General features: G+C 70.7%; 38 protein-coding genes and 2 tRNA genes. 15 read left to right on the plus strand and 25 right to left on the minus strand.

Going from position 1 to position 46,368, the window contains the following annotated elements:
- Positions 1–26: 26 nt before the first annotated feature.
- Entirely contained in the window at positions 27–1,148 is a 1,122-nt protein-coding gene (locus Q3W68_RS28050) for a globin domain-containing protein (RefSeq protein WP_302908292.1), read from the minus strand.
- A 122-nt stretch (positions 1,149–1,270) separates the two neighbouring features.
- Here Q3W68_RS28050 and Q3W68_RS28055 point away from each other — a divergent pair, with 122 nt between their 5' ends.
- Positions 1,271–2,044, plus strand: a complete 774-nt coding sequence (locus Q3W68_RS28055) for a CPBP family intramembrane glutamic endopeptidase (protein ID WP_302908293.1) — start codon at positions 1,271–1,273, stop codon at positions 2,042–2,044.
- 62 nt (positions 2,045–2,106) lie between these two features.
- On the opposite strand, the gene Q3W68_RS28060 is transcribed toward Q3W68_RS28055, so the two are convergent.
- Positions 2,107–3,231, minus strand: coding sequence for a hypothetical protein (locus Q3W68_RS28060; RefSeq protein WP_302908294.1), 1,125 nt, complete (start codon positions 3,229–3,231; stop codon positions 2,107–2,109).
- A gap of 709 nt (positions 3,232–3,940) precedes the next feature.
- On the opposite strand from Q3W68_RS28060, the gene Q3W68_RS28065 reads away from it, so the two are divergent.
- Together Q3W68_RS28065 and Q3W68_RS28070 are read left to right on the plus strand one after the other, a co-directional pair.
- Positions 3,941–4,031: transfer RNA gene (locus Q3W68_RS28065), tRNA-Ser, on the plus strand.
- A gap of 36 nt (positions 4,032–4,067) precedes the next feature.
- A tRNA-Arg gene (locus Q3W68_RS28070) sits at positions 4,068–4,143 on the plus strand.
- Positions 4,144–4,380: 237 nt separating this feature from the next.
- Here Q3W68_RS28070 and Q3W68_RS28075 read toward each other — a convergent pair.
- From Q3W68_RS28075 to abc-f, 6 genes are all read right to left on the minus strand, one after another.
- On the minus strand, positions 4,381–5,001 hold the full coding sequence (locus tag Q3W68_RS28075; protein ID WP_302908295.1) for a response regulator transcription factor: 621 nt from the start codon (positions 4,999–5,001) through the stop codon (positions 4,381–4,383).
- On the minus strand, positions 4,998–6,332 hold the full coding sequence (locus Q3W68_RS28080) for a sensor histidine kinase (RefSeq protein ID WP_302908327.1): 1,335 nt from the start codon (positions 6,330–6,332) through the stop codon (positions 4,998–5,000). Before Q3W68_RS28080 ends, Q3W68_RS28075 begins: the two co-directional genes overlap by 4 nt.
- A 6-nt stretch (positions 6,333–6,338) precedes the next feature.
- A complete protein-coding gene (locus Q3W68_RS28085; RefSeq protein ID WP_302908296.1) occupies positions 6,339–6,833 on the minus strand; it encodes an ABC transporter permease in 495 nt (164 codons plus the stop codon).
- Positions 6,785–7,102 (minus strand): hypothetical protein, encoded by a 318-nt coding sequence (locus Q3W68_RS28090; RefSeq protein ID WP_302908297.1) that lies wholly within the window; start codon positions 7,100–7,102, stop codon positions 6,785–6,787. Before Q3W68_RS28090 ends, Q3W68_RS28085 begins: the two co-directional genes overlap by 49 nt.
- Positions 7,103–7,105: 3 nt before the next feature.
- The gene (locus Q3W68_RS28095; RefSeq protein WP_302908298.1) at positions 7,106–8,038 is read right to left on the minus strand and encodes an ABC transporter ATP-binding protein; all 933 of its coding nucleotides are present in this window, start codon (positions 8,036–8,038) and stop codon (positions 7,106–7,108) included.
- Between the two features lie 108 nt (positions 8,039–8,146).
- On the minus strand, positions 8,147–9,892 hold the full coding sequence (gene abc-f, locus Q3W68_RS28100) for a ribosomal protection-like ABC-F family protein (protein ID WP_302908299.1): 1,746 nt from the start codon (positions 9,890–9,892) through the stop codon (positions 8,147–8,149).
- Between the two features lie 512 nt (positions 9,893–10,404).
- Between abc-f and Q3W68_RS28105 the strand changes: the two genes are divergently transcribed.
- A complete protein-coding gene (locus Q3W68_RS28105; RefSeq protein WP_302908300.1) occupies positions 10,405–11,469 on the plus strand; it encodes a polysaccharide deacetylase family protein in 1,065 nt (354 codons plus the stop codon).
- 519 nt (positions 11,470–11,988) lie between these two features.
- Here Q3W68_RS28105 and Q3W68_RS28110 read toward each other — a convergent pair.
- Positions 11,989–13,785, minus strand: a complete 1,797-nt coding sequence (locus Q3W68_RS28110) for an AfsR/SARP family transcriptional regulator (RefSeq protein WP_302908301.1) — start codon at positions 13,783–13,785, stop codon at positions 11,989–11,991.
- A gap of 840 nt (positions 13,786–14,625) precedes the next feature.
- Here Q3W68_RS28110 and Q3W68_RS28115 point away from each other — a divergent pair.
- Genes Q3W68_RS28115 through Q3W68_RS28135 form a run of 5 tightly spaced genes read left to right on the plus strand, consistent with a single transcriptional unit; the run spans position 14,626 to position 19,417 of the window.
- Positions 14,626–15,846 carry a hypothetical protein gene (locus tag Q3W68_RS28115; protein WP_302908302.1) on the plus strand — a complete coding sequence of 407 codons (1,221 nt, stop codon included), beginning with the start codon at positions 14,626–14,628 and terminating at the stop codon, positions 15,844–15,846.
- On the plus strand, positions 15,843–17,117 hold the full coding sequence (locus Q3W68_RS28120; protein ID WP_302908303.1) for an MFS transporter: 1,275 nt from the start codon (positions 15,843–15,845) through the stop codon (positions 17,115–17,117). Before Q3W68_RS28115 ends, Q3W68_RS28120 begins: the two co-directional genes overlap by 4 nt.
- A gap of 28 nt (positions 17,118–17,145) precedes the next feature.
- On the plus strand, positions 17,146–17,847 hold the full coding sequence (locus Q3W68_RS28125; protein WP_302908304.1) for an SRPBCC domain-containing protein: 702 nt from the start codon (positions 17,146–17,148) through the stop codon (positions 17,845–17,847).
- Positions 17,848–17,857: 10 nt separating this feature from the next.
- Complete coding sequence (locus Q3W68_RS28130) at positions 17,858–18,364, plus strand: flavin reductase family protein (protein ID WP_302908305.1); 507 nt, start codon at positions 17,858–17,860, stop codon at positions 18,362–18,364.
- A gap of 24 nt (positions 18,365–18,388) precedes the next feature.
- Positions 18,389–19,417, plus strand: coding sequence for an aldo/keto reductase family protein (locus tag Q3W68_RS28135; protein ID WP_302908306.1), 1,029 nt, complete (start codon positions 18,389–18,391; stop codon positions 19,415–19,417).
- Between the two features lie 220 nt (positions 19,418–19,637).
- Here Q3W68_RS28135 and Q3W68_RS28140 read toward each other — a convergent pair whose 3' ends face one another.
- Positions 19,638–20,048, minus strand: a complete 411-nt coding sequence (locus Q3W68_RS28140) for a RidA family protein (RefSeq protein WP_302908307.1) — start codon at positions 20,046–20,048, stop codon at positions 19,638–19,640.
- A 78-nt stretch (positions 20,049–20,126) separates the two neighbouring features.
- Between Q3W68_RS28140 and Q3W68_RS28145 the strand changes: the two genes are divergently transcribed.
- A complete protein-coding gene (locus Q3W68_RS28145) occupies positions 20,127–20,504 on the plus strand; it encodes a helix-turn-helix domain-containing protein (protein ID WP_302908308.1) in 378 nt (125 codons plus the stop codon).
- Positions 20,505–20,545: 41 nt separating this feature from the next.
- Here Q3W68_RS28145 and Q3W68_RS28150 read toward each other — a convergent pair whose 3' ends face one another.
- The 5 genes from Q3W68_RS28150 to Q3W68_RS28170 form a co-directional block, all read right to left on the minus strand.
- A complete protein-coding gene (locus tag Q3W68_RS28150; RefSeq protein ID WP_302908309.1) occupies positions 20,546–21,262 on the minus strand; it encodes an excalibur calcium-binding domain-containing protein in 717 nt (238 codons plus the stop codon).
- A 170-nt stretch (positions 21,263–21,432) separates the two neighbouring features.
- The gene (locus Q3W68_RS28155) at positions 21,433–22,476 is read right to left on the minus strand and encodes a P1 family peptidase (protein ID WP_302908328.1); all 1,044 of its coding nucleotides are present in this window, start codon (positions 22,474–22,476) and stop codon (positions 21,433–21,435) included.
- A complete protein-coding gene (locus Q3W68_RS28160) occupies positions 22,473–22,814 on the minus strand; it encodes a DUF1330 domain-containing protein (protein ID WP_302908310.1) in 342 nt (113 codons plus the stop codon). Before Q3W68_RS28160 ends, Q3W68_RS28155 begins: the two co-directional genes overlap by 4 nt.
- Positions 22,815–22,863: 49 nt before the next feature.
- A complete protein-coding gene (locus Q3W68_RS28165; RefSeq protein ID WP_302908311.1) occupies positions 22,864–23,502 on the minus strand; it encodes a class I SAM-dependent methyltransferase in 639 nt (212 codons plus the stop codon).
- 83 nt (positions 23,503–23,585) lie between these two features.
- Positions 23,586–24,797, minus strand: coding sequence for a hypothetical protein (locus Q3W68_RS28170; protein ID WP_302908312.1), 1,212 nt, complete (start codon positions 24,795–24,797; stop codon positions 23,586–23,588).
- Between the two features lie 388 nt (positions 24,798–25,185).
- Between Q3W68_RS28170 and Q3W68_RS28175 the strand changes: the two genes are divergently transcribed.
- Together Q3W68_RS28175 and Q3W68_RS28180 are read left to right on the plus strand one after the other, a co-directional pair.
- On the plus strand, positions 25,186–28,641 hold the full coding sequence (locus Q3W68_RS28175; protein WP_302908313.1) for an NACHT domain-containing NTPase: 3,456 nt from the start codon (positions 25,186–25,188) through the stop codon (positions 28,639–28,641).
- A 41-nt stretch (positions 28,642–28,682) separates the two neighbouring features.
- Complete coding sequence (locus Q3W68_RS28180; protein WP_302908314.1) at positions 28,683–29,603, plus strand: alpha/beta fold hydrolase; 921 nt, start codon at positions 28,683–28,685, stop codon at positions 29,601–29,603.
- Here the strand turns inward: Q3W68_RS28180 and fxsT are convergent.
- From fxsT to Q3W68_RS28210, 6 genes are all read right to left on the minus strand, one after another.
- Positions 29,581–33,516, minus strand: a complete 3,936-nt coding sequence (gene fxsT, locus Q3W68_RS28185; protein WP_302908315.1) for an FxSxx-COOH system tetratricopeptide repeat protein — start codon at positions 33,514–33,516, stop codon at positions 29,581–29,583. The genes Q3W68_RS28180 and fxsT overlap by 23 nt on opposite strands.
- Complete coding sequence (locus tag Q3W68_RS28190) at positions 33,513–34,703, minus strand: TIR-like protein FxsC (RefSeq protein WP_302908316.1); 1,191 nt, start codon at positions 34,701–34,703, stop codon at positions 33,513–33,515. Before Q3W68_RS28190 ends, fxsT begins: the two co-directional genes overlap by 4 nt.
- A gap of 129 nt (positions 34,704–34,832) precedes the next feature.
- Positions 34,833–35,636: an aminoglycoside N(3)-acetyltransferase gene (locus Q3W68_RS28195; RefSeq protein ID WP_302908317.1), complete on the minus strand. Its 804-nt coding sequence runs from the start codon at positions 35,634–35,636 to the stop codon at positions 34,833–34,835.
- Positions 35,633–37,939 carry an FxsB family cyclophane-forming radical SAM/SPASM peptide maturase gene (locus Q3W68_RS28200; RefSeq protein ID WP_302908318.1) on the minus strand — a complete coding sequence of 769 codons (2,307 nt, stop codon included), beginning with the start codon at positions 37,937–37,939 and terminating at the stop codon, positions 35,633–35,635. The genes Q3W68_RS28195 and Q3W68_RS28200 overlap by 4 nt, the downstream gene beginning before the upstream one ends.
- Positions 37,940–37,945: 6 nt before the next feature.
- Positions 37,946–38,119: a hypothetical protein gene (locus tag Q3W68_RS28205; RefSeq protein ID WP_013289092.1), complete on the minus strand. Its 174-nt coding sequence runs from the start codon at positions 38,117–38,119 to the stop codon at positions 37,946–37,948.
- A 187-nt stretch (positions 38,120–38,306) separates the two neighbouring features.
- Entirely contained in the window at positions 38,307–38,609 is a 303-nt protein-coding gene (locus tag Q3W68_RS28210) for a hypothetical protein (protein WP_302908319.1), read from the minus strand.
- 188 nt (positions 38,610–38,797) lie between these two features.
- Here Q3W68_RS28210 and Q3W68_RS28215 point away from each other — a divergent pair, with 188 nt between their 5' ends.
- Together Q3W68_RS28215 and Q3W68_RS28220 are read left to right on the plus strand one after the other, a co-directional pair.
- Positions 38,798–40,339, plus strand: coding sequence for a non-reducing end alpha-L-arabinofuranosidase family hydrolase (locus tag Q3W68_RS28215; RefSeq protein WP_302908320.1), 1,542 nt, complete (start codon positions 38,798–38,800; stop codon positions 40,337–40,339).
- Between the two features lie 181 nt (positions 40,340–40,520).
- Positions 40,521–40,814, plus strand: coding sequence for a DUF4287 domain-containing protein (locus Q3W68_RS28220; RefSeq protein WP_302908321.1), 294 nt, complete (start codon positions 40,521–40,523; stop codon positions 40,812–40,814).
- Between the two features lie 146 nt (positions 40,815–40,960).
- Here the strand turns inward: Q3W68_RS28220 and Q3W68_RS28225 are convergent, their stop codons facing one another.
- From Q3W68_RS28225 to Q3W68_RS28240, 4 genes are all read right to left on the minus strand, one after another.
- On the minus strand, positions 40,961–41,482 hold the full coding sequence (locus Q3W68_RS28225) for an alpha/beta hydrolase (protein WP_302908322.1): 522 nt from the start codon (positions 41,480–41,482) through the stop codon (positions 40,961–40,963).
- Between the two features lie 70 nt (positions 41,483–41,552).
- Positions 41,553–43,271 (minus strand): arginine--tRNA ligase, encoded by a 1,719-nt coding sequence (gene argS, locus Q3W68_RS28230; protein WP_302908323.1) that lies wholly within the window; start codon positions 43,269–43,271, stop codon positions 41,553–41,555.
- A gap of 272 nt (positions 43,272–43,543) precedes the next feature.
- Positions 43,544–44,602, minus strand: coding sequence for a tryptophan--tRNA ligase (gene trpS, locus Q3W68_RS28235; RefSeq protein ID WP_302908324.1), 1,059 nt, complete (start codon positions 44,600–44,602; stop codon positions 43,544–43,546).
- A 268-nt stretch (positions 44,603–44,870) separates the two neighbouring features.
- On the minus strand, positions 44,871–45,314 hold the full coding sequence (locus Q3W68_RS28240; RefSeq protein WP_302908325.1) for a PRC-barrel domain-containing protein: 444 nt from the start codon (positions 45,312–45,314) through the stop codon (positions 44,871–44,873).
- A 122-nt stretch (positions 45,315–45,436) separates the two neighbouring features.
- On the opposite strand from Q3W68_RS28240, the gene Q3W68_RS28245 reads away from it, so the two are divergent.
- Positions 45,437–45,727 carry an SCO4848 family membrane protein gene (locus tag Q3W68_RS28245; RefSeq protein WP_302908326.1) on the plus strand — a complete coding sequence of 97 codons (291 nt, stop codon included), beginning with the start codon at positions 45,437–45,439 and terminating at the stop codon, positions 45,725–45,727.
- The last annotated feature ends 641 nt before the right edge of the window (positions 45,728–46,368 follow it).

Raw genomic sequence — 46,368 nt, forward strand, 5'->3', positions numbered from 1 at the left:
GCGACCCGGCTCGGGGGGAGCAAGGTTCAGAGGTTGCCGAACGTGTCGTACCGGATGTGGTCCGGCGGGACGTCGTCGGCGGCGAGCGCCCGCAGGGTGGCCCGGACCATGGCGGCCGAGCCGGAGACGTAGCAGTCGTGCGTGGTCCACGGTCCGTACCGGGTGACGACCTCGGAGACGTCGCCGAGTTCGCCGCCGAAGTCCGGGTCCTCGCTGCACGCCGGCGTCACCGACAACCACGGGTGGGAGGCCACCAGTTCCTCCAGGCCGGGCAGCCCGTACAGCTCGTCCGGGCGGCGCGCGCCGTAGAAGACGTGCACCCAGCGGGTCCGGTTTACCCGGGTCAGCTCCTCCACCAGCGCCTTGATCGGCGCCAGGCCGACCCCGCCGGCCACGCAGAGCACGTCCCGGGTGGACTCCGGGTCCAACGTCATCGAGCCCATCGGCGCGGCCACCCGCAGCAGGTCACCCGGCTTGGTGCGGCGCACCAGCGCGCCGGACACCCAACCGGCCGCGCCTGGTGGCGTCCGGACGTGGAACTCCAGCACGTTCTCCTCGTTCGGCGCGTTCGCCACCGAGTACGTCCGCCACACCCGCGGGTGGTAGCGCGGCACCTCCACGCTCACGTACTGCCCGGCGCGCCAGGGCAGCGGATCCTGGAGCGCGCGTACGGTCAGCACCGCCGTGTCCGGGCCGTGCCGCTCGTGCGTGAGCACCTCGGCGTGCCAGTACGGCGGGTTCTCGTCCGCCTCCGCACCGGCCAGCATCCGCTCGCTGATGCCGGCGTACGCCTCCCGCCACGCCTGGTCGTACTCCAGGTTCCAGCCGTCCCCGGCGGTGCTGCGCAGCGCGTCGAGCAGTGCCACGCCCATCGTCGCGTAGTGCTCGGCCGTCACGTGGTACTTGCGGTGGTCCCGGCCCAGCGCGCGCAGGTACTCGTCGAAGCTCTCCGGGTCGCCCACCGTCTGGGTGGCGGTCACGATCGCCTCCAGGATGCGGTCCCCCTGGCCGTTCATCTGCACCGGGAAGAGCTTGCGAAGCTCCGGGTCGAGGAGGAACAACCGGGCGTAGAAGTGACCGCTGAGCCGCTCCCGGTGCTCCTCGACCAGGGTCCAGCTCTCCTTCAGCAGCCGCGCGAAGTTCTCCACAGGGGCACGCTCCTTCTCCGTACGGGCGGATCGGCCCCCATAGAATGTCCACGGAGCGTGTACGCCGGTCGCACAGACTGTGCGACCGTCCGGCCCGGTCGCCGAAGTGCTTTCATGGTCCGGTGACGGTTGACGAGCTGGCCCGCCCGGTCTCCCGCCGGATGCTGGGCACCGAGACGCTGCTCGTGCTCGGTCTGTCCCTCGGCCAGTCGGCCGTGTACGCGCTCGTCTCGCTGATCGCCAAGCTGACCGCGACCGGTGGACTGTCCAAGCAGACCGCCGCCCTGAACACCTCCGCGTCGGCCCGGCCGTACCTCGACCTCACGTACCAGCTGCTCGGGATCGTCTTCGCGCTGCTGCCGGTGCTGCTCGCCGTACACCTGCTGGCGCGCGACCCCGGCGACCCGGCACGGACGCTCGGCGTCGACTTCCGCCGGCCCGGCTCGGACCTGGCCCGGGGCGCGGGCCTGACCGCGCTCATCGGCCTGCCCGGGCTGGCGCTGTTCTGGGCGGCGGCGCAGCTCGGCCTCAACGCCACACTGGTCCCGGCCGCTCTGCCGGATCTGTGGTGGACCGTGCCGGTGCTGATCCTCGCCGCCGTGCAGAACGCCGTGCTGGAGGAGGTGATCGTGGCCGGCTACCTGATCACCCGGCTGCGGCAGCTCAACTGGCGGATCGGCGCGGTGCTCGCCACGAGCGCGCTGCTGCGCGGCTCCTACCACCTCTACCAGGGCTTCGGCGCGTTCGTCGGCAACGCCGTCATGGGCGTGATCTTCGGGCTGTTCTACCTGCGCACCCGCCGGGTCGCCCCGCTGATCGTCGCGCACACGTTGCTCGACATCGTCGCGTTCGTCGGCTACGCGATGCTGCCGAAGTCCTGGTTCGACTGGCTGTAGGTCGTCGCCACCTCGCCGTCCCGCAGCCGGTCAGGCGCGGCGCGGCCGGTGCCCTCTGCCGGTCAGGCGCGGCGTGGCCGGTACCGGGCGACCGCCCGCGCGGCGACCCGCTCCGCCGTCGCCGTGCCGCCCGTCGCGGCCGCCAGCGCCGCCGCCCCCGGCAGCAACCGGGCGGCCAGCCGCAGCCCGAGCCAGCCACCCGCCTGCGCCGCAACAGGCGTGGCCAGCCGCCAGGCCGCCTCCGCCACCCGTCCCCACGGACCCTCCGCCGGCGCGTCGGCCGCCCGAGCCGCCGCCAGCGCCGCCCGCGCGGTCCGGTCGTCCGGGTGCACCAACGTGAGCACCAGCAGCTCGGCCGCCCGATCCGGATGTGCCGGATCCCGCCCGTACGCCGCCGCCACGTGCAACACCAGGTTCGCCTGCGTCCACAGCACCGCCGCCAACTCCGCGACCGGCGCGAACAGCCCGGCACCCGCCGCCAGCGCCCCGCCCGTACCGGCCATCCGGACGAACCGCCGCGTCGCCAGCCGGGCCACCCCGTCGGCGTCCGCCTCCGGGTAGGCCCGCCGGACCTGCTCCACCCAGTCCCGGGCGCGCGGCCCGAGCACGTCCACCGCCGCCAGGGCCAGCAGCTCCGGCGCGAACCCGGGGTGGTCGCGCAGCTGCGGCCCCACCGCCCGCCAGCCCTCCATCCGTGTACGCGCGAAGCCGGGTTGTCCGGGCTTCTGCTCGACGACGGCCGGCTCTGCCTGGGGCGCCTGGTCGACGGAGATGGCCTCGGATGCGGAAGCGGCAAGCTCCGGGGCGACGGGCCCGGTCGCCGCTGCGGTGGTGACCTCGGCGGTCGGCGCGGCGGCAGCCGGTGCTGCGCGCTTCGCACGCTTCGCCGGGCTCGCCTTCTCCGCCGCGGGCGCGGCCTTGACGGGCCGGCGGGCTCGGCCGGATCGAGGCGCGGCGACCGGTTCCTGCGCCGCGACCGGCTCGGTGCCGTCGGGCTCCCGCTCGGCGGCTGGCGGCTCCGGTGCGGTGAACGTGGGATCGACCGGCGCCTCCGGCTCGCGGGACGATGCCTCCGGCTTGGGAGCCGATGCCTTCCGAGCGGTCTTCTTGGCCGCCGGGGCGGCCTTCTTCGCGACCGGAGTGGCCTTCTTGGCCGCAGGTGCGCGGCGCGTCCGCTTCGGCGTCACCTCCCCGGCCGATGGTGCGTCTGAAGCGGTCGGCGGCTCGATGACCGACGGCCCTCCAACTGGAGGCCGCTCCGCTGTGGCGGAAACCTCATCCGCCGTCGATGCGGCCTCCCCGCCTCCTGTCCGACGTGTCGCCGCTGCGGGGTCGCGTTCTCCGGCTTCCGGAGCGGGCTCCCCTGGTACCGGCGGCGGCTCAGCCGTGCCCGGGTCACCCGATCGGGTGCCGGGCGTGGCGGATCCCGCCGCCTTCTGCTCTGCGGCAGACGTACCCGGATCGGTTGTGGAAGAGGTAGGGGTGACTTGCGCTGCGGGCGGCGTACCGGGATCGGTTGCCGACGGATCGGCGGCCGGACGCGGGCGCGGGCCGGCGCTGCGGCGTCGGCCGGCGTCGGCGGCTGGAAGACGACAGTGGGTGCCGACCGGCGCGGACGCCGGGGCGCCGGTGTGTCGCTCGTCGCGTTCTCCGCGGCGGGATCCGGCGTCGGTGGGTTGAACGTCGGTCGTGGGGAGCGGGTCCGCCGGGCCTTGGCTGCGGGCTCGCGACGGGGCGGATCGCTCGGCGGCTGCTCCTGCATATCGATGGAGCGTAGCCGTGGACGTGATCTGGCACACGACGGAAACGCGGTCGCGGAGGCCGGTCGCGGTATCCGCTTTGCTCCGGGCGGGTACGGGCCTGTATTCTCGGGCGCGGTGACCTCAGGGTCACCAGGGAGACTTCGCCTAGTCTGGTCTATGGCGCCGCACTGCTAATGCGGTTGGGGTCTTAAAGCCCCTCCCGGGTTCGAATCCCGGAGTCTCCGCGCGAAAGCCGGTTGTGTAGACTGGCCGAGCACCAGGCGCCCGTAGCTCAACGGATAGAGCATCTGACTACGGATCAGAAGGTTAGGGGTTCGAGTCCCTTCGGGCGCACCAAAGATCAAGGCCGTGACCTGCGGAAACAAGGGTCGCGGCCTTCTTCTTTCCCCTTTTCGCCTCGGCGTACGGACCACCACGCGCAAAGACCGTGTCCGCCGGAACCTCGATCGGCACCCTGACCGACGACCTCTGCACCCCGTCTGCAAGAGCCGCAATACCGCAACCTGGAGTCATCCATCCGGATCTGGATGCCGCTCGCGACGATCCTGCCGTGCGGGCGGCCGGCTGCGGGCCTCAGGTGAGTAGGCGACGACGGTAGCCCTCGGCAACCGCCGACGCTCGATCACGTACCCCGAGCTTGTCGTAGATGTGTTGGAGATGTGTCTTGATGCTTGCTTCGCCGATGAACAACGCCTTGGCGGCGTCGCGATTCGAGCTGCCGTTCGCGACCAGTTGCAGCACCTGCTTCTCCCGATCGGTCAGTGTGCCGGCGCTGGGCCGCCGTATCTGCCCCATGAGGTGCTGCGTCACCGACGGCGCGAGCACCGACTCGCCGCGCGCGGCCGCCCGGACCGCCCGCATCAGCTCGTCCGGCAGAGCGTCCTTCAGGAGATAGCCGATCGCGCCCGCCTCGATCGCCGGCAGGACGTCGCTTTCGCTGTCGAAAGTCGTCAGGACCAACACCCGGACGTCCGGGGTCCGCTCGCGCAGGGTAGCGGTCGCGGCGACGCCGTCCAGCACGGGCATCCGCAGGTCCATGAGCACGACATCGGGCAGCAGCGCCGTCGCCCGCTCGATGCCCTCGGCACCGTCGCCGGCCTCGCCGACCACGACGATGTCCTCGGCGTACGCGAAGGTGTCGCGTAGGCCTCCCCGCACGATCGGATGGTCGTCGACGATCAACAGCCGGATCATCGGTCGGTCTCCTCCTTCGTTGCGGCACCCGCGGGGGTGATCGCCGGAACGCGCGCGCTGACGGATGTCCCTTCACCCGGTGCGCTCTGCACCTCCACGTGGCCGCCGACGCCCCTGATGCGCTGCCGCATGCTGGTCAGGCCGAATCCGGTGCCGGTCGCTGTTGTGAACCCGCGTCCGTCGTCACGCACGTCGAGCAGCACCTCGGTGCCCGTGTAGGACAGCGTGACACCGACGCGGGATGCCGCGGCGTGCTTCGCCACGTTGGTCAGGGATTCCTGCGCGACGCGGAAGAGTGACACCTCGATGGCGGGGCTCAGCGGCTCGCTGTCGCCGGTGACCTCCAGATGTGCTCGCGTCCCCTCGTCCCGTGACCAGCGCTCGGTGAGTGTGCGGAGCGCGTCGGGCAGGTGAGCCCGGGCGAGATCCTGTGGAGCGAGCGCCCGCACGGACCGCCGGGCCTCGGCGAGGCTGCTGCGCGCGAGCTGGAGCGCGCGGGTGACGTGCTCCTGCGTCTCGCCCCGCACACTCGCGGACCGCTGGGCGGCCTGCAGTTGAGTGATGATGCCGGCGAGGCCCTGCGCCAGGGTGTCGTGGATCTCACCGGCCAGTCGCTGCCGTTCGTCCTGGGCGCCGGACTCCCGGGCCTGGACGACCAGTTGGGCGTGGAGCCCGGCGTTCTCGTGCAGCGCCGCCTCGAGTCGCTCGACGAGTCTCTCCCGCTTGCGTTCCTCCGGCTCGCTGCGCGCGGTGAGCAGGATGCCCGCCCCGATCGCCGCGGTCTGCACGGCGACGATCAGGATGAACTGCGCGAGAGCCTCCGGGGCGGGGTCCGCCCAGACTCCCATCGCCGAGCCGTTGAGGGCAACGGAGGTGGCCAGGACTCCGAGCACCCCCACCGGCCATGGCTTGAGCAGGTAGGCGTGGAAGAAGCCCGCGATGGTGAAGAGGAGGAAGATGTCGGAGTACGTCATGAGGGTGACGCACAGAGCGAGCAGTCCGACGACGTAGACGGCCATCGGCATCCGCCGCAGCCTTCTCCTCCTGATGGGCCGTGTGTGCCCGAACAGCACCCACAGCACCGCGACCATGACCAGTGCGAGCACGGATGCCCCCTCCGGCCAGAAACGTTCACCGGAGGTTGGCAGCACCCACGCGAAGTAGATCGCCGCCGAGATCGTCAACAGCAGCCACGGTGTGAACAGATGCAGCAGGTCCCAGACCCGCAGCTGCTCCTCTTTCCAGGCCAGCCGGGAGCGATTCGCGGTCTCTGCCTCTTCTGCGATGGCGGAGGGATGCGTAGGGGAGCCGGCCCCGGCAACTCGGGTCATCGTCACCTATTCCCAGCGGAAGAGCTTCGCGGCGACCGAGCTCAGGATCACTGCGATACCCGCCATTATGGCAATCTGCAGCCAGAAGGGCTGCCCACCGGCGGTGGCGGTGATCTCGCCCGCTTCGGCGGACCATGCCGCGGTGAGAGCCTGCAGACCGGGCGGGACGAACTCGCCGGCCTCGCGCAGCAGGTCGGGCATGAGTGTCCGGGGCAGGAAGGCCCCGCCGAAGAACATCAGCGCCACGAACAGCAGGGTGCCAATCTGGTTCGCGGCACTGCTCGTGCGGACCACCGCCGCCGAGATCATGCCGAGCCCGAGCAGAGCCGCATACCCGACGAGGAAGGCTACCGCGAGCTCCACGGGCCGTGCGGGCGGCGCGATGTCCAGCACCGCCCACCCGGCGAAGATCATGAGTGCTGCGGAGACGACCACGGAGGCGAACGCGACGATCATCTGCGCGAGCAGGATGGTGCGTGGATGCGCGGGAGTGGTCGACACCCTGCGCAGGATGCCGCGCTCCCGATACGTCGTGATACCGCCGGGACGTGCTGCACGGCGATCATCACCATCGCGAACACCAGCGCGGTCGGCGCCCAGATGTCGATGGGCCGGAGCCCGCCGGTCTCCGGGGACGACTCCCGCAGCGCCGGGATGGCGCCCAGCCCGAGCAGCAACCCGGTCGGGAACAGCACCCCGAAGAGAACGGTGGCGGAGTCACGCAGGAGGAGTTTCGCCTCGATTTTGATCATGTTCGTGAGAGCAGGCATGAGTCAGCCCTCCTTCTGGAGCGGTTCTGGAGATTGCGGGGCGCGACCGGTGAAGGCCACGAACGCGTCGTCGAGGTTGCGCCGGTCGAGGCGCAGGTCCTCCGCCACGACCTGCGCCCGGGCCAGAGCCCCTGCGACGCTGCTCAGCAGCTGCCCACTGCCGGTGACCAGCCAACGGTCATCGGTGATCGCGACATCGGTCACGTCGGGAAGCTCGGTCAGGACCCTCTTGTCGAACGGCTGCCGCATCCGGAACCGGACCTGCTGCACCGTGCTCGCCTGGGCTATCAGTCCGGTCGGCGTGTCCACTGCGGCAACCCGGCCACCATGGATGACGGCGATCCGGTCGCTGAGGCGCTCCGCCTCGTCCATGAAGTGCGTGACGAGAAGGATCGTGACGCCCGTGTCCCGAACCCGCTCGATGAGGCTCCAGGTGTCGCGCCTGGCCTGCGGGTCCAGTCCCGTCGTGAGCTCGTCGAGAATCGCGACCTTCGGGTTGCCGACCAGCGCCAGCGCGATCGAAAGCCGCTGCTTCTGCCCGCCCGAGAGCGCCTTGTACCGTGTGTGGCGCTTGTCGGTGAGACCCAGGAGCTCCATGAGCTCGCGCCAATCAGCGGGTTTGCGGTAGAAGGAGCTGTAGAGCTCGAGCGCTTCGGCGACCTTGATCGCGTCGGGGAAGCTGCTCTCCTGCAGCTGCACGCCGAGTCGTTCACGTACCTGCGCCCGGTCCTTGATCGGGTCGAGACCCAGCACAGAGATCGTTCCCGAGTCGGGTGTTCGCAAACCGGCGATGCACTCGACGGTTGTCGTCTTGCCGGCGCCGTTGGACCCGATGATGCCGAAGATCTCCCCCTCTTCAACGGTGAAGGAGACGTCGTCGACGGCAACCTGCTGGCCGTAGCGCTTGTGCAGGTGTCGTACCTCTAGCGCGGTCATGCCGCGAAGTTACGGCCGCACCGCACCCCGCCACGTCGGCCGTCGCGTCGAAGCTCGGGTTGATTCCCGCCTCCACCGATTGGTGGATCTACCGCACCTTCTCGGTGATCACGAGGATGACGTCTCTGTGTTCCCGCCGCTCCGTCCGCGGCGCTCATCTCCGGGCGGATCGGGCAGACGCACGAGCCCGCCCGGTGCCACATGGATTCGCCGTACCCTTGCGGAGGCCCCCGCCCGCTCGCGCCACCGTCGATCGTGGGTGACGGTGAGGACAGCGCCGGTGTAGTCGGGCAACGCGTTCTCCAATTGTTCGAGGAGTTCCGGAGCCAGGTGGTTGGTGGGTTCGTCGAGCAGGAGGACATCGCTGGGACGGGTGACGGCTAACGCGAGTTCTAGGCGCCGGCGTTGCCCGACCGAGAGGTGTGCCACCTGCCGATGCAGGTCGTCGGGGTGAAACAGGCCGACCCGCAGCAGTTCATCGGCGGCGTGGTCCCGGTATGTGCCCGTGCCGGCGGCGAAGGCGTCGAGGAGCGTCGCTCGCGAGCCGTGGGTGATGGCCTGCCGCAGCCAGGCGATGCGTAGGCCGGATCGTTGCTGGACGGTTCCCTGCGGCGGTGCGAGTTCGCCCGCCAGCACTTGCAGCAGGGTCGTCTTCCCGGCGCCGTTGGGTCCGGAGATCAGCAGCCGGTCGCCGGCCGACACGTCCAAGGCATCGAGCCGCAGCCTCGGCCCGTCACCGTCCAGCCGGACACCCTCCGCACGGATCAGGACAGCCTTCTCGCCGGCGGCCGGCTCGGCGAAGGAGGGTGCGAACCGGAGCGGATCGGCGGGTCGCGGTGCAGGCTCCGCGCGCAGTCGGTCGATCCGACTCTTCGCCATCCGGATACGGCCCATCGAGCCGTGGTCGCGGCCACGGGCCCGGAACGCGGCATGGCCGAACAACGCACGCCCCATCTTCCGCGGTATCGCATCGAGCCGGAAGGCGTTGGCGGTGACGAGGGCTTCCTGCCGGGCGAGGTCCTGCCGCCACGCCTCGTACTCGTGCAGCAGCCGGCGCTGCTCACTGGCGCGTGCGGTCAGGTATCCGGCGTAGCCGTCGCCGTAGCGGCGCAAACCGCCGCGTTCGATGTGCACGATGTCGGTGGCGAGACGGTCCAGGAGCACGCGGTCGTGGGTCACGACCACCAGTGCGCCGCGGTGCATGGCCAAACGGTCCTCCAGCCAGGCGATGCCGGCGTCGTCGAGATCGTTGGTCGGCTCGTCGAGCAGCAGCAACTCCGCCTCGGACGCCAGCGCCGCGGCGAGCGCCAGCCGCGCCCGCTCGCCGCCCGAGAGAGTGAGTACAGGCCGGGACCGATCGAGATCGCCCAGTCCGAGCCGGTCGAGGTCGGAGGCGAGCTTCTGGTCGAGCTGATATCCGTCGCGGGCCTCGAATCGGTCCATGGCCGCGCTGACCTCGGCGGACAATGCGTCTCGCTCGTCGGAGCCCGCCCGCGCCAGCTGCTCCGCGGCCCGCAGGATCTCGGCCTCGAGCTCACGGATGTCGCCAAGCAGGTCGTCGAGCGCGTCCGCAACGCTCGCGCCGGGCCGGAACCGGGGTTGCTGTTCGGCGAACGCAACGCCGCCGGGAAGTTGGACCATCCGTTCACCGGCGGTCAGCCGCAGCGTGCCGGCAAGTGCGCCCAGCAGCGCCGACTTGCCGGCGCCGTTGTCGCCGATCACCGCGATCCGTTCGGCCGGGCCGACCGCAAGATCCACCTCGGCCAGGACGACCCGCTCGGCGAAGCGGACGGTTGCGCCGCGAATCGCACAAACGCGGTGCGGCCGGGACGGGGAAGATTGACTGTGGGTCACGAGAGCTCCTTCCCGCGACACGCAGAGAACGCCTGCCGTCGCGGAAGACGCGCTTGTCAAGCGCATGGACGTACGGGAACCTCGCGCGACCAGCGATATAGCCGAGCAGCGCGCGTAGGACCCACCGCGGAGAAAGACTCGACGCGGCGTCCCGTACTAACGAATCAGCGTGCCCACGATCAGAACCGTAGCAGAACGAGTGCTGAGGGAGGCACCGCCGCAGCACGTCGCGCCCTCCGTTTGACGTTGCAGGAACGGTTGGGTCGCAGGTGGTCCACGACGGGCGGGCGGCCCGCCGTGCTCGGCCAGCCCCACGTGCAGGGGCGCATCGACGCACCGAACGCGTGCCGGCTGGGCGGGCACGGCCGACCGGCCGAGCTTTCCGGAAAACTTCCGGAAAATCATTGACGTGTTCGAAACGCCGCTGCAATACTCCGAACGCGTTGACATCAATCCTGATCGATTGAATTTATGCGTCGTCAGGTGTCACCCGTCCCGAGGAGGACCTGCGCATGTACGCCAGCATCGGCGGCTCCCGCCGCCCGTCCGCCCCCCGAACATCGCGTCTCACCCGGTTGGCCGTGCTGGCCTCCACAGTGGCGCTGAGTGCCGCCGGTCTCGCGGTCGCCGCCACTCCGTCCAGCGCTGCCACCTGCAACGGGTACGTCGGCCTCACCTTCGATGACGGGCCGACCGGCAGCACCAGCGCACTGCTGTCCGTGCTGCGTGCGAACGGCGTACGGGCGACCATGTTCAACGTCGGGCAGAACGTGCAGAGCAACCAGTCCGCCGCGCGGGCCCAGGTCGACGCGGGTATGTGGGTGGCCAACCACAGTTGGAACCACGCGCACATGACCTCGATGAGCCAGAGCCAGATGCAGTTGGACCTCTCCCAGACCAACTCGGCGATCCAGGCGGCGACCGGCGTCCGGCCGCAGTTGTTCCGCCCGCCCTACGGGGAGACCAACTCGAACCTCCAGTCGGTCGCCACGTCGCTCGGCCTGCGCCAGGTGATCTGGGACGTCGACTCCCAGGACTGGAACGGCGCCAGTGTCAGCCAGATCGTCTCCAACGCCAGCCGCCTCCAGGCCGGCCAGGTGATCCTGATGCACGACGGCATTCAGAACACCCGTGACGCGATTCCGCAGATCATGGCCAACCTGAGCAGCCGCAACCTCTGTCCGGGCATGATCTCACCGAGCACCGGCCGAGCGGTGGCCCCGGACGGCACTCCGCCGCCGACCACTCCGCCGCCGACCGGCACGCCGACTACTGCGCCGCCGACCACTCCGCCTCCCGGCGGCGGATGCACAGCGACGGCGACGACCCCCAACGTCTGGGGTGACCGGTACAACACCTCGGTGACGGTTCAGGGGGCCAGCAACTGGACCGTGGTCGTGGCTCTGACCCCGCCGCAGCGGGTCTCGACTACCTGGAACGGCTCCCCCAGCTGGGACAGCACCGGTTACGTGATGACGATGCGGTCCAACGGCAGCGGCAACACCTTCGGCTTCACCACGATGATGAACGGCAACAGCAGCGCCAGAGCCCAGGTTCGTTCCTGCACCACGGGCTGATCCCGGTGGCCCGCCCCAGGCCACCGGAAACGGCTCAGGTGGGTGTGGTCGACCAGGTGCCCCTACGGTGAACTCCAACTGACCTTGGACCGTAGGGGCAACCTGGCCGAGGCTGATCTCGATTCTCTTTCTGCGAACGAGTCGGACCGCATTGCCAGCAGCGGGCTCGACCCCGCCGTCATGATCTCCTGCGGCAGGGGCGACGTGCCGAGCAGCACCGCTACTACGGGCCCGGGGCAGGCAGACCACATCGACGTCGCCCCGACGAAGCCATCGACGGCAGCGTCACCGCCCGCCCCGCCGACGTGGCCGCCGAGCTTGTCGCACGTCTCATCGCCGGCCATTGGGCTACCGGGCCTGGACGACGAGGCTCAGCTCGGATCAGTAGGTCAGGGGTTCGAGGCCCTTCGGGCGCACTTACGCGATCAAGGCTCATGACCAGCGTTTCAGCTGGTCATGAGCCTTGATCTTTCTGCGGCCAGGGGCCACAGGTCAGCAAGGCGGCGGCAGCCGGTCGGATCAGACCGCTACGCCGGGCCGTCGACGAACCTGGCCTCTGACGAACTCCAGTCGGTCGTACGTGCTCGCCAGGACGGTCGCCCTGGCCTCCGCGTCGTCCTCGATGAAGGAGCGCTCACGCCCGAAGGCCAGGACCATGTCGAGGCACCGGTATGTGATCTCGCCCGACGTGGCATCGGCGGCCGGGATCAGGAAGTGTGCGTCCGCCAGGTCGTCCAGCAGGTAACCGGCGTCCGTGGTGGAAGTTCCTTCCACCGCGGCGGCCGTGTCTGCGGTGAGTTCCGCGCAGCCGAGTAGGCCGATCTTGCGCAGGAGCCCTCGCGGCCTGGCACCCAGCGCACGATAGCCACGCTCAAGGACCGCCCGCACCGTACGGTCGCCGATGGTGAGTTCGTGGAGCAACCGGTCGCGGTCGGCGAGCCGTTCGGCGACTCGCCTGATCGAGCCCTGCCCGTTGATGATCCGGGCTGCCACGATCTCCAGCGCGAGCGGGAGACCACCGCAGCGGTCGAGCACCTCCCGGGTGGCCCTGGGCTGGGCTTCGAGAAGTTCCCTGCCCACACCTCGTTCCAGCAGGCTGCGAGCATCTGCGGGGGCCAGCGGGGTGAGCTTGATCGACTCCCAGCCGGGCTGGCTGACATCCCAGGACGAAGTGGTGATGATGAGCGCGCACCCGTCGCCGGCCGGCACCAGCGGTTGGACCTGCCGAAGGGAGCTGGCATCGTCCAGGACGACCAGGATCCGCTTGCCTGTGGTCAGCGTGCGGAAGCGGCCGGCCCGCTCCTCCAACCCGGGCGGCAGGTCCATGTCGCGTAGCCCGAGCGCGCGTAGGAACATGCCGAGCACGTCCTCCGGGCGGGCCGGACGGCCATGCTCGCCCGTCAGCCTCGCGAACAGCTGACCATCGGGGTAGGAGTCCGTTATGCCGTGGGCGGCGTGAATGGCGAGCGCGGTCTTGCCGATGCCACCGAAGCCTGCGAGCACCGCGACAGGGGAATGGTCCTGGGTGAGCGCATGACGAATCCTGCGGAGTTCGGCTTCTCGGCCGTTCAGCACGGTGGTCCGTGGCGGCAGCTGCCGCGGCACGACCGAGTCCTGCAGCCCTGCCGTGCGGCGGTGATGGAGTGTCGGATCCTGAGCGAGGATCCGCCGGTGGAGCCTTTCGAGGTCTTTGCCCGGCTCAACTCCGAGCTCCTCACCGAGCCGGTGACGCAGACTCCGGAAGACCTCCAGGGCCTCGCTCTGCCGGCCCTCCCGGTATAGCGCCAGCATGATCTGCCCGTGATAGCGCTCGCGCAACGGGTTGTCCACGATCGCCTTGTTCAGGTCCGGGATGACCGCGTGGGACCAGCCCAGTTCTAGTTGGACCTCCACGTGCTCGGCGAGCGCCGCCAGACGCAGTTCCTCCAGTTCCGCCGCAGCCTCCCGGAAGTACGGGGTGTCGAATCCGGTCAACGCCTCCCCCCGCCACAGTGCGAAGCCGGACGTGAAGTGTGCCGCCGCTTCCTCCAGAAGGTCTTCCCGCACGGCGGTTCGCGCCTGCTGCACGTGGAGTTGGAAGGAATCCGAGTCGACGTCGTTCTCGGTGACAGCGAGGGAGTAGCCGCCGCTCTCGTCCCGGGTGACCGGGACGCCGACCCTGCGGAGGTGGTGAATCGCCTGCTGGATCTGGTTGCGTGCGCTGCGGGGAGAGCGGCCGCCGTACACCGCGTCGATCAGCGCGTCGTCGGGAATCGTGTGTCCGCGCCTCAGCAGTAGGCAGGCGAGAACTGCCCGGGGTCGCCTGCCCGTGATCACGACAGGTCCATCTTCGTGGCTTACGAGCAGCGGGCCGAGAATGCCGAAGCGCATAGAATCTGTTTGTTGGATGTCAATGTCAGCACGCAATGTCGCGTTCCCTCCGGTGGGCAAGGCTTGCAGCCGATTCGCCGTACTGGACGTGCGAGTTAGCGCGGGCTACCAGGGAGAGGAGAGCGGAGCGGTCAGAACCTGCCCAGGCTGAAGTGTGCCGTTGCTGGCAGGGCACTCAGGAGGCAGGGGAGACTGTCACCGCTGCCGAGCGGTGTCTGTGCGTTGCCGTCGGCGTCGACTGCGGTGCGACACGCGGAGAAAAATCCGTGCTTTGGAGCACCGGATGTCACGCGGAACGCTTATTCGTCTGGAAATGGTCACCAGAAATCCTTCCCCCGTTTCAACGACTTTATCATCGGCTCGCCGGCCGTGCGACCCGGCTCGGGGCGGCGTGAACAGGTATTGGCTCACGCCGAATGGTGTGCGACCTGCCGGGCGGCGGGGCGACCTGGTTCGGCGCCCGCTGGGATTCCCACCTCAGGTGGGCATGGCCCGGGTAGCCGCTTCTTCGTTCGGAAAAGCGCCGCGAAGCGGCCACAAAGTGCGCCTACCTAGGCTCATATCCGAGAGTTGCGATGGCTCGTCAGTGAAGAGGCAGGCCGCCTGCAGCTCTCTGGGACTGTCCAATCTAGCAGGTGGGGAGGTGTTCTGACATGAGCGAGGTCTACTTCAGCGAGGTCTACTGAGTCGCCGCAAGACCTGACTCGGATTGAGGCGGGAGAAGCCCCTCGGAGGGGCTTCTCCCGCTTCGCCCCTCTTCTTACGCCCGCTCTCAGAGGACGACCGATGTCGAACCTGCACACCTACCCCCGCCACGACGACATCGCGTGGACTGACCTGGACTTCCCGCCCCCGGTCGAGCTGGACACCGTACGACTGCAGCGGATCTGGAGCGCCTGGTTCACTTTGACGCCGACGGTCGGAGGGCCGCTGTGCGCGGAGAGCACGCCCCTGCTGCTGGCCCTGCTGCGCGACCAGACGCGCGACGTCCTGCCGTACTGCTCACTGATCCTCCAGGGCGATGCGCGATCGTGGCTGGTCCGGCAGGCGAGGAGCGACGCGTTCCTCGGTCGGTCTCCTGCGCAGGTTGCCGAGCAGACAGGGCTGGAGGCATGGCGGTTCCTGGGCGACCAGGTCGCGGCCTGGGCGGACCAGCCCGTGTCGCGGCGTGCCGTGCTTCTCCGGCTGCTCACCCAACTCGGCTTCTACAACCTGGCGTGCGAGCTCGCCGAGAAGGAGCCAGGGCTGGCGGATCCCGCCCGTGACCACCTGGACTACGAGATCGCCCGGGCTCTCCGGCAACACCTGCGTGGCACCGAGACGCCGGCCGACACGTTTGCCCGGCTGGCCACCAGCGGACGAGTTCCGTCCCTGCGGGTGCTGGCGAGCACCCAGCTCATCTCGATCCTGCTGCGGGATCGTGACGGCGAGCGCGGCAGCGGCTACTGGACCTCGTACGGCGAGGCACTGCTACCGCTCCTGTCGGAGGAGACGCCGTGGGTACGGGCGCTGACCCTCAGCCGATACTGGCGCGCCGCGGCGTTCCACCAGATCGCCGGCAAGGACGTCGAAGCTGCCCGGGCGGCGATGGAAGCTGCCGTTGCGGCGGGCGAGGAGGCGGAGAGCCTGGCCGCCACGTCGCAAGAGTGGCACGCCGCCGTCGAGAACACCCGGCTCCTCATGGACGTGACGGTGAAGGCGGGTCCTGCGGTCTTCACCACCGACCGGCTGGGCGCGGCTGCCCGTCGGCTGCTCGATCTGGACGGTAACGAACCGTCGGCCCGCTTCTTCGTCGCGGCCTGGAGACAGCGCCAGGGTGATCTCCATGGCGCTGCCGCGGAGTTCGAGCGGGGCGCCCGACTCGGCGCGTTGCGGGGTCCGGGCTGCGCCTACCGTGCCGTGCAGTGTCACCAGGAACTCGGCGACGAGGAGGCCGCCGACCGCACCACCCGGTTGCTGCTGGAGCTCGACCCGGCGGCAAAGTTGCCGCAGAGGGCGGCCCGATGACGACGACACAGAAGGCGCAGCCGACGACCACGCGGCTGGGACGCAACTTCTGGCTCCTGTGGAGTGGGTGGTCGATCTCGAGTGTGGGTAACGGCCTGACTGTTACGGCACTCCCCCTGCTGGCCGCCGACCTGACGAGTGATCCCTCCACGCTGTCTCTGGTCGGCATCGCGGACAAGCTCCCCTGGCTGCTGCTCGCGCTGCTCGGCGGTGTCTTCGCCGACCGTTGGGACCGCCGTAGGGCCATGTGGCTGTCGGATGCGCTGCGGTGCCTGCTGCTGAGCCTGCTGGTAGTTGCGGTGCTCGGAGACTGGGTCTCCATTCCACTGCTCATGGTGGTGGCCTTCACCGTCACGGCCATCGAGACGGTCTACGACAGCTCACGGGCGGCGATCCTGCCGATGGCTGTGTCGCGTGATCGGACCACACTGGAGCTTGCCAACGGCAGGCTGATGACGGCCAACACGACCGCGCTGAAGTTCGTCGGGCCGGCGCTGGGCGGGTGGCTGTACTCCCTCGCCCGAGCCTTCCCGATCGTCATCGACGCGATCAGCTTCGCACTCAGTGCGCTCTTCAGCTTCCTGATGCGTGGCGACTTCCGCGCGGGTGACAACCAGACGACCAGGGGTCCACGGCGGGGAGCGATGCGGGCCGAGATCGCGCAGGGGGTCCGCTGGCTGGCCAGGCACCGAGTCCTGCGCACGTACACGCTCGTCGCCGGGTTGACGAACATGTGCACGGTCGGTCAGTTGGCCATGCTGGTGCTCTACGCGCGGCAGGTCATGCATCTCGACGACGCGGCCTACGGCCTGCTCCTGGCGTCCGTGGCCGTCGGCAGCGTGACCGCCGGTTTCACCTGCCGGATGTTCACCAGCCGGCTGGGCCCCGCGCGCTCGGCCTTCGGCGGGACGTTGATGGGTGCCCTCGGGTTCACCATCCTGGGATTCAGCAGCGAAATTCCGCTCGTCGCGCTGGGGCTGGCCATCACCGGCTACACGGCGATGACCTGGAACGTCACGACGGTCTCCATTCGGCAGGCCATCGTGCCGCAGGAGTTGACGGGCCGGGTGAGCAGCGTCAACCGGCTCGTCGCATTCGGTCTGATGCCGGTCGGCATCTTCCTCGCCGGCCAGATCGCGTCACGCTTCGACCTCAACATGGTCTATCGAGCGGGCGGAATCTTCGCCGCGGGTGTCTCCCTGGTTGCTCTGTTCAAGATCTCGAACGCACAAGTGGAAGAGGCCGTGAGAAAGGCCACCGACGGCGACTAGCCCTCGGATGACAGATGCGGAGATGGCAATGCTGAACACGTCGACGGAACGTGAGATCAAGGTGGGTCGGGGCCGGGTCTGGGCCGCGTGGAACGACCCAAAGGAGGTCAGGGCTTGGCTCAATCTCATTGACGGCGAGATCCCGAGCCGGCCGGGTGAGGCGCTGCGATGGCAGTTCAACCGAGGAGGCCGGATCGACCTCGTGTTCACGGCCACCCTGCGGGAGGTGGTGCCTCAGGAATCCTGCGTCTACGACTGGGACGTGCCGGGCAACGACGAACCGACCCGGGTGGTGGTCACGTTCGTGCAGGTGGAGGAGGACCGCACCAAGGTGCAGCTCACTCACTCGGGCTTCAACGAGTCGCTGCGATCCCGGCTGGAGTTCGACGCGTACGACCACCACTGGTGGCACTACCTGGAGCGGCTCGCCGCATACCTTGAGCACCGGCCGTTCCAGTTCCACAAGACCATCACGCCGCCGAAGACCGGCATCATCCCCCTCGGTGTGGCTCCGGAGACCGGGATGGTCGTCGCGGACGTGGCCATCAATTCGGCAGCCGAGTTCGTCGGCATCGGGCCGGGTGACGAGATTCGGGCCATCGACGGCATCGAGCTGAAGGAGATGGAGGACTTCCACCGCTGGCTGGACGACGCCGAGGCAGGGCAGACCGCGACCTTCACCCTCAAGGACCGGACGGTCGAGTTGGTCCTCCGGCCGTTCACCTCCTGATAGAGCCGAGATGGTCTCGGCGGCGGAGTTCCGGACCGCGCTCGCGCGGTTTCCCAGCGGCGTAACGCTGATCACGACGCGAGGAGACCGTGAAGGCGCTCGCGGGCTCACCGTGAGCGCCTTCTGCTCCGTGTCCCTGGAGCCCGCTCTCGTCCTTGCCTGTGTGGCGCGGTCGGCACGGACGTTGCCCGTTCTGCTCCGGGCGGGGCGTTTCGGGGTGAGCCTCCTCGGTGTGCGGCATCGCGGTCTGGCACATCTGTTCGCGTCGACAGCCACCGACAAGTTTCAGGGCGCCTGGACGACGCTGGTGCCGGATGGTTGTCCCGTACTGCCGGACGCCGTGTTCGCGATGGAGTGCCTCGTCCACCGTACGTTCACCGCCGGTGACCATGAGGTGATCATCGGAGCGGTCGAGGCGGTCGCCATTGGTGAGGAAGAGGCCATAGTGTTCCACAACAGAGCATTGCGCCACCTCGGTGAACCGATGTCGGCAGAGCCGGTGGCGGTGCATCACTGAACCCACGAGAGGCTGGACAGATCCATGGAGCATCGTCGGCTCGGTCGTAGCGGCCTGATGGTCAGCGAGATCACCTATGGCAACTGGCTGACTCACGGCGAACTGGCCGGTCGTGAGGAGGCGCTGGCCTGCATCCGGGCGGCGCTCGACGCCGGTGTCACGACCTTCGACACCGCCGACGTGTACGCCCAGGGGGCCGCTGAGGAGGTGCTCGCGGAGGGACTGAGCGGCGCGAGGAGGAGCTCTCTGGTGATCACGAGCAAGGTCTGCCTGCCCACCGGCGACGGGCCGAACGACAAGGGGCTGTCCCGCAAGCACATCATGGAGTCCTGCGAGGCATCCCTGCGGCGGCTCGGCACCGACTACCTCGACGTCTACCAGGCCCACCGCTTCGACGAGAGCACCCCGCTCGACGAGACCCTGATCGCCTTCGACGACCTGGTACGCCAGGGCAAGGTTCTGTACCTGGGTGTCTCCGAGTGGACCGCGCCGCAGATCGAGGCTGCGTTCACCATGGCAGGGGAACTCGGGCTGCGGAGCCGGATCGTCTCCAACCAGCCGCAATACAACATGCTCTGGCGGGTCATCGAGCCGGAGGTCCTGCCGCTCTGCATGCGCCAGGGTGTCGGCCAACTCGCTTTTCAGCCGCTGGCTCAGGGTGTGCTCACCGGCAAGTACCGGCCCGGTCAGGCCTGGCCCGAGGGTTCGCGGGCGGCGTCGGGCGGTCGAGCTCCCCGGTTCATCAACCGGGTCCTGGGTGAGAAGGTGCTCCTCGCCGTCGAGCAGTTGCGTCCGGTCGCCGAGGCGTCCGGGCTGTCCCTCGCGCAGCTCGCCATCGCCTGGGTGCTGAGTAGGCCCGGAGTGGCTTCCGTCGTCATGGGGGCCACCAGGCCGGAGCAGATCAGGGAGAACGTGACGGCCGCGGGGAAGCCGCTGGACGAGGGTGCGCTGAGTCGGATCGACGAGGTGCTCGGCGGTCTGATCGATCGTGATCCGACGAAGACGGCCCAGATGATGGCGGTGAAGCCGGACTGGGCCGGATCAGCTGCCTGACCCAGGCGCGAGCAGCGTATGGCTCGCGCAGTCCATCGGTGGTTGGCCGGCCGCAGGGCCCGCCACCACCCGGCAGTGCATCTGATGAGTTGAGGGCAACACGGGTCGGTGCCGGAGCGGGCCGGCGACGAATACGACGACGACTGCCAGGACGATCCCCGGGGTGGCGGTCCCGATCCATCGCGATCGCCGCGATCCGTCTGGATCTAGAAGGGCGCGTTCACGGGGCGATCGCGGTCGCCTCCAGTTCCACCAGCACATCGGGCTCGAACAGGTGGTCGACCCCGATCAGCGAGGCCGGCGGAAGCGGCCACGGCAGGCCGAGTTCCTCGACGACCGACTCGACTCCGGCCATGAACGGCCCGATCTTCTCGGGCGTCCAGTCCGTGACGTAGAACGTCAGCCGAACCACGTCCTCGAACGAGGCGTCGGCGCCCGCGAGCGCCCGGCCGGTGTTGCGCAGCACCTGCGCGACCTGCCCGGCCAGGTCCCCGGGCGCGACAGGCGAGCCGTCGCCCAGTCGCGCGACCTGGCCGCTGACGTGGATGTGGCGCGATCCGGTGGCGACTGCCACGTGGTGGTACGGCGTGTTCGGCTGAAGACCGTCGGGGCTGAAGCGGGTGACAGACATCGTTTCTCCTTCGCAGGACAACTTAGGTTTACTATTGATACCTAGTTGACGAAGGACACTTCAAGGAGACCTGGTTTCATGAGCGATACCGCGAGCCGAGGTGCCGCCGAGCTACGCATCGACGCGCCGCACCGCGAACTGCTCGATCAGGTGCTGGACAAGTGGTCGCTGAGCGTCCTGAACGAGCTGTGCGAGCGTCCGTGCCGCTTCAACGAGCTGCGCCGCGCGATCCCGGCGGTGACCCAGAAGTCTCTGACGGCGACCCTGCGGCGACTCGAACGCAACGGCATCGTCGAACGGCACGTCGTGGCGACGCGACCGGTCGCGGTCGAGTATCGGATCACCCCGCTGGGCAAGACGCTGCGTGCGCCGATCGACGTCCTGCTCGAATGGGCCGACGCTCACATGGGGCAGATCGAGCACGCCCGGCGGGCATTCGACGCCGAGCTGGAGTGACGACCGGGGCGGCACCGCACGGTCCGCCCCGGCGCCACGTGTCACTCGCAGACCGTGCCGTCGTTGTCCCGGTCGATGTACCAGTAGTACTCGGGATCCTTGCCCTGCCGGTACGGGCCGTACCCGTTGGCGTTCGCCTCCTTGCAGGTGCCGAAGCGCGGGTCGTTGCCGCCGCCCGAATTGCCGCCACCGCCCGTGCTGCCGCCTCCGGTGCTCCCGCCGCCGGAGTCGCCGTTGCCGCCGCCCGGCTCACACGCCTCGCCGTCGAGGTCCCGATCCAGCCCGGTCCGGTATCCCGGCTGGCCGCGCCGCAGCGGCGCCTTGCCGGCTGCGCGTACGGCATCGCAGTTCTTGTAGTAGACGGCGGGCGCCGTGGTCTTGCGCGGACTCGGCTTCGCCGCGGGCTTCGCGGTCGTCGGCGCGGCCGTGGTCGGTGACGGCGACGGCTCCGGCGACGCGGTGACGGCCTCGGGCGCGGGGGCCGTGGTGGTCGGCACGGCGACGGTCGGCACCTCCTGGGCGACCGCCTTCTCCGGCGCCTTGTCCGGTTCGGTGTCCGGGCCGGCGGCGATGCCGATGCCGAGCAGCCCGCCGCAGCAGGTGAGGACCGCGACGGCGCTGACGAGGAGCACCTTGATCGCCGCGGGCTGGCGGCTCCACCACGACGGCCGTGGCGGGGGCGCGAACGGCATGCCGGGCTGGTAGGGCGGAGGCGGCGGGGCCTGTCCGTGCCGCGGGTTCTGGGGGAGTTCGGTCACAGCGGGCAGTGTGGATCGACGTGTCCGCACGGAAGTGTCGCCGAGCCGACAGACCGGTCCTTACCGGCGCGACATGCAACGAAACAGCGACACCGGCCGGAACATCGGCATCGATGCCGCGGATGATCGGATCCGACACCTCGCCGAACGGCCTACGAGAGGCGCGCGGGTCAGGCGTACGGCCGGGCGGTGAGCCGTCCGGCCGCCGCCAGCCGCTCGACGGCCTCCTGATGGGGAACCGCGTGACTGGTACGACCGCCCACGCCGGTCGTGGTGACGGCGGTGAACAGCGAGTTGAGCAGCGCCTCCTCCACCGCGTCCAGCACGGCGGCGAACACCGGATCGATCGCGGCGTCCGGAATCGGCGGCTGATCCGACGTGGTGAACGCGATCGCGTAGTCCCCGCTCGTGTTGCTGAACGACGCACCCACCCGGGCCATGGCGAACACCGCCCGGCGGGCGAGCCGCCGGAGCTGTCGCGCGTCCAGCGGTACGTCCGTCGCCACCACGATCATGCACGAGTTGCCTGGCGGTTCGGTCCGGTCGGCGGCCGGGACCAGCTCGTCCACCGGTAGCGGCACGCCGAGCGCGGTGAGGACGCCGCCGAAGTTGGACTGGACCAGCGCGCCGACCGTCTGCGTGCGGCCGGCGGTCCGGACCGTGCGGGACGAGGTGCCGATGCCCGCCTTGTAGCCCAGGGCGCTGGTGCCGGCGCCGGCGCCGACACAGCCCTCGGCCGGGAGTCCGCCGGTCGCCCCGGCGACGGCGGCCAGCACGTGGTCCTCGGTGATCGGGCGGCGGCGGATGTCCGACAGGTACCCGTCGTTGGTCTCACCGACCAGGGGGTTGAACGACAGCCCGTCCGGTCGGCGCTCCATCAGGTGCCCGAGCAGCGCGTCCGCCGCCCGGAACACCGACAGCGTCGCGGTCAGCACGACCGGAGATTCGAGTACGCCGAGCTCGTCCACCTGGGTCGACCCGACGAGCTTCCCGTGGCCGTTGCCGGCGTACACCGCGGCGGGCAGCGTCCACCGGCCGGGGCCGAGCTGTTCCGGCACAACAGCGGTGACGCCGGTGTGCAGGTCGGCGCCGTCGTCGACGGTGGTGTGGCCCACCAGGACGCCGGGGACGTCGGTGATCGCGTTGTGCGGCCCGGTGGGCAGCGACCCGACGACGATCCCCAGGTCGCGGGCGCGCCGACCGGGCTGGTTCAGGACGCCGCCGCCCGGATCGCCTGCACCATGCCGGCCGGGGAGTAGTCGTCGGGGACGCCCTCGACCAGGATGATGTCGCCCTCGATGTGCCGTGAGCGCAGCGGCGCGATCTCCTGGTAGGCGGGCGAGTCCCACCAGGCCCGCGCTTCGTCGATGCCCGGGAAGCCGAGCATCACGACGGCCCCGGGCCAGGCGCCCTCCTTCACTTCGTGCGGAGTGGCGTGCACGAGGAAGCGGCCGCCGTGCGGCGCGAGGGTGGCCGGGAGGCGCTCGATGTACTCGGCGATGTCCGGGTGCGGGGCGGCGTCCTGGAGGTGGGCGATGGCGTACGCGGTCATGGTGTCCTTCCGGCCGGTCGGGCTCCGAACATCGATCTTGGCATGGCGGTCAGCATTCCTGCTCGCCCGGACGTCCGGCCGGTTCATCGCCGACCGCGACGGCCACGATCGCGGCGTGCGGGCGGTGGGTGTCGTCGAGGCGCGTCAGGCGCTCGACCTCGGCGAACCCGGCTCGCCACAGCCGCGCGGAGAACTCGTCCACCGGCCAGCGGTACGCGGTGGCGACCTTGTGGTCGAAGGCGCCGACCTCGTCGCCGACGAAGATGCCGGCCACGAGTGGTCCACCAAGGACGATCGCGCGGCGGAACCCGGCCAGCACCGCGTCGAGATCCGGCGGCGGGAGGTGGATCAGGGAGTACCAGGCGAGGATGCCGGCGACAGAGTGGTCCAGGACGGCCAGGTCGTCCAGCGACCCGAGCCGGTAGACGCCGCCCGGATGCGTCGTCCGCGCGTGCGCGACGAACTCGGGAACGATGTCGATCCCGGTGGCGTCGACGCCCAGTGAGCGGAGGTGGTCGGTGAGGTGACCGGGCCCGCATCCCAGGTCGAGCACCGGACCGGTCCGGACGGCCAGGTGACGGCCGATGAGGGCGAGGTCGTCGGCGTGCACATGCCCGGTGGTGCCGAACAGTTCGATGTAGAGCTCCGCGACCGCTGCGTACGCCTGCCGAACCTGTTTGCTGCCCACCCACCGACCATAGGCGTACGAACGCCTATGGTCGGTGCGGAGATGGGCTTCGCGCGACGCGGGTCGTGCCGGGGACGGCGACGTCAGGCGTGCTTACCGCGACCGCGACGGCGCGTCAGGAACAGTGTCACGACGGCGGCCAGCACCAGCGCCACCGCGCCGGCGGCGGCGAGCAGCCCCGTCCGGGAGGTGCCGGTGATGGTGGTGGCGGCGAGGTCCGCCGTCGCGGACCCGTCGGGGGTCGCTCCGGCGTCACCGGCAGCGACCTCCCCGGCGGTCGGGGACGCGCTCGCGCCCGGGGTGGGGGAGACGCTCGCCGTGGGCGTCGGGGACGGGCTCGCCTTGGGGGCTCCGACGGCGGCGAGGGAGTCGCCGTTGAGCGCGACCTTGATCTTCGCCGTGCCGTTGCCGGAGGAGACGACAGCTACGGAGACCCGGTTCGCTCGGTCCGTCAGCTTCTTGACGGCGTCCACGTTGGCCGGCGCGTCGTTGGCGGCCGTCTTGTTCGCCGTCGTGGTGTCGATGAGCGAGGCGCCGCTGTACGTGCCGGTCGGCACCCGGTAGGCGTGCACACCCTCGATCGTCGCGTCGAAGCTGCCCGCCGCGTGGCGGTACTCGAGGACGAGCCGGTCCTTGCCCAGCGCGATGTCGAGGGCCCGCGTTCCGCTGCCGGTGCCGTGCAGAGGACGCAGCGTGTAGATCCCCGACTTGGTGACCTTGGTGGTGCTGTCGGAAAGCCACCCGGCGTGGATCATCTCGGGCGCCGTGAAGCCCGACCGGTAGCCGCCTCCGCCCATGATGCTCTTGTAGCTGGAACCCTCGGACCTGCACGCGGTCAGCTCGCCGCCGGTGCACAGGAAGCGGCCCTGGTGCCGGAAGCCCAGGTTGTGTCCCAGTTCGTGCCCGACGACGTCGATCCCGCTGGCCGTGCCGTACAGGTTGATCCAGGTGGTGGGGCCGGGCTGGGTGGCGAGCCCGGCCCAGGGGCAGTTCGTCTTCTGGGCCGGAAAGACCATGGAGAGGCTGTCGTAGTCCTCGCCGGCGACCAGGCCGCGCTTGGCGAGTTCCGCCCGCGTCATGGTGTTGATCTGGCCGTGCGGGCAACCGGCGGCGCTCAGGTCGAGTTTGATCGGACCGAGGAACTCTCCGGTGACGGCGGGCACCACCGTGTACCTGCCGCGGGAGACCTCCGAGAGGAACGAGGCGGCGGAGTCCTTCTTCGACCCGAAGTAGGTGTCCGGTGTGGACGCCTTCACCTTGTCCGGGAACTGGAACGAGGCGTCGCTGAACTCCACCAGGACGGGAAGGATCTTCCGCTTCACCGACGGGGCGGCGGCGCGCCGAGTCGGGCAGGACGCCGACGGTCAGCACTGTGACACCTGTGGCCAGGGCGATGCGGCCGAGGGCCGACAGCTTCATGTGATTTGTCCTTCGAGGGGGAGACGTCGGACGGGGACGCGTGAGGCGCGGCCGGGATCGATGCTTTGCGGAGAAGACGTCTTACGTCTGACGTCATGCAAAGCTAAAGGGTGTGAATGTCCCCGTCAAGCGAGGACGGCGGGCGGTGGACCGGCCCGGAGGCTTCGACGGGATCGGCATCGAAAAGTGAGGGATAGATAGCTTTCCGTCACTGGAGTTTCTATCCTTGTCAGAGATCCGGCCGTCAGCGGCGAAAGGGGCGGCATGCCGCGCCGTTCGAGCCTCAGCTATCGAGATGCGTTACGACTGCTGGCCCCGGGCAGCACGCGCATCACCGAGACCGACAAGGTGGTCAGCGCGGGGATCCTGGGCGCAGGCGCCCTCTCCCACGGTACGGCGCTGGCGCTGCTCGGCCCGAAGAACGCGCTCATGCAGCTCGTCCGGGACGCCACCGGAAACCAGGCCGGCCGCATCCGGGCGACCGGCGGGAAATCGTATTACGAGCTGCTGGAGGCCAGCCATACCGTGCTGGCGCTCTCCGCGTTCTTCGACGGTTTCCGCGACGAGGTCGGGCCGGGTTTCGACAGGCTGGAACTGACCGACGAGGAGAAGGTCGGCATGGTGCCGGCCGAGCGGCGGCACCACACGCTTCCGCAGGAGATCGACGGCGGCTACTTCCCGCTGCCCTCCTCGGTGCACGGCATGGACGACACCCGGCGGGACGTCGAAGCCGCCTACGTCAGGCTCTACGACGCCACCATCGCCTTCTGCGAGGGTCTCGCCGCCTGGCCGTCGGTGCGGCGCGGACTCGACCTCACGTCGATGCGCTCCCGCGTGGTGGGCCGGGCCATGTGGCACTACGAGGACCGCTTCGACCGGCTCGCCGCGGACCTCCCCGAGTTCGGCTTCCGGATGATCCGGCAGGCGATCGAGCACAACCTGCTCGACAACCGGAAACTCACCACCGAGGTCTCGGCCCGGCTGGACGCGCTGGCGCAGCTCTACCGCAACCTGGCCGAGCTGTCCGGTCCGGTGGCCGCCGACCGGCCCGACCTGCTCCGCGAATCCCTCGACCGGCTCACCGGCTCGCTGGCGGCGGTGTTCCGGCAGCCACTGCTGCGGATCAAGGACGTCGACTTCCACCTGCGGCTGCCGAACGTGGACAGCGGGTTCATCAGCCCCGACTTCCGCGCCGCCGAGTACGGCAAGCACACGTCACCGGAGCGGGAGGCATGGTGGGAGGACCAGCCGCGCCGGGGCGACCTCGTCGGGTTCCTCTCCGAGTATCTGACCGACCCGGCGAGCCTGCACCGTCCGCTGCTGCTCCTCGGCCAGCCGGGCGCCGGCAAGACGCTGCTGACCCGGGTGATCGCGGCCCGGCTGCCGGCGAGCCGGTTCACCGCGATAGTGGTGCCGCTGCGCCGGATGTCCGGGGACTCGTCGCCCACCGAGCAGATCGAGGCGGCGATCGAGCAGGTGATGGACGAGCGCATCCGCTGGGCGGACCTGCGCCGCGCCACCAAGCACACCACGGTCGTGGTGATCTTCGACGGGTTCGACGAACTCGTCCAGGTCACCGGCACGGCCCACTCGCAGTACATCGACCGGGTGGCCGAGTTCCAGGAGACCCAGTGGGACCTCGGCTACTCGGTCATCCCGATCATCACGTCCCGGATCCTGGTGATGGACCGCGCCAGCGTGCCGCAGGGCACCGTGCTCGTCCGGCTGGAGGACCTGACCGACGCCCAGGTGACGGCCTGGCTGGCGGCCGTCAACGCGGCGAACGACGGCCGGCCCGGCTACCGCCGGCTGTCCGCCCGGGAACTGCTGTCACACGGCGAGCTGGCCCGCCAGCCGCTGTTGCTCACGCTGCTGGCGATCTACTACAACGAGCAGTGGGCCGACCGCCGTCCCGGCGCCGCCATCTCCCCGTCCGACCTGTTCACCGGCCTGCTCACCGCGTTCATCAGGCGGCAGGTGAGCGAGAAGGCGCCGACCGCCCTTCCGCCGCACGAGCGGGAGGCCCGCGAGCACCAGCTCCGGCGCGACCTGGCGATCACCGCGTTCGCCATGTTCAACCGCAACCGGGAACTGGTGAACCGGGCCGCGCTCCGCCTCGACCTGGACTGCTTCGGCTCCGGGCCCGGCGACGTCTCACGCTTCGAGCTCGGCGACGTGCTCGGCCCGGAACAGCTGGTCACCGCCGCGTTCTTCGTGGTGTACGGCCCGGACGACGTGCAGGGCGAGGACGCCCGGCGCACGTACGAGTTCCTGCACACCACGATCGGCGACTTCCTGATCGCCGAGTACGTCATCGGGGCGCTGCGGAGCCTGGCCGAGCTGCGCCGGCACACCCGCAGCCCGGCTGGCTTCGGCTACCAGCTGGACACCGGCCAGTTCCGGGCGCTGCTCTCCCACCAGCCGCTGGTGAAGCGGGAGGCGGTGGTGGGCTTCGCCCGCGAGCTCAGCTCCCGCCACCCGGAGGAGCGGGACGGGATCGTGGAGACCATCGCCGGCCTGCTTGCCGAAGCCCGGCAGCGGACCAACCTGGCCGGCGTGGACGGCTACCGGCCCGCGCCGTACGACCCGGTGCGGCTGCTCGCCGCGTACACCGCCAACCTGGTCGCGCTCGCCGCGCTCGTGTCACCGGGCGGCGTACGGCACACCGACCTGATGGACGAGGCGACCTGGGTGTCGACGGTCCGGCTGTGGCGTGCGGGGCTGGACGAGAAGGGCCAGCTCGCGATGATCAGTTGGCTCGGCCGGGACGCCGACGGCCGGATCACCGCCGAGTGGCGCCGCGAACGCCGGGGGGAGACTGTGAACGTGGCCGCCGAGGAGGCGCGGCTGCTCGGCGACATCACCACCTACGGCCAGTTGCAGGCCGGCGCGCGGACGTGGCGCGGCCAGCAGCCGGACAGCTTCGAGGCCGCCCGGTTCCACGCCGACCTGGTGTCGCTCGCCACCCGCCGCTGGCCGGTGCCGTCCCTGCACCAGCTCATCCTGTACGACGAGCGCAGCTACCGGCGCCTGTGGGCGCGCGCCGTCGAGTCACCGGAGGCGGTGTCCAGCACGAGCGCCACGGTTCTGCTGGAGTGCCTCGCCGAGGACGGCGCGCAGTTGCCCCGCGAGGTGGTGTGCGGGCTGACCCGGGTGGCGCTGAGCCGGCTGCCCGACTCGCCGACCGCGCCACCCGAGCTGATCATCTCGTGCCCGTACCTGATCGACGAGTTCCCGGAGCTGGTCGACTCGCTCGGCACGACCGACGACCACGCGGTGCTGCACGCGCTCATCCTGCGGCACGGGCTCCACCGGCTGCCCCAGCGGTACGTGCCCCGGGTCCGCCGGGTGCTCGCCGACATCGAGGACCGGCTCGCGGAGCTGCCGCTGGAAGACGGCGTGGTGTCGGCCGAGATGGCCGAGCAGTTCGCCGCCGCCCGGGTCGACAACCGCACGGCGCTGTGGCTGCTGATGGCGTTGAGCGAGTACGCCGAGCTGGCCTGGCCGAAGATCCCGCCGAGGACGATGCACGCCCTGCTCGCGCACCGGCTGCCGGACGAGTTCCTCGACGAGGCGAGCCTGTGCCGGCTGCTCCTGGACTACCTACGGGCCTACGACCGGGTGCCGGCCGAGGTCTCGCTGGCGTCCGCCCTCGACACGCTGCGCGTCCTCGCAGCGTCCGGTCACACCGGCCAGATCCCGGCCGCCGAGGCGGTCTGACCACGCCACCCGTACCGCCACCACCCGTTCGGAGGCCAAGATTGGCACACTCGCCCCGGCACCGAGAGCACATCGTCCGCGCGGGAAGGAGGAACCTGGCGGTCGACATCGCCGGGGCGGAACGCGGCTGGCCCGTGTTCCTGATGCACGGCACGCCCGGCAGCCGCAACGGTCCACGACCACGGTCCATCGTGCTGCACCGGCTGGGCGTACGGCTGATCTCGTACGACCGGCCGGGTTACGGCGGTTCCAGCCGGCTGCCCGGCCGCCGGGTCGCGGACGCCGCCGCGGACGTCGCGGCCATCGCTGACGACCTGGGCCTGGACGCGTTCTCGGTGGTGGGGCGGTCCGGGGGCGGCCCGCACGCCCTGGCCTGCGCCGCGCTGCTGCCGGATCGGGTACGGCGGACCGCCGTCCTGGTCGGTCTCGCCCCGGCCGGCGCGGCCGGACTGGACTGGTTCGGCGGCATGACCGACGCCAACGTGCGTGACTACGGCGCCGCCGAGCGCGACGTGCCGGCGCTCGCGGAGCAGTTGCGGCTGCGGGCCGAGCGGACGATGGACGACCCGGGCTCGCTGCTCGCGCTGCTGGTCGAGCAGATGACCGAGGCCGACCGCCGGGTGGTGGCCGGGGTGCCGATCCGCCGGCAGCTCACCGACGCCTACGCCGAGGCGCTGCGCCAGGGGCCGCACGGCTGGATCGACGACGTGCTCGCGCTGCGCGCCGACTGGGGCATCACGCTCGCGGACATCCGGATGCCGGTCCGGCTGTGGCACGGCGCCGACGACAACTTCGCCCCGGCCAGCCACACCCGCTGGCTGGCCGAGCAGATTCCCGGCGCGCAACTGCACGTGCAGCCGCACAGCGCGCACTTCGGCGCGGTGGAGGTGCTGCCGGAGATCCTCGCCTGGCTCGCCGGCCCGGTGGAGCGGACCGCCGTCAGATCGGATGCGGGTCGATGATGCGCCGTTGCAACCGGCTCTCCCGGGCGGCCTCGACGGCCGGGTGGTTCTCGCCGAGCCGGTAGGTCAGTTCCCGGGTGACGGCCTCCAGCTCCGCGCGCCGGCCGCTCTCCACCCGCTCCTGCATCACCACCAGGTTCGCCCGGCAGCGCAGCGTGTTGGTGTGGTCGCGGCCGAGGATCCGCACCAGCCCGTCGTGCGCGCGCCGCAGCAGGCTCAGCGCCTCCCGGTCCGCGGCCTCCCGGCCTTCCGGCGGGTCCGGCTGTTCGGCGATGCAGATGCCCTGGTTCATCCAGCCGGAGAGCGGGTACGGGTGCCCGCTGCCCAGGACGCCCGCGAGCGAGTCGGCGGACCGGCCGGCGAGCTGCCGGGCCTCGGCGAAGTCCCCGGCGCGGCGGGCCACCATGGCGAGGTTGACCATGCAGACCAGGGTCAGCGGGTGCGCCGGGCCGAGGTTGCGCTGGTAGATGCGGTGCACCTCGGTGAGTTCCCGGCTGGCGCGCTGGAACAGGTCGACGGTGAGCAGGTTGATCGACAAGCTCAGCCGGCAGGTGAGCGTCTCCGGGTTGTCCGGCCCGAACCGCTCGTTCAGCAGCTCGTACGCGGCTTCGAGGAGCTTGCCCGCCTCGACCGCGTGCCCGGCCGCGCGCAGCGACACCGCCAGGTTCGTCTGCGTCCGCAGGGTGATCAGGTGTTCGGCCCCGGCGGTGTGCAGCAGGTCGCGGTGGACGCTGCGCAGCCGGGTGACCGACTGCTCGAAGTCGCCCGCGTCGCGCATGTCGATGCCGACGTACGCGGAGGAGGCGAGCGTGTCCGGGTGATTCTCCCCGAGGATCGCGCGACGCCCGGCAAGCACCATCTCGTCGTTCTTGCGGGCCTCCCGGAAGTCGCCCATCAGGCGCTGGGTGCTGGCGAGGTTGTTGAGCGCCGCGAGGGTACGCGGGTGCTCCTCGGTGAAGTTCCGCTTCCACGCGTTGAACGTGATCTCGTCCAGGCGCAGCGCCTCGTTGTACATGCCCATGCCGCGCAGGTCGCGGGCGAGCCCGCCGGCGGTCATCAGGGTGTGCGGGTGGTCCTCGCCGAGCAGTTCCCGCTGGGCCGCCAGCACCTCCTCGTCCAGCGCCCGGGACTCGGTGAACTGCCCGAGGAAGGCGAGGATGTTGGCGAGGTTGAACTGGAGGTGCAGCAACTGCCGGCGCAGGTCGTCGCGCGCCCGCGGGTCGGTCTCCTGGGCCAGCATCTGCTCCCAGGTCTGCGCTACCTCCTGCCCGAGCCGCCGGCCGGTCTCCAGGTCGCCGCGCAACTGGAGGTAGCGGACCCGGTCGATCATCAGCGCCCGCACCTCCACCTTGCGGCTCAGCGGTGCCTTCGACGCCTCCAGGTGCGGCCAGATGACCCGGAACCGGGGCCACCCGTCGGGGTCGTCGACCTCGCCCTCGGGCCGGGCGGCGGCGAGCACCAGGTGGACCTGCTGGCGGGCCTCGTCGAGTTCCGCCTCCGTCATCCGGGACCGGACGGCGTGCTGGAGCAGGCGGTGCATGAGCACCAGGCCGCCCCGGCCCCGCTCGCCGCCGGCCGGGTTCTCGGCCCGCAGGTCGACCCGCACCAGGGCGAGCCGGTTGGCCTGCTGCACCAGTTGCTGGCGGACCAGCCGCTCCTTGGCCTGCGGGTGGAACGGCACGAGAGCCTCGGCGAACTCGTCGCTGTAGACCAGGTCGGCGGAGATCTCCGGCGCGAACACCGAGCAGAGTTGCAGCACCCGGTAGGCGGCCGGGTTGCGGGTCCGCAGGTGGTTGAGGGACAGCTCCCAGGTGGCCTCCACGGAGACGTTGCTGTTCGGTTCCATCACCGCGCCCGGACCGAACTTGGCGATCTCGGTGAGGTAGCTGTCGACGGAGTGACCGGTGTCGGCGAGCCAGGCCGCGGCGGCGGTGACGGCGATCGGCAGGTCGCCGAGCAGGGCGGCGATCCGGTCGGCCTGGTCGACGCGCATGTTCGGCACCCGCTCGGTGAGGTGCTGGATGCTCTCCGCCCGCTTGAACACGTCGACCTGGACGGTGGTGGCCCGCTCGACCCACTGGAGGTTCCGGGACGTGATCAGGACGTGGCCCTTGCCGTCCGGCACGTACGGCAGGACGCCCTCGATCTCGTCCGCGTTGTCCATGATCAGCAACCAGCGGAGGTCGGTGCGGCGCAGCGCCTGGAGCACCAGCCGGGCGTTCTCCCGGTTCGATTCCGACGACGGGACGCCCAGGTAGGGCGCGAGGTCACCGATCGCCGACTCGATGAACGGCACCTGGTCGGCGTCGATCCACCACACCATGTCGTACGCGGCGCGGTAGCGGTGGGCGTACTCCAGCGCGAGCTGGCTCTTGCCGATGCCGCCCATGCCCTGCAACGCCACCGGCCCGGTGCCGGAGAGCACCACCTTCGGGCTGCTGCGCAGCAGCGTCCGCAGCTCGCGCAGGTCCGCCTCCCGGCCGGTGAAGCGCTTGTTGCGGCCCGGCACCTCGAACACCGTGTTGTCGCGGCCGGGGAACCGGGGACCGGTGGGCAGCTCCAGGTCGGCGGGCACCCCCTCGCGGCCGACCAGGCGCAGGATCCGCGCGGCGGCGGTACGGGCCTCCAGGCCGGCCACCGAGACGGTGTGCGCGGCGGGCACGTTCGCCAGGCGCCGCACGTCCGCGACGTAGACCACGAGCGGCACCTGGTCGGGCGAGCGGTCCGGCGCGGCGAGCACCGCCTCCTCGTTCGCGTTGGACTCGGAGACGATGATCAGTTCCCGGGCCGTCCGGGGCACCTCGTCGTCGGTGAACCACGGGTCGGTAACCCGGACGTCGGCCGAGACCAGCAGGTGACCGATCCACTCCGCCCACACCCGGTCGTACTGGGCGTGCCGGAGCAGGATCTCGTTCTCCACCGAGTTGGAGGTACGGGTGAACCGGGCGTTGACCCGCTCGCGTACCGCGCTGCTCATCGGCGGCAGCGACTCCACCTCGCCCCGGGTGATCTCCCGGGCCAGCACCTCGTACGCGGACAGCAGCGACCCGTTCACGCCGGGCTGGTCGGCGAACGTGGCGAGCAGTTCCTCGTACGCGTAGAACGCCTGGTAGGGCACCTGCATCCGGGCCCAGTACCGGTCCCGGTCGGCCTCGCTCATCCCGCTCGGCAGACCGCTGAACCGCTGCCGCGCCACCGCGCGCCCGGTGTCCGCCTTGACCTTCTCCGCCGGGTCGATCCGCATCGGCACGGGCAGCACCCGGATCCGCCGCGACCCGTAGCGGTGCTCGACCAGCCGCGCCACCTTGGCCGCGCCGGTGATGCCCTGCTCGCTGAGGGTGAAGCAGGTGACCAGCACGTCCGGCAACTGGATCGTGCAGATGTCGGCGACGTCGGAGAACCCGGTGCGGCTGTCGATCAGCACGTAGTCGTAGTTGCGCTTCATGTCCGCGCGCAGCGCGTCGAAGAAGTAGCCGCCGCCCTGCCGCTCGTAGAACTCGTCCCAGTTCATCCCGGCGAGCGCGCCGGCGTAGTCGTTGTTCTGCTGGCCGGCGCCGAGGAAGTCGAGCGTCCCGTCGCCGGGGAAGTTGGACCAGTTCAGCGAGAACGAGTACTTGTGCACCCGGGCGTACTGCTCGTGCCAGCGGTCGTCGCCCTTGTCCTGCTTGGTGGTGGTCGCCCACTCGTACTCCCGGATCAGGTCGATCACCCCGCCGGTGCTCTCCAGCGCGTCGCGGTCGATGAACGGCGCGAAGAAGCGCGACAGGCCGGGGGATTCCAGGTCCCAGTCGACGGCGAGCACCCGCTTGCCGTTGGCGGCGAGGATCCAGGCGACGTTCGCCAGCGCCATCGTCCGGCCGGTGCCGCCCTTGTAGGAGTAGAAGGTGACGACCTGTCCCTCGCGTCGGGTCATGTGTCCACTCCCTCGTCGGGCGGCGGGTTCTCCCAGAGCCGGGGTTTGCTGATCGGTCGTCCCGGCGGCGGGTAGGCCGGCCTCGCCTCCAGGTATCGGCGGCGCATCCGGTCGACCAGGCCGTGGATCCCCGCCCGCCAGTCGTCGTACGTGGTGACGGCCAGCGGGCGTGCCGCGGCCGGGATGATCGCGATGGCCCGGTCGAGCAGCACCGCCGCGTGGGAGCGACGGCCGGGTGCCGAGTCCTCGATGATCACCACGACGCCCACCCAGCGGTGCAGCGAGGCGACGGCCGCGCGGACGGCCTCCGCACCGTCCGGCGTCTCGACCACCCGAGGATCGATCATGAGTACGCCCGGGCAGCCCCGGAACAGCCCGGCATCGGGTACGAAGTCGCGGACGTCGATCGGCATCCGGAGCCGCTGCACCGCGTCGGTCACGTCGTCGACCACCGGCGGCCGGTCGCGGAACGGGCGCCACCGGCCGGCGTGCGTGTCGGACCGCCCGTTGAGCCGGCCCGCGTCCGCCGGTTCCTCGGGCGCGATCACCACCGCCCGGAACGGCACCTCGCTGGTCGGCGACGACGGCAGGTCGGTCGGGCCGGTCGGCGGCTCGGCCGGCTGCAACGGCGTCTGCTCGGCGGTGTCGACGATGTGCTGGGCGAGCCGACCCAGCACCTCCTTGTAGGCGTGCTGGAACTTCTGGAGCCGGCAGAGCGCGCTCATGCCGTTCGCCGCGTACGCGTCCACGTCGGCGGCCATCGCCACCGCCCGGGCCTGGTCGGGCGCGTGCACGGCGGCGGGCGACGGGATCCACAGGACCGGCAGGATGTTGTCGCCGTCGGGCGGGCGGCCGGCCCGGATCAGCCGTTGCCGGAACCACTCCCGTTCCCGGCGCGAGTCGTCCCGGTTGAGGTAGTCCGGTGAGTACAACGGCACGAACACCTCGGCCTCGGCCAGCGCGGTGCGTCTTCGTTCCGTCCGGTCGTCCGGCGGCCGCACCATGAAGTCGGCGAAACCCTGCCGGCGTAACCGGTCGCCGGGCCGGCCGTCGATCGCCAGGTTGAGATCGTGGTAGAAGCGGCGGACCCAGTGGTCGCCCGGGGTGCGGTCGTTGTGCGTCGGCGGGGGGACGTAGCTGAGGAAGAAATAGGGCGGGCCCGGCAGCGCGGGCCGCTCAGAGGTCACGACGACACGACCGTTCCACGGGAAGTGCGCCTGACCCCCAACCGTCAATGATCACGCGCTGCTCCCCGGTCGACACGATACGGCGTCTATCGATCAGGGTAGAGAGGTTGCGCTCGGGTTACCAGGCCCTCACCGTCCGATGTGGGCGTCCATCCACGCCACGGCGACGCGTACCGCCTCCGATATCGGCAGCAGCCGGGCCGGCGCGTCGCCGACCGTCCCGTGCCGGGTGAACGTCGCCCGGTCGAGTTCCGCGCCGATCTCGCTGAACAGGGCCGCGTCGAGGTGCGGCGCCTCGAAGTCGAGCCGTTCCCGGCGGCCGTCGCGCACCACGTAGCAGCGGTACGGCCGCCGCTGCGGCGGGCGGCGCAACCGGTACTCGGCGAGGTGCAGCGCGGTGCATGTCGCATAACCGACACCGAGCAGCAGCGTCCACGCGCCGGCCGCCTCCAAAGCGGCGAGCGGGGACCGCTCCCCGAGGTGGGAGTCCAGGTCGTGGACGCGCATCAGCTCCTGCGCCCGCGGCCCCCACGCGCTGAACGACGTCTGCGGGTGCCGGCTGCGGACCGCGCCGGGCAGCCGGCGTACGTGCTCGGCGAACACGCCGACCCCGAACGACGGCGTGACGGCCGGGTCGAAGCCGGGCATCCGGTCCTCGTACGCCAGGCGCTCCTCGTCGGTGAGCCCGGCGGTCGCGGCGCGGTACGCGGCGCTGCTCACCGAGTTGTCAGGGGTCTGTGCCGGGACCACGACGGTGCCGGAGGGGCCGATGGCGGCCCGCAGGGCGTCGGCCAGCGTGGCCGGCCCGCCGTCGACCGGTCCGAGCGCGCGCAGGGAGCAGTGCACGAGCGCCACGTCGCCGGGGCCGAGCCCGAGCGCGCGCAGGTCGGCGGCGAGCGTGCCGGCCCGGTACGGGGTCCGGGTGGCGGTCACGACGGCCACCCCGACATCGAGCGGGCGACCTGCCGGACCAGCCGCGAGCCGGCCGGGGTGAGCGCGTCCGCCCGTTGCAGAGCGCCGATCGCCTCGGCCGTCCAGTCGCGGTACCGGCGGTACACCGCCTGCGCGCCGTCGACCTCACGGTCGGCCCGGATCCGCCAGATGTCGGCCACCGCAGCGTGCGCGTAGATGCCGTGCAGGACGGCCTCCGCGGGCCGGGGGTCGGGCCGCCAGCCCACTGTGATGTCGATCGGCCGGGTGCCGTCGACCAGGTCGCAGATGTCCAGCAGGGCGTTCATCTTGCTGTGCTGGAACTCGTGCACGAGCAGCACCGCGAGCGACCCGGCGTCGGTCTCCGTGGCCGCGACGCCGCCGAACGCCTGCCGCGCGGTCGACGCCTCGCTCACCCCGGCGCCGCTGCGGCGCAGCGGCACCACGGCCCGCAGCCCGGCGCGCAGCTCCTCGGCGTGGCCCGGCACCTCGTCCCGGATCGCCTGCCACGCCGCCGCGAACGTCTCGGCCCAGCGCGCGGCACCGGCGTCGTCGAGCCGGTCACCTGCGGGCAGCCGGTGGCAGTCGCGGTGCGGGTCGCCATCCTCCAGCAGGACGCGCACGCCCGGCGCGGTGAGCACGCGCGTCGGCCACCACCTCGGCGCGTCCCCGGGCGTCCCGGGCCGGACCGTGACCGTCACATCCCCGGCGGTCACCCGCAGCGAACCGCTGCCGGTCTCGACCCGTGCGGCGCCGTCACCCACTTCGGGCAGCAGGACCGTGCCCACTGTCGGCAGGTGCAGGCGGCTGGACCGCACCGGCACGTCGAGGCGTACCGGGGTGCCGGCGTCGAGCGCGGCGGCGACGGCGAGCGCGGCCAGGTAGTCCGGTCCCTGCCGGGCGCCGGTGCCGGTGCCGGCGAGACAGTCGACAGCCCACGCCCGCACGTACGGATGCGCCGCGATCCGGGCCACGGACTCCGGCGCGCTGCGGTCGAGGGCGGTCAGCGCCTCCCAGCCGTCGGCTCCGGCCCCGCCGGCGGGCAGCCGGTCGGCCACCTCGGCGAGCAGCGCGCGGACGATGGCGATCTGCGCCTCGACGAGCCGGCCGATGGCGACCCGGTCGCCGGTCAGGGCCGCGAGGCGGTCGATGAAGTCGTCGGGCAGGCCGGCGTCGAGCCGGACGGGTGCCGGTGGGTTCTCGTTCACGTGCACGATCAGCTCTTTCAGATCGGCGCAGTAGACACTCGGACGGTTGAAGTGCCCGGCGCCGTACCGGTGGGCGAAGAGTCCCCCGCCGCACTGGTCGACCACCGGGCACCGCCGGCACTCGTCGCTGAGCCCGGCCCGGCCGGAGCGGCGGCGGGTCAGGAGCGGGCTGGCCGCCACGTCGTCGGCCGCGTGCGAGAAGACGGTCATGCCGGTGGCCGGCGCGCCGTCGTACGCGGTCTTGAGCGAGTCCGCCTGCTCCCACTCGCCGTCCGTCTCGATCACCGCCAGGTCGACCGGGTCGAGACCGAGCCACTCGGTGCCGCTGGGTCCGCCCGCGGCTGTGGACAGCAGCGAGTCGAAGAGGCGGACGGAGACCGGCCGGCCGTCCGCCCGCCAGCGGTCGTAGACGGCACGCAGCCAGTCCGCGTACGCGGTGCCGCCGCCCGCCGGCCGCCACGGCGGGTCGTCCCAGGTGGCGTGCGGGAGCAGGAAGTCGATCCGCGGAGGCTCCTGGGCGAGCAGCGACTCGTACACCGCGATCGGGTCGTTGCGCACGTCCACAGTGCACAGCAGGCCCGAGTAGATCCGCCGGTACGCCGGGCGGCGCAGCAGGGCGAGCGCGCGGAGCACCTGGTCGTAGCTGCCGGCACCGGACCGGAAGCGCCGGTGCCTGTCGTTGGCGGCCCGGTCGCCGTCGAGCGATACGCCGACCGCCACGTCGTGTTCGGCGAGCACGTCGCAGAGCCGCTCGGAGAGCAGGACGCCGTTGGTCTGCATGCCGAGCCGGAGCCGGGTAACGGGGTCGATGACACGCCGGAGGTCGGCGAGCACCTCGCCCAGCCGCTCGGCGCCGAGCAGCAACGGCTCCCCGCCGTGCAGGATGACGGTGACGTCCGGCAGGTCGTGGGCCGCGGCGTGTTCGGCGATCCGCCCGGCCGCGGCCCGGAGCACCTCCGGTGTCATCCGTACCGGGCGGCGCCGCCAGCTCTGGTCGGCGTGCTCGTAGACGTAGCAGTGGTCGCACGCCAGGTCACACCTGGCGTGCACCTTGAGGACGAACTCGGTGAGCGCCGCGCGGGCGGGCCCCGGGGCCATCGCGGATCAGATGAACGACGAGAACTTCGCCGCCGGGATCCGGGTCTGATCGAGGTGAGCCGCCATCACCCGGCGCACGATGGGGGAGATGTCCGCGGCGGAGAGCCGGTCGAGCGGCTCCGCGCGGACCCTGCCCAGCGAGACCGGGGGCTCATCCTGGCGCAAGGGTGCGGTTGTCATGAGTGTTCCTTAGGTTCGGGTATGCGCCGGCCGAGCACAGCGGCGACGGCCAACCTAGTGGCTTCAGGGATTCAGCGCCATCGACCCACCGGTGGGGAGACGGTTCTTTTCGGACGGTTCGCCGGCCGGCGTCGTCGTCGCCCGGGGGAGCGACCGTAAGGGATCAATTATGCGCCTTTTTGCCGATCTAGGCCACGAATCGAAAGTTCAGACTTTGCCAGAAATCGTCCACCCCGATCCCCTGGTCAGGTGAGGGGTCGGGGTGGACGAACGGCAGCGTCAGGTTGAAGAACGCCTCAGCCAGCCGCAGGCGCGCGAGCATCGCGACCAGGTCCCAGACGTTGTCCGGGGTGATGCGGCGGCCAGCACCCGCTCGCGGGTCATCGAGCGCTCCCCCACCACCCTCCAGCCGTGTGCACTGCCGGGCCGTGGTGCGGGCGGCGGTAGTGCTGGTCGAGAAGCTGGCATGGCCATGGCCCCGTGCTGTCACGCACCCGTCAGCCATCGACTGTTACGACTTGACGAACGACGTGTTATCGCTCACAGTCGATGGCACAGGGCGGCGGCTTGGGCGGCTCACCGGGCGGGTGCGGCTGGCCGCGTGGCAGGCCGGGTGTGGGATCAGTGCGCTCCGACGGATTGTTAGCGCTCACAACATGTCTGATCTGAGGGAGGAACATGTTTGCTTTCGGTAGGTCCCCATCGACTGTGTCGCCGCCACGACGGCGCCGATGGCTGCCGCGCGTCGTCGCCACGGGCGCGGCAGCGGTACTCGTCGGCGCCGGCGCCGTGGCGGTCGTGTCCGCGCCCGCCGCCGCTGCGAGCGTCGACACGAACGCCTGGTACGTCCTGGTCAACCGCAACAGCGGCAAGGCGCTCGACGTCTACAACCTGGCCACGAACGACGGCGCGCGGATCGTGCAGTGGTCGCGCAACAACGGCAACCAGCAGCAGTGGCAGTTCGTCGACTCCGGCGGCGGCTACTACCGGCTGAAGTCACGGCTGTCGGGCAAGGTGCTCGACGTCTACAACTGGTCGACCGCCAACGGCGGAAGCATCGTGCAGTGGTCCGACCTCAACGGGACCAACCAGCAGTTCCGGCTGGCCGACTCCGACAGCGGCTACGTCCGGCTGATCAGCCGCCACAGCAACAAGGCGGTGGAGGTGCAGGGCGCCTCGACCGCCGACGGCGGGAACATCGTCCAGTACGACGACTGGAACGGCGCCAACCAGCAGTGGCAGCTCGTCCGCGTCGACGGGGGCGGCGGCAACCCCACCACGCCGCCGCCGACCACTCCTCCGCCGGGTGGCACCTGCAACCTGCCGTCGTCGTACCGGTGGTCGTCGACGGGCGCGTTGGCGCAGCCGCGCTCGGGCTGGGTGTCGCTGAAGGACTTCACAGTGGTGCCCTACAACGGGCAACACCTGGTGTACGCCACCACGCACGACACCGGGTCGTCGTGGGGGTCGATGAACTTCGGGTTGTTCTCGAACTGGTCGCAGATGGCTTCGGTGTCGCAGAACGCGATGTCGTCGGGGACGGTGGCGCCGACGTTGTTCTACTTCGCGCCGCGCAACATCTGGGTCCTGGCCTACCAGTGGGGCCCGACCGCGTTCTCCTACCGCACCTCCAACGACCCGACGAACCCGAACGGGTGGTCCTCGGCGCAGCCGCTGTTCACCGGCAGCATCTCCGGGTCCGGCACCGGCCCGATCGACCAGACGCTGATCGCCGACGACCAGAACATGTACCTGTTCTTCGCCGGTGACAACGGCAAGATCTACCGCTCCAGCATGCCCCTGAGCAACTTCCCGGGCAGCTTCGGATCGAACTACACCACCATCATGTCGGACTCGACGAACAACCTGTTCGAGGCCGTGCAGGTCTACAAGCTGCAGGGCCAGACCCGCTACCTCATGATCGTCGAGGCCATCGGCTCCCAGGGCCGCTACTTCCGCTCCTTCACCGCCACCAGCCTGGGCGGCTCGTGGACCCCGCAGGCGGCCACCGAGTCCAACCCGTTCGCGGGCAAGGTCAACAGCGGCGCGACCTGGACCAACGACATCAGCCACGGTGAACTGATCCGCACCACCGCGGACCAGACCTTCACCGTCGACCCCTGCAACCTCCAACTGCTCTACCAGGGCCGCTCCCCCAACTCCGGCGGCGACTACGGCCTCCTGCCCTACCGGCCCGGGCTGCTCACGCTCCAGCGCTGAGCGCGTACCCCGAGATCTGGAGAGCCCGGCCCGCGTGATCGCGGGCCGGGCTCTCCGGCGTCTCGCCCGGCGGCGATCGTTGTCCTGGAGGCAACGACGGTGGCCCGGTCCGTCGTTGATCGGAACCGCGCCGCCCGGGAGGGTGGAGTTGCCACCACCCCCCGGACGAAGGGTTGAGCAGATGTCCTTCCAGGCGTACCTCGACGCGATCGAGGACAAGACCGGCAAGACCCCGCGCGTCCTGGTCGACGAGGCCCGTGAGCGCGGCTACGACGCGGCCGACGTCAAGGCCGGCGTGATCGTGGGCTGGCTCAAGGACGAGTACGGCCTCGGCCGGGGCCACGCGATGGCCCTGGTCCACGTGATCAGGAACGGGCCGAAGATCAGCGCCAGGCACGTCGGATCCACCGGCTCCCACCGCGACGACAGCGACACGCTGTGGCTGGACGGCAAGGCCGCCCGACCCTCCGCGTAGCGGCCGTTGGACTGCGACGCCTATCGTTCGGCCCATGGGAGCGATCAAGCCGTGGCACCTGTCCGTCCTGGCGCTCTGCTGCCTGCTGCCGATCGTCGCGGCGGTGGCGGCAGGCGTGTGGGCGCGGCGGCGCCGCCGCTGACCGGTCAGCGGTCGGCGACGAACTCCTCCACCGCAGTGCAGACCCGCCCGAGCGCCTCGGCCGAGCGCGCCAGCGGCCCGGGCACCATCATCGAGTGGTCGGCGTCGGCGACCTCCACCACGTACGGGGTGAGGCGGCGCGCCACCGCACCGTCCCAGACCCGGTCGGCGGTGCCGCCGGCCAGCAGGAACGGCGCGGTGGCCCGGCCCAGCGGCTCCCGTACCGCGGGGTCGGTCAGCAGCGGCGTCAGCCAGACCGCCGGGATGCCCCGATCGGCGGCGAGCGGGGCGGCGAAACTACCGAGCGACTTGCCCACGAGCAGATCCACCCCGGCGTCGAGGACCGGATCCAGTTGCTCGGCGACCCACTCCGGCGCGCTGTCGAGGCGCAGGTCCCCGATCGACCGCCAGGTCACTTCGTGCACGTCGAAGCCGAGCCGGCGCAACGCCTCACCGATGTAGACGAAGAGCGGACCCCGGGTGTCGTAGCCACGTCCCGGAGCGAGCACCGCGCGCCGATCCGCCATGGTGGCCTCCCTCTCGTTCGATCGATGCGTCACGCTAGCCGCCGCACGGGCTTCCGGTGACCCCTCGGCCTCACATCCGTTCCGGGGTACGGATGCCGAGCAGGTCCAGGCCCTGCCGCAGCACCCGCCCGGTCAGCTCGCACAGCACGAGCCGGCTCTCCCGGATCGGCCCCTCGGCCCGCAGCACCGGGCAGCGCTCGTAGAACGCGCTGAACGCGACCGCCAGCCGGTGCAGGTACGCGGTCAGCCGGTGGAACTCCAGGCTGCCCGCCACCTCGTCGACAACCGCGGCGAAGCCGACCAGTTCCATGGCGAGCGCCCGCTCGGCCGGCTCGGCGAGCGAGACCTCCGCGTCCGGGCGCGCCGCCGCGCCCGCCCGCCGGAAGATCGACCGGACCCGGGAGTACGCGTACTGGAGGTACGGCGCGGTGTTCCCGTCCAGCGACAGCATCCGTTCCCAGTCCAGCACGTAGTCCTTGTGCCGGTCGCCGGACAGGTCGGCGTACTTGATCGCGCCGATGCCCACCGCGCGTCCCACCTCGGCGGCCGCCGCCTCGCCCAGCTCGGGATTGCGTTCCCGGGCCAGCGCGGTGGCCCGCTGGACCGCCTCGGTGAGCAGCCCGACCAGCTTCACCGACCCGCCGGCCCGGCTGCGCAGCATCCGCCCGTCCGGGCCGAGGATCGAGCCGAACCCGACGTGCTCGGCCCGCACCGGCGCGGCCAGCCAGCCGGCCTGCGCGGCGACCGCGAACACCATCTCGAAGTGCCGCCGCTGCGGTAGCCCGACCACGTAGAGCAGCCGGGTCGCGCCGAGCGCGCCGGTCCGGTGCCGCAGCGCGGCCAGGTCGGTGGCCGGGTAGCCGTACCCGCCGTCGGACTTGCGCACGATCAGCGGCAGCGGCTCGCCGTCACGGCCCACCGAACCGGGCGGGAACACGCAGTCCGCGCCGTCGCTGCGCCGCAGCAGCCTGAGCCGGTCGAGCTCCTCGACAGTCGGGGCGAGCTGCTCGTGGTAGCTGCTCTCGCCCCGGAAGTCGTCCCCGGTCAGCGTCACGTCGAGCAGGTCGTACACGGCCAGGAAGTAGCTCTCGGACTGCGTCACCAGTAGCCGCCACAACCGCAACGTCGCCGGGTCGCCGCCCTGCAACGCCACCACCCGCTGCCGCGACCGCTCCCGGAACGCCTCGTCGTCGTCGAACTTCGCCCGCGCCGCCTTGTAGAACCCGTCCAGGTCACCCATCGACAGCTCCTGCGCCGCCCCGGCCTCGCCAAGATCGAGCAGGTGCTCGATCAACATGCCGAACGGCGTGCCCCAGTCGCCCAGGTGGTTGGCGCGCAGCACCCGGTGCCCGAGCCACTCCAGCGTCCGCGCCGCCGCGTCCCCGATCACCGTCGAGCGCAGGTGCCCGACGTGCATCTCCTTCGCCACGTTCGGCCCGGAGTAGTCGACCACCACCGTCTCCGGCTCGGTCACCGCCGGCACACCGAGCCGCGGGTCGGCGGCCATCGCGGAGACCAGCCCGCCGAGCGCGTGCCCGGCCACCGTCAGGTTGAGGAAACCCGGACCGGACACCTCGACCGCCGCGCAGAGGTCGCCGAGCGCCGCGCGCTCCCGTACCTCCGCGGCGATCTCCCGCGGCGGCCGGCCGAGCCGCCGGGCCAGCCCCAGCGCCGCGTCGGACTGGAAGTCCGCGTGCTGGGAGCGCCGCACGGCCGGGTCCACCGGCCCGCTGGCCACCGCCGCGAACGCCGGCGCCAGCCGGTCGGTGAGCAACCTTTCAAGATCCATGAGTACGCCGATCTCGCTGTGGATCCGCCGCGCGGATCACCTGACGGGGAACGCGACGGCGGAGCGACGACGACCGATGACGACCGGCGGCTCGATCCGCCGGTCGCAGGAGGGGAAGGCTCAGCGCAGGCGGTCGCGGGACCGCCGGCGTCGCAGCGCGCCGAGCCGGACGTCGGAGGACGTCATCGGGTACGCGTGCGAGCTGGCCATGTCGGCAGCGTAACCGGCCGGTCCGGGGTCGGCGCAAGCGCGTACCCCGGACCGGCTCGTGGTCAGGCCGAGGTGGCGACGGCCTTGCGGTAGCGCTCGGCCCGGCGCCGCACCTGGGTGTACGCGCTGCTCAGGCCCATCGCCCGGCGGACCTCGACGAGCGTTCGGCGCACCTGCTCGCGGGTCCGCTCGGTGCCGGTGACGATCAGCTCGTCGACCAGGCCGGGCTGCGCCTCGAAGCGGGCCCGGCGCTCCCGGATCGGGTCGAGGAACCGGTTGAGCGCCGTCGCCAGCGCCTCCTTGACCTCCACGTCACCGACCCGGCCGGCCCGGTAGCGGGCCTTGAAGTCCGCCACCTGAGCCCGGTCCGGATTGAAGACGTCGTGGTACTCGAAGACCGGGTTTCCCTCGACGGTGCCGGGCACGTCGGCGCGGACCCGGTTCGGATCGGTGAACATCCCCATCACCTTGCGGCGCACCGTCGCCGCGTCGTCGGAGAGCGCGATCGCGTTCCCCTTGCTCTTGCTCATCTTCCCGGCGCCGTCGGTGCCGACGAGCGTGGGTGTGGCCGACATGAGCATCTCGGGGACCGGAAAGACCTCGCCGTAGAGGTGGTTGAACCGCCGGGCGATCTCCCGGGTCACCTCGACGTGCGCGGCGTTGTCCTTCCCGACCGGCACGACCTGCCCCTTCACGCAGAGGATGTCGGCGGCCTGGAGGACCGGATAACCGAGCAGGCCGTACGGCATCTCGTCCTTCCCGGCGTCCCGGGTCATCTCCTTCAACGACGGCACCCGCTCCAGCCGGGGCACCGTGATCAGGTTCTGGAACAGCGTGTTCAGGTCGCCGACCTCGGGGACCGCGGACTGGAGATAGAACGTCGCCCGTTCCGGCTCCACCCCGGCGGCGAGGATGTCGGTGACCATCTCGCGGGCGTTGTGCGCCACCTGCTCGATGTCCGCGCGGCTGTTGCGCGTGGTGAGCATGTGCAGGTCGGCGATGATGAAGAAGCTCTCGTAGCGCTGGTGCAGCCGCACCCGGTTGGCGATGCTGCCCACGTAGTGGCCGAGGTGCAGCCGCCCGGTCGGGCGGTCGCCGGTGAGCATGCGTGCAGAGGACATGGTCGTACGCCTTTCGTGCCGTTCGCTGGCGGGGGAAGCGACCCGGGTGTCACCGGGTCGGTGGAGCGGGCTCGTCAGAACGAGCGCCGCCATCGCCCGCCGGCGCGGAACCGAAGTCCGCCGGCACGGAGTACGTCGAGGATCTGCTCCCGGCCGTCGACAGCGTGGCCCGGGAGACCGCTGCGGGTCTCCGGGAGGCAGCTGGGCGGCCGGACCATGAGTGACACGGTATCCGCTCACCGGCCGGCGCCGCTGCCTCCCGCCGCGCTTACTGCTGTCGATAGCTCTCGGTGTAGTAGCTGCCGACCCGCTCCCGGTAGTCGGGGTGCGCGAAGTGGTCGCTGTCGAACGCCGGGGACTCCTTCACCTGCTCGCGGGTGCGGTCCACGTGCACGACGCGCTCCAGGTGGTCGACCTGCGCCACAGTGCCGGCCGGCAGCAGCACCTTCTTGCCGAAGATCCACGGACCGGTGTCCACCACCAGGTACCGCGCGTCCGCGTCGTCGCTCGCCTCGTCGATGGAGCCGATCCGCCCGTCCGTCGCCTCCACCCGGTAGCCGGTGAGGTCGATCGGCGTACCCGGGCCGGGGGCGTCCGGGCCCTCGTCCGCGTCACCGGTGCGCTGCCGCGGCACGTCTCCCGGCCGGGTCTGGTCGTACCCACCGGCCAGGGCGGACGGATCCCGCCAGGTCCACGGGTTGAACGGCTGCATCGGTGCACCTCCGTCGAATCGGCTCGACAGAACAGTGCCCCGGGCGGCGGGAACGGAAACGCGCGCCGCGCGGGCCGCGGGCCTGACCTGGGCGGATGCCCCCGCTGGCATACTGGCCGACCATGGTCCTGTCACGTGGTTGGTCGCTGTTCCTGATCGCCGTCGGCGTCTGGACGTGGGCGATCTGGCCGAGGTTCGCGGTTGCCATCTGGAACGACGAGCGCGCCTGGTCGGCCGGCGCCGTCGGTGAGGGCAGCCCGACCGGATTCCTGTGGGTGCACGCCCTGCTGATCGCCGCGTCCCTGGCCATCGGTACGACCGTAGGAGTCCTGGGCATCAGGGCTTGGCGCGCCGCCCGCCGTTCTTCCAGTGCGCCCTCGTCGTCGCCCCCGCCGTCGACGTCGCCCCGGTGAACAAGGAGATGGTGTCGGCGGAGGGCGCGAATCGGGAGGTCAACTCCTTGATCAACCAGAACCGGACGGGTGTGACGCGCGCCGCTACCCCCCGATTTGACGATCAAACCTGAGGACGCGTAACTTTCTCTCTGCCAGCGCGGAACGGGGCAAACGGGACGAAAGCCCGGGAGCGCCGAACAGGGCTGGCGCCGGGTCCGATCAAGGCTCAGGTCTTGGAGGGCACGGTCCGGGTGGGGCCCGCCGAAACGCCGTAGGGCGGATTTGGCGGAGCGGAACCGACCGGGTAAGGTTGTCGACCGGCAGGGCACCGGGCGAGCTCGCGGGAAACCGCAGCGGCCGGCCTGCCAAATTCGATGATCAAGCGCAGCGGGTGACTGCTGCGCGTGCTCAGCGGCGCCAACCCGTACGAAGCGTGACAGACCGGGACACACGGTTTGACACGGCAGAGACGGTGAGGTAACGTAGTAAAAGTGCCCGGCGCGAGAGCGGCGGGTAGCTGAACGAAATGCCCCGGTCGGGGTTCCACGGTTGTGGGGCTTGCGGTTGGTGTGTGGTTGTTCTTTGAGAACTCAACAGGGTGCTTGTAAAGCCAGTGCCAATTGTTTTATACCCCGGACTGGTGGCTGTTCTTTCGAGGA

The organism is Micromonospora sp. C28ISP2-4 (genome assembly GCF_030519385.1).
Lineage (GTDB): Bacteria > Actinomycetota > Actinomycetes > Mycobacteriales > Micromonosporaceae > Micromonospora > Micromonospora tulbaghiae.

Excerpts from the sequence above, each read along its gene's own strand:
- Q3W68_RS28135 (WP_302908306.1), top strand. The coding sequence starts at position 18,389 with ATGGAGCATCGTCGGCTCGGTCGTAGCGGCCTGATGGTCAGCGAGATC.
- Q3W68_RS28095 (WP_302908298.1), bottom strand. The coding sequence starts at position 8,038 with ATGACCGCGCTAGAGGTACGACACCTGCACAAGCGCTACGGCCAGCAG.
- Q3W68_RS28075 (WP_302908295.1), bottom strand. The coding sequence starts at position 5,001 with ATGATCCGGCTGTTGATCGTCGACGACCATCCGATCGTGCGGGGAGGC.
- Q3W68_RS28125 (WP_302908304.1), top strand. The coding sequence starts at position 17,146 with ATGCTGAACACGTCGACGGAACGTGAGATCAAGGTGGGTCGGGGCCGG.
- Q3W68_RS28120 (WP_302908303.1), top strand. The coding sequence starts at position 15,843 with ATGACGACGACACAGAAGGCGCAGCCGACGACCACGCGGCTGGGACGC.
- Q3W68_RS28220 (WP_302908321.1), top strand. The coding sequence starts at position 40,521 with ATGTCCTTCCAGGCGTACCTCGACGCGATCGAGGACAAGACCGGCAAG.
- Q3W68_RS28160 (WP_302908310.1), bottom strand. The coding sequence starts at position 22,814 with ATGACCGCGTACGCCATCGCCCACCTCCAGGACGCCGCCCCGCACCCG.
- Q3W68_RS28130 (WP_302908305.1), top strand. The coding sequence starts at position 17,858 with ATGGTCTCGGCGGCGGAGTTCCGGACCGCGCTCGCGCGGTTTCCCAGC.
- Q3W68_RS28215 (WP_302908320.1), top strand. The coding sequence starts at position 38,798 with ATGTTTGCTTTCGGTAGGTCCCCATCGACTGTGTCGCCGCCACGACGG.
- Q3W68_RS28140 (WP_302908307.1), bottom strand. The coding sequence starts at position 20,048 with ATGTCTGTCACCCGCTTCAGCCCCGACGGTCTTCAGCCGAACACGCCG.
- Q3W68_RS28145 (WP_302908308.1), top strand. The coding sequence starts at position 20,127 with ATGAGCGATACCGCGAGCCGAGGTGCCGCCGAGCTACGCATCGACGCG.
- Q3W68_RS28200 (WP_302908318.1), bottom strand. The coding sequence starts at position 37,939 with ATGGCCCCGGGGCCCGCCCGCGCGGCGCTCACCGAGTTCGTCCTCAAG.
- Q3W68_RS28090 (WP_302908297.1), bottom strand. The coding sequence starts at position 7,102 with ATGCCTGCTCTCACGAACATGATCAAAATCGAGGCGAAACTCCTCCTG.
- Q3W68_RS28105 (WP_302908300.1), top strand. The coding sequence starts at position 10,405 with ATGTACGCCAGCATCGGCGGCTCCCGCCGCCCGTCCGCCCCCCGAACA.
- fxsT (WP_302908315.1), bottom strand. The coding sequence starts at position 33,516 with ATGACCCGACGCGAGGGACAGGTCGTCACCTTCTACTCCTACAAGGGC.
- Q3W68_RS28245 (WP_302908326.1), top strand. The coding sequence starts at position 45,437 with ATGGTCCTGTCACGTGGTTGGTCGCTGTTCCTGATCGCCGTCGGCGTC.
- Q3W68_RS28080 (WP_302908327.1), bottom strand. The coding sequence starts at position 6,332 with ATGACCCGAGTTGCCGGGGCCGGCTCCCCTACGCATCCCTCCGCCATC.
- Q3W68_RS28240 (WP_302908325.1), bottom strand. The coding sequence starts at position 45,314 with ATGCAGCCGTTCAACCCGTGGACCTGGCGGGATCCGTCCGCCCTGGCC.
- trpS (WP_302908324.1), bottom strand. The coding sequence starts at position 44,602 with ATGTCCTCTGCACGCATGCTCACCGGCGACCGCCCGACCGGGCGGCTG.
- Q3W68_RS28115 (WP_302908302.1), top strand. The coding sequence starts at position 14,626 with ATGTCGAACCTGCACACCTACCCCCGCCACGACGACATCGCGTGGACT.
- Q3W68_RS28205 (WP_013289092.1), bottom strand. The coding sequence starts at position 38,119 with ATGACAACCGCACCCTTGCGCCAGGATGAGCCCCCGGTCTCGCTGGGC.
- argS (WP_302908323.1), bottom strand. The coding sequence starts at position 43,271 with ATGGATCTTGAAAGGTTGCTCACCGACCGGCTGGCGCCGGCGTTCGCG.
- Q3W68_RS28175 (WP_302908313.1), top strand. The coding sequence starts at position 25,186 with ATGCCGCGCCGTTCGAGCCTCAGCTATCGAGATGCGTTACGACTGCTG.
- Q3W68_RS28225 (WP_302908322.1), bottom strand. The coding sequence starts at position 41,482 with ATGGCGGATCGGCGCGCGGTGCTCGCTCCGGGACGTGGCTACGACACC.